This window comes from Pseudoalteromonas sp. P1-26 (assembly GCF_001401795.1).
GTDB lineage: Bacteria > Pseudomonadota > Gammaproteobacteria > Enterobacterales > Alteromonadaceae > Pseudoalteromonas.
On record NZ_LKDX01000019.1, the window covers coordinates 1 to 57,671 of the forward strand.

General features: G+C 41.8%; 55 protein-coding genes (1 of these 55 running past the window's edge). 32 read left to right on the plus strand and 23 right to left on the minus strand.

Features of this window, described 5'->3' with window-relative positions; genetic code table 11:
- Positions 1–394: 394 nt before the first annotated feature.
- Entirely contained in the window at positions 395–1,117 is a 723-nt protein-coding gene (locus AN394_RS10810) for a helix-turn-helix domain-containing protein (RefSeq protein ID WP_055021511.1), read from the plus strand.
- Positions 1,118–1,140: 23 nt separating this feature from the next.
- Here the strand turns inward: AN394_RS10810 and AN394_RS10815 are convergent, their stop codons facing one another.
- A complete protein-coding gene (locus AN394_RS10815) occupies positions 1,141–1,605 on the minus strand; it encodes a sel1 repeat family protein (protein ID WP_054551621.1) in 465 nt (154 codons plus the stop codon).
- Between the two features lie 121 nt (positions 1,606–1,726).
- On the opposite strand from AN394_RS10815, the gene AN394_RS10820 reads away from it, so the two are divergent.
- On the plus strand, positions 1,727–3,019 hold the full coding sequence (locus AN394_RS10820; RefSeq protein WP_055021512.1) for an NCS2 family permease: 1,293 nt from the start codon (positions 1,727–1,729) through the stop codon (positions 3,017–3,019).
- Between the two features lie 26 nt (positions 3,020–3,045).
- Here AN394_RS10820 and AN394_RS10825 read toward each other — a convergent pair whose 3' ends face one another.
- The gene (locus AN394_RS10825; protein ID WP_054561792.1) at positions 3,046–3,804 is read right to left on the minus strand and encodes a hypothetical protein; all 759 of its coding nucleotides are present in this window, start codon (positions 3,802–3,804) and stop codon (positions 3,046–3,048) included.
- A 297-nt stretch (positions 3,805–4,101) separates the two neighbouring features.
- Here AN394_RS10825 and cysB point away from each other — a divergent pair, with 297 nt between their 5' ends.
- On the plus strand, positions 4,102–5,079 hold the full coding sequence (cysB, locus tag AN394_RS10830) for an HTH-type transcriptional regulator CysB (RefSeq protein WP_054551618.1): 978 nt from the start codon (positions 4,102–4,104) through the stop codon (positions 5,077–5,079).
- A 55-nt stretch (positions 5,080–5,134) separates the two neighbouring features.
- Here the strand turns inward: cysB and AN394_RS10835 are convergent, their stop codons facing one another.
- The 3 genes from AN394_RS10835 to pabB all read right to left on the minus strand — a co-directional run bounded on the left by AN394_RS10835 (position 5,135) and on the right by pabB (position 8,552).
- A complete protein-coding gene (locus AN394_RS10835; RefSeq protein WP_054551617.1) occupies positions 5,135–6,511 on the minus strand; it encodes an L-serine ammonia-lyase in 1,377 nt (458 codons plus the stop codon).
- A gap of 101 nt (positions 6,512–6,612) precedes the next feature.
- Complete coding sequence (locus AN394_RS10840) at positions 6,613–7,191, minus strand: CoA pyrophosphatase (RefSeq protein WP_054561791.1); 579 nt, start codon at positions 7,189–7,191, stop codon at positions 6,613–6,615.
- 17 nt (positions 7,192–7,208) lie between these two features.
- Complete coding sequence (pabB, locus tag AN394_RS10845) at positions 7,209–8,552, minus strand: aminodeoxychorismate synthase component I (protein ID WP_055021513.1); 1,344 nt, start codon at positions 8,550–8,552, stop codon at positions 7,209–7,211.
- Positions 8,553–8,733: 181 nt separating this feature from the next.
- Between pabB and AN394_RS10850 the strand changes: the two genes are divergently transcribed.
- The 6 genes from AN394_RS10850 to AN394_RS10875 all read left to right on the plus strand — a co-directional run bounded on the left by AN394_RS10850 (position 8,734) and on the right by AN394_RS10875 (position 19,737).
- Positions 8,734–10,260, plus strand: a complete 1,527-nt coding sequence (locus AN394_RS10850; RefSeq protein WP_054551614.1) for a fumarate hydratase — start codon at positions 8,734–8,736, stop codon at positions 10,258–10,260.
- Positions 10,261–10,661: 401 nt separating this feature from the next.
- Positions 10,662–11,702, plus strand: a complete 1,041-nt coding sequence (locus AN394_RS10855) for a Glu/Leu/Phe/Val dehydrogenase (protein ID WP_055021514.1) — start codon at positions 10,662–10,664, stop codon at positions 11,700–11,702.
- Between the two features lie 133 nt (positions 11,703–11,835).
- Positions 11,836–12,492 (plus strand): CatA-like O-acetyltransferase, encoded by a 657-nt coding sequence (locus tag AN394_RS10860; protein WP_054561788.1) that lies wholly within the window; start codon positions 11,836–11,838, stop codon positions 12,490–12,492.
- A gap of 131 nt (positions 12,493–12,623) precedes the next feature.
- On the plus strand, positions 12,624–15,530 hold the full coding sequence (locus AN394_RS10865; RefSeq protein WP_055021515.1) for a ligand-binding sensor domain-containing diguanylate cyclase: 2,907 nt from the start codon (positions 12,624–12,626) through the stop codon (positions 15,528–15,530).
- A 90-nt stretch (positions 15,531–15,620) separates the two neighbouring features.
- Positions 15,621–16,445, plus strand: coding sequence for a M90 family metallopeptidase (locus tag AN394_RS10870; protein ID WP_054551610.1), 825 nt, complete (start codon positions 15,621–15,623; stop codon positions 16,443–16,445).
- Positions 16,446–16,551: 106 nt separating this feature from the next.
- Positions 16,552–19,737: an amidohydrolase family protein gene (locus AN394_RS10875; RefSeq protein WP_055021516.1), complete on the plus strand. Its 3,186-nt coding sequence runs from the start codon at positions 16,552–16,554 to the stop codon at positions 19,735–19,737.
- Positions 19,738–19,790: 53 nt separating this feature from the next.
- Here AN394_RS10875 and AN394_RS10880 read toward each other — a convergent pair whose 3' ends face one another.
- Positions 19,791–20,333, minus strand: coding sequence for a TetR/AcrR family transcriptional regulator (locus AN394_RS10880; RefSeq protein WP_054561785.1), 543 nt, complete (start codon positions 20,331–20,333; stop codon positions 19,791–19,793).
- A gap of 99 nt (positions 20,334–20,432) precedes the next feature.
- On the opposite strand from AN394_RS10880, the gene AN394_RS10885 reads away from it, so the two are divergent.
- Positions 20,433–20,909, plus strand: a complete 477-nt coding sequence (locus AN394_RS10885; protein WP_055021517.1) for an HPP family protein — start codon at positions 20,433–20,435, stop codon at positions 20,907–20,909.
- 30 nt (positions 20,910–20,939) lie between these two features.
- Here AN394_RS10885 and AN394_RS10890 read toward each other — a convergent pair whose 3' ends face one another.
- The gene (locus AN394_RS10890; protein ID WP_054561783.1) at positions 20,940–21,317 is read right to left on the minus strand and encodes a hypothetical protein; all 378 of its coding nucleotides are present in this window, start codon (positions 21,315–21,317) and stop codon (positions 20,940–20,942) included.
- A gap of 150 nt (positions 21,318–21,467) precedes the next feature.
- On the opposite strand from AN394_RS10890, the gene AN394_RS10895 reads away from it, so the two are divergent.
- A complete protein-coding gene (locus AN394_RS10895; RefSeq protein WP_055021518.1) occupies positions 21,468–22,220 on the plus strand; it encodes a Nif3-like dinuclear metal center hexameric protein in 753 nt (250 codons plus the stop codon).
- A 4-nt stretch (positions 22,221–22,224) separates the two neighbouring features.
- Here the strand turns inward: AN394_RS10895 and AN394_RS10900 are convergent, their stop codons facing one another.
- Both AN394_RS10900 and AN394_RS10905 read right to left on the minus strand, forming a co-directional pair.
- A complete protein-coding gene (locus AN394_RS10900; RefSeq protein ID WP_055021519.1) occupies positions 22,225–22,989 on the minus strand; it encodes a YdcF family protein in 765 nt (254 codons plus the stop codon).
- 55 nt (positions 22,990–23,044) lie between these two features.
- Entirely contained in the window at positions 23,045–23,932 is an 888-nt protein-coding gene (locus AN394_RS10905) for a LysR substrate-binding domain-containing protein (RefSeq protein WP_054551603.1), read from the minus strand.
- A gap of 356 nt (positions 23,933–24,288) precedes the next feature.
- Between AN394_RS10905 and AN394_RS10910 the strand changes: the two genes are divergently transcribed.
- Both AN394_RS10910 and AN394_RS10915 read left to right on the plus strand, forming a co-directional pair.
- Positions 24,289–24,939: an alpha/beta hydrolase gene (locus AN394_RS10910; protein ID WP_055021544.1), complete on the plus strand. Its 651-nt coding sequence runs from the start codon at positions 24,289–24,291 to the stop codon at positions 24,937–24,939.
- 2 nt (positions 24,940–24,941) lie between these two features.
- Positions 24,942–25,766, plus strand: coding sequence for an alpha/beta hydrolase (locus AN394_RS10915; protein ID WP_055021520.1), 825 nt, complete (start codon positions 24,942–24,944; stop codon positions 25,764–25,766).
- On the opposite strand, the gene AN394_RS10920 is transcribed toward AN394_RS10915, so the two are convergent.
- The 4 genes from AN394_RS10920 to fadE all read right to left on the minus strand — a co-directional run bounded on the left by AN394_RS10920 (position 25,763) and on the right by fadE (position 31,605).
- Positions 25,763–26,242, minus strand: coding sequence for a YchJ family protein (locus tag AN394_RS10920; protein ID WP_055021521.1), 480 nt, complete (start codon positions 26,240–26,242; stop codon positions 25,763–25,765). The genes AN394_RS10915 and AN394_RS10920 overlap by 4 nt on opposite strands.
- 40 nt (positions 26,243–26,282) lie before the next feature.
- Positions 26,283–26,720, minus strand: a complete 438-nt coding sequence (locus AN394_RS10925) for a SulA-like leucine-rich domain-containing protein (protein WP_055021545.1) — start codon at positions 26,718–26,720, stop codon at positions 26,283–26,285.
- A gap of 302 nt (positions 26,721–27,022) precedes the next feature.
- Positions 27,023–28,948, minus strand: coding sequence for a S9 family peptidase (locus AN394_RS10930; RefSeq protein WP_055021522.1), 1,926 nt, complete (start codon positions 28,946–28,948; stop codon positions 27,023–27,025).
- A 200-nt stretch (positions 28,949–29,148) separates the two neighbouring features.
- Positions 29,149–31,605 carry an acyl-CoA dehydrogenase FadE gene (gene fadE / locus AN394_RS10935; RefSeq protein ID WP_054551597.1) on the minus strand — a complete coding sequence of 819 codons (2,457 nt, stop codon included), beginning with the start codon at positions 31,603–31,605 and terminating at the stop codon, positions 29,149–29,151.
- 336 nt (positions 31,606–31,941) lie between these two features.
- On the opposite strand from fadE, the gene AN394_RS10940 reads away from it, so the two are divergent.
- Complete coding sequence (locus AN394_RS10940; protein ID WP_054561775.1) at positions 31,942–32,706, plus strand: class II glutamine amidotransferase; 765 nt, start codon at positions 31,942–31,944, stop codon at positions 32,704–32,706.
- Positions 32,707–32,721: 15 nt separating this feature from the next.
- On the opposite strand, the gene AN394_RS10945 is transcribed toward AN394_RS10940, so the two are convergent.
- The 5 genes from AN394_RS10945 to cmoA form a co-directional block, all read right to left on the minus strand.
- On the minus strand, positions 32,722–33,528 hold the full coding sequence (locus AN394_RS10945) for a DUF3108 domain-containing protein (RefSeq protein WP_082401575.1): 807 nt from the start codon (positions 33,526–33,528) through the stop codon (positions 32,722–32,724).
- Positions 33,473–34,120, minus strand: coding sequence for a phosphoribosylglycinamide formyltransferase (gene purN, locus AN394_RS10950; RefSeq protein ID WP_054551594.1), 648 nt, complete (start codon positions 34,118–34,120; stop codon positions 33,473–33,475). Before purN ends, AN394_RS10945 begins: the two co-directional genes overlap by 56 nt.
- Entirely contained in the window at positions 34,120–35,172 is a 1,053-nt protein-coding gene (gene purM, locus AN394_RS10955) for a phosphoribosylformylglycinamidine cyclo-ligase (protein ID WP_054551593.1), read from the minus strand. Before purM ends, purN begins: the two co-directional genes overlap by 1 nt.
- A gap of 200 nt (positions 35,173–35,372) precedes the next feature.
- A complete protein-coding gene (gene cmoB, locus AN394_RS10960; RefSeq protein WP_055021523.1) occupies positions 35,373–36,341 on the minus strand; it encodes a tRNA 5-methoxyuridine(34)/uridine 5-oxyacetic acid(34) synthase CmoB in 969 nt (322 codons plus the stop codon).
- A 27-nt stretch (positions 36,342–36,368) separates the two neighbouring features.
- The gene (gene cmoA / locus AN394_RS10965; protein ID WP_054551943.1) at positions 36,369–37,094 is read right to left on the minus strand and encodes a carboxy-S-adenosyl-L-methionine synthase CmoA; all 726 of its coding nucleotides are present in this window, start codon (positions 37,092–37,094) and stop codon (positions 36,369–36,371) included.
- A 118-nt stretch (positions 37,095–37,212) separates the two neighbouring features.
- Between cmoA and AN394_RS10970 the strand changes: the two genes are divergently transcribed.
- From AN394_RS10970 to AN394_RS10985, 4 genes are all read left to right on the plus strand, one after another.
- The gene (locus AN394_RS10970; protein WP_054561772.1) at positions 37,213–37,893 is read left to right on the plus strand and encodes a DUF3334 family protein; all 681 of its coding nucleotides are present in this window, start codon (positions 37,213–37,215) and stop codon (positions 37,891–37,893) included.
- Between the two features lie 245 nt (positions 37,894–38,138).
- Positions 38,139–38,417 carry a hypothetical protein gene (locus AN394_RS10975; protein ID WP_055021524.1) on the plus strand — a complete coding sequence of 93 codons (279 nt, stop codon included), beginning with the start codon at positions 38,139–38,141 and terminating at the stop codon, positions 38,415–38,417.
- Between the two features lie 75 nt (positions 38,418–38,492).
- Positions 38,493–38,795 carry a hypothetical protein gene (locus AN394_RS10980; protein ID WP_055021525.1) on the plus strand — a complete coding sequence of 101 codons (303 nt, stop codon included), beginning with the start codon at positions 38,493–38,495 and terminating at the stop codon, positions 38,793–38,795.
- A 132-nt stretch (positions 38,796–38,927) separates the two neighbouring features.
- Positions 38,928–39,944, plus strand: coding sequence for a DUF5924 family protein (locus AN394_RS10985; RefSeq protein WP_055021526.1), 1,017 nt, complete (start codon positions 38,928–38,930; stop codon positions 39,942–39,944).
- Positions 39,945–40,099: 155 nt separating this feature from the next.
- On the opposite strand, the gene AN394_RS10990 is transcribed toward AN394_RS10985, so the two are convergent.
- Positions 40,100–40,594 carry a M48 family metallopeptidase gene (locus tag AN394_RS10990; RefSeq protein WP_054561768.1) on the minus strand — a complete coding sequence of 165 codons (495 nt, stop codon included), beginning with the start codon at positions 40,592–40,594 and terminating at the stop codon, positions 40,100–40,102.
- Between the two features lie 22 nt (positions 40,595–40,616).
- Positions 40,617–41,465 carry a DUF72 domain-containing protein gene (locus AN394_RS10995; protein WP_054561767.1) on the minus strand — a complete coding sequence of 283 codons (849 nt, stop codon included), beginning with the start codon at positions 41,463–41,465 and terminating at the stop codon, positions 40,617–40,619.
- 227 nt (positions 41,466–41,692) lie between these two features.
- Between AN394_RS10995 and aspS the strand changes: the two genes are divergently transcribed.
- The 5 genes from aspS to AN394_RS11020 all read left to right on the plus strand — a co-directional run bounded on the left by aspS (position 41,693) and on the right by AN394_RS11020 (position 45,706).
- Positions 41,693–43,462, plus strand: coding sequence for an aspartate--tRNA ligase (gene aspS, locus AN394_RS11000; RefSeq protein WP_055021527.1), 1,770 nt, complete (start codon positions 41,693–41,695; stop codon positions 43,460–43,462).
- Between the two features lie 109 nt (positions 43,463–43,571).
- Complete coding sequence (locus AN394_RS11005; RefSeq protein WP_055021528.1) at positions 43,572–43,778, plus strand: hypothetical protein; 207 nt, start codon at positions 43,572–43,574, stop codon at positions 43,776–43,778.
- A complete protein-coding gene (locus AN394_RS11010) occupies positions 43,775–44,365 on the plus strand; it encodes a pentapeptide repeat-containing protein (RefSeq protein WP_235576260.1) in 591 nt (196 codons plus the stop codon). Before AN394_RS11005 ends, AN394_RS11010 begins: the two co-directional genes overlap by 4 nt.
- A gap of 31 nt (positions 44,366–44,396) precedes the next feature.
- Positions 44,397–44,981: a GNAT family N-acetyltransferase gene (locus AN394_RS11015; protein WP_054561764.1), complete on the plus strand. Its 585-nt coding sequence runs from the start codon at positions 44,397–44,399 to the stop codon at positions 44,979–44,981.
- Positions 44,975–45,706 carry an alpha/beta hydrolase gene (locus AN394_RS11020; protein WP_054561763.1) on the plus strand — a complete coding sequence of 244 codons (732 nt, stop codon included), beginning with the start codon at positions 44,975–44,977 and terminating at the stop codon, positions 45,704–45,706. The genes AN394_RS11015 and AN394_RS11020 overlap by 7 nt, the downstream gene beginning before the upstream one ends.
- Before the next feature lie 7 nt (positions 45,707–45,713).
- Here the strand turns inward: AN394_RS11020 and AN394_RS11025 are convergent, their stop codons facing one another.
- Positions 45,714–46,601: an MBL fold metallo-hydrolase gene (locus AN394_RS11025; RefSeq protein WP_235575465.1), complete on the minus strand. Its 888-nt coding sequence runs from the start codon at positions 46,599–46,601 to the stop codon at positions 45,714–45,716.
- Positions 46,602–46,839: 238 nt separating this feature from the next.
- Here AN394_RS11025 and AN394_RS11030 point away from each other — a divergent pair, with 238 nt between their 5' ends.
- Both AN394_RS11030 and AN394_RS11035 read left to right on the plus strand, forming a co-directional pair.
- Positions 46,840–47,682, plus strand: coding sequence for an isopenicillin N synthase family oxygenase (locus AN394_RS11030; protein ID WP_054551580.1), 843 nt, complete (start codon positions 46,840–46,842; stop codon positions 47,680–47,682).
- A 172-nt stretch (positions 47,683–47,854) separates the two neighbouring features.
- Positions 47,855–49,303 carry a DEAD/DEAH box helicase gene (locus AN394_RS11035; RefSeq protein ID WP_055021529.1) on the plus strand — a complete coding sequence of 483 codons (1,449 nt, stop codon included), beginning with the start codon at positions 47,855–47,857 and terminating at the stop codon, positions 49,301–49,303.
- A 52-nt stretch (positions 49,304–49,355) separates the two neighbouring features.
- Here the strand turns inward: AN394_RS11035 and AN394_RS11040 are convergent, their stop codons facing one another.
- Both AN394_RS11040 and AN394_RS11045 read right to left on the minus strand, forming a co-directional pair.
- Positions 49,356–50,108: a DUF3307 domain-containing protein gene (locus AN394_RS11040; RefSeq protein ID WP_055021530.1), complete on the minus strand. Its 753-nt coding sequence runs from the start codon at positions 50,106–50,108 to the stop codon at positions 49,356–49,358.
- On the minus strand, positions 50,105–50,719 hold the full coding sequence (locus tag AN394_RS11045; RefSeq protein WP_055021531.1) for a hypothetical protein: 615 nt from the start codon (positions 50,717–50,719) through the stop codon (positions 50,105–50,107). The genes AN394_RS11040 and AN394_RS11045 overlap by 4 nt, the downstream gene beginning before the upstream one ends.
- A 155-nt stretch (positions 50,720–50,874) precedes the next feature.
- Here AN394_RS11045 and AN394_RS11050 point away from each other — a divergent pair, with 155 nt between their 5' ends.
- The 7 genes from AN394_RS11050 to AN394_RS11080 form a co-directional block, all read left to right on the plus strand.
- Positions 50,875–51,369, plus strand: coding sequence for an NYN domain-containing protein (locus tag AN394_RS11050; protein ID WP_055021532.1), 495 nt, complete (start codon positions 50,875–50,877; stop codon positions 51,367–51,369).
- Positions 51,370–51,739: 370 nt separating this feature from the next.
- Positions 51,740–52,654: an N-acetylglucosamine kinase gene (nagK, locus tag AN394_RS11055; RefSeq protein ID WP_054561758.1), complete on the plus strand. Its 915-nt coding sequence runs from the start codon at positions 51,740–51,742 to the stop codon at positions 52,652–52,654.
- Positions 52,654–53,766 carry an N-acetylglucosamine-6-phosphate deacetylase gene (gene nagA / locus AN394_RS11060; protein WP_055021533.1) on the plus strand — a complete coding sequence of 371 codons (1,113 nt, stop codon included), beginning with the start codon at positions 52,654–52,656 and terminating at the stop codon, positions 53,764–53,766. Before nagK ends, nagA begins: the two co-directional genes overlap by 1 nt.
- Before the next feature lie 63 nt (positions 53,767–53,829).
- Positions 53,830–54,960, plus strand: coding sequence for a transmembrane glucosamine N-acetyltransferase NagX (gene nagX / locus AN394_RS11065; RefSeq protein WP_055021534.1), 1,131 nt, complete (start codon positions 53,830–53,832; stop codon positions 54,958–54,960).
- 210 nt (positions 54,961–55,170) lie between these two features.
- Entirely contained in the window at positions 55,171–55,965 is a 795-nt protein-coding gene (nagB, locus tag AN394_RS11070; protein WP_055021535.1) for a glucosamine-6-phosphate deaminase, read from the plus strand.
- Between the two features lie 114 nt (positions 55,966–56,079).
- Entirely contained in the window at positions 56,080–56,997 is a 918-nt protein-coding gene (gene nudC, locus AN394_RS11075) for an NAD(+) diphosphatase (RefSeq protein ID WP_055021536.1), read from the plus strand.
- A 19-nt stretch (positions 56,998–57,016) separates the two neighbouring features.
- Positions 57,017–57,671, plus strand: the 5' portion of a protein-coding gene (locus AN394_RS11080; RefSeq protein ID WP_055021537.1) for a cystathionine beta-lyase. Its footprint extends 524 nt past the window's final position; only the first 655 of its 1,179 coding nucleotides appear in the window; the start codon lies at positions 57,017–57,019; its stop codon lies off the right edge, out of view.

Below are 57,671 nucleotides of genomic sequence, written 5' to 3' on the forward strand. Positions count from 1 at the left end.
GCATCTCGCATCTCGCATCTCGCACCTCGCACCTCGCACCTCGCACCTCGCATCTCGTAGGCGTCACGCTTGCTTGGCGCGTTTTGCATTCAACACCGTTCGCTCAAAACTGATAGCTGAAAGCTGACGGCTAATCCAAATTCATCGTGTGAAATAAACTACACGCCTACGGTACCACGCACCCCGCAACTCGCAACTCGCAACTCGCAACTCGCAACTCGCAACTCGCATCTCGCATCTCGCATCTCGCATCTCGCATCTCGTATCTCGTATCTCGTATCTCGTATCTTTCATCCTATCTTGCTAATATTCTTCATTATTCCTATTTATTCAGCTTTTTATATCTGCATGAATAGCAAAGAATGGCGGCTCCACAACAAAAAGGAAATGCATTATGAGTACATTCGGAACACAACTAAAACACTATCGCAGTGAGCTAAAACTAAGCCAACCAGAATTTGCAGAGCAAGTTGGAATAGAACAAAGTTACCTTTCAAAGCTTGAGAACGATAAATCAGTGCCTTCGAATGACACATTTCGTTCAATATTAACGGCGCTCAATCTAACAATTTGCGACTTTATGGAGCCATTAAAACATTCTGTAGATAAAGCTCGGTTGATTAATGTGCCTGACATTGAAGCTTGGTATAAGCAACAAAGTAATAAGCAATTCATTAAACAGCGTTCACTCGTCTATATTGCCATACTGTTAAGTGCGCTAGGCTGTGCCATGTTTTATTTAGGGCATCAAGAAAAGCTATTCAATACAAAGTTCTATGAGTACAAATCATATGGTGTAGTGAAAGATAATGAACCAGATGGTATTTTTCATGATTGGCGTACGCTACTCGTAGAACAAAGCAGCGAGAAAATAGATGCAAAACGTCGAGAAATGATCAGCAGGCATGATTTTAAGTTTATTATCTCAGCGGACTATAAAGGTATTTCGTTTGTAGAATCTGGCGAGCAAGGCAGGCGTTTATATAGCCTTACTTCAAAAACACCTATTATCAAGCCCCATAAAGGCCATGTGTGGCTTGAGTTTATAGGTATCTTATTGTTTGTAGTTGGTGCAGGTCTCATAACATTTGAGAGTAAACTGACAAGACAGCATTAATGAGTTGTAGAACCTGACGCGTGTTAGCTTGCGTCAGGATCTCGAGGAATTAAATGTGCAAATTGCTGCTGGTGGATTTGTTCATATAGGGTAGCTGCATAGCTTTGCGCATCATGTAATCTGCGCGTACTGATGTGTTTTCTAAGATCATCAAGTGCAGCCGTTGCAGGTTCATAACCTTGGCTACTTGCCAGACTTAACCACACCGCGCCATGAAAAACACTGTGCGGTACACCTTGCCCTTTGATGAAAAACAGCCCCATATAAAATTGCGCCCTATGGTTACCTGCCATAGCTGCTAAGCGCATCCATTTTGCAGCAAGGGGAGGCTGTTCATTTTTTAAATAATACAAAGCTTTGTTTAGTACGTTTTCAACAGATTGAGTACTTTTATTTGGCGCCGACCCTTTATCGGGTTGGGTAATAAAGGCAAGTACATTATCAAGCTGTTGCTCTAAATCTAAGCCTACTGGCGAATTATCAGACATAGTTTAGTTATTTTCTTGAAATAAAAGACCTTATTAGTTTAGAACATTGCAAGGTAAAATGTCCTCTTATTGAGATAAAATATGATAAAATTAGCCAATTAATCTCAACTTAAAGTTCAACATGTTCGAAAGACTTTTCAAAATCACTGAAAACAACACTTCTGTGCGCCGCGAGACTATTGCTGGCATCACAACATTCATTACCATGGTTTACATTGTATTTGTTAACCCTGCCATGCTTGCAGAAGCGGGAATGGATCAAGGTGCGGCATTCGTAGCAACCTGTATTGCTGCTGCAATTGGCTGTTTTATTATGGGTTTATGGGCAAACTACCCATTAGCACTTGCTCCGGGTATGGGCTTAAACGCCTTCTTCACTTATGGTGTTGTTTTGGGCATGGGCTACACTTGGGAAGCTGCATTAGGTGCAGTTTTTATGTCTGGCTGTATCTTCTTATTCTTAAGCCTATTTAAGGTGAGAGAGTGGATCATTGATGCTATTCCTCTGGTGTTAAAACGTGCCATTGCCACGGGTATCGGTGCTTTCTTAGCGCTTATTGCACTGAAAAACGCCGGGATTATCGTAGCAAGCCCTGCAACCTTAGTGCAGTTAGGCGATATCACAGCCCCAGGCCCACTACTTGCGATTTTTAGCTTTTTTGTTATTGCAGCACTGTTATACCGCGATATGAAAAGCGGCGTACTTATCAGTATTTTATTAGTAACCGCAATTGCGCTTGGTTTAGACCTTGTGGAGTATCAAGGAATTATTTCAATGCCGCCTTCAATTGCACCAACCTTTATGCAATTGGATTTTGCAGCAGCATTCGAAATCTCAATGCTAACAGTGGTTTTTGCGTTCTTATTTGTTGATTTGTTTGATACTTCAGGCACTTTAGTTGCTGTAACGCAAAAAGCAGGTATTGCTGATGAACAAGGTAAAATGCCTCGTTTAGGTCGCGCACTAAGTGCCGACAGTACAGCTACTATTGCAGGCTCAATGCTTGGTACGTCAACAACAACGTCTTACATTGAATCAGTTGCAGGTGTGTCTGTGGGCGGCCGTACAGGTCTTACCGCTGTGGTTGTAGGTATTTGTTTCTTGTTAATGATGTTCTTTGCGCCACTTGCTGGCATGATCCCAGCTTATGCAACGGCAGGTGCAATTTTATATGTTGCTGTGTTAATGATGCAAAACTTAAAGCTGGTAAATTGGGATGATATGACAGATGCCATTCCAGTGAGTGTGGTATTATTGATGACGCCGTTAACTTTCTCGATTGCGCACGGTATCGCCCTTGGTTTTATCTCGTATACTGCCGTGAAGTTGGTATGTGGTAAAAAAGATGAAATCAGTATTAGTGTGTGGGTATTAACAGCGCTGTTTATTGTTAAGTTTGCGTTTTTATCTTAATTTGCACAAAGCAAAGAAAAAGTGGTTTACCACTTTTTCTTTGGTGCGAATAATACGTCTAAATCATCCTGCTCTTGTTCTGCTTTCTTCTTTAGTGACGTTGCATTTGATGCTTTCAACTCAGAGCTAATCGTTTCTAAATAGCCTTCAACTTCTTGTCTTTTCGAGTTTACATATTCATCGCTATAGCTAACTGAGGTCAGTGTTGCTAGTGCTTTTTCAAAATACTGTCTGGCAGAGCCCACCATATTTGCTGAGCGAGCTGAAATCCCGCGCTTAATTTGACTTTCTACATTGATTCTTAACTGCAATTTTTCAAGGCGTTTATCTTCAGCAACAAATACTTGGCTATCTACCTTGCCTTTACCATGCTCTGAGCGAAGTACTGCTCGTAATTTCTTTATACCTTGAATTAGAGCTATTAATTGTTTGTCGTTATCTGGTAGTGCTAATGCATCGCTATTACTTGCTTCGATAGGAGAGGCTAGGCGTTCTTTAGATTCTTTTAGTCTGTTTTTTAATTCTTTTGAGCTTGGAGAAAGCTCGACCATTGAAACAAGTGCATCATAAATACGGCGTTGAATAATACGCAGAATATTTTCAGACATGGGGATATTGGCACTGTTAAGCAGTACATCTTCTGCCTCTTCAATGATTTTTTTTTGTTTTGTAAGCTCTTTACGGCGCTCTGCTTCTTGTTTTTCTTTATGTTGCTGCACAGCGCTGACCCATAATGCGATCACGATTAATGCAACAATGAGCATGATGATGATAGAAACAATCATTACTAAATCTCAGTTTTAACTATCTAATTTTTTTATCTTACCTTAAAAAGATTAGATCTGAACAGTTTTGCGGTAGTTATCTCGAATAAACTTATTGCGATTACTACTTTATAACGAGTATAGCGCTAAACTAGCACCTTTATTGAATATTTTGCGAGTAAACACGGCTACCGAGCAGTAATTTAATGTGTTAGCCTTAGAAACAATCGATATAAATGTATAGCGCGATGAAATATCGCTTGGCATTGCGCTTTGCAGCCTTTATAAATAAACAATAACAACGTTTACAATGCAGCCATGAAACTACAACAACTCAGATATATAGTCGAAGTCCAAAATCATAAACTGAATGTCTCTGCGACAGCCGAAAGTTTATTTACCTCGCAACCGGGGATCTCGAAACAAGTTCGTATGCTTGAAGACGAACTGGGTGTACAGATCTTTGGCCGTAGTGGCAAACACCTTACCCATGTAACCAGTGCCGGTAACGAAATTATTAATATTTCACGAGAAATACTGTCGAAAGTTGAAGGTATTAAAGCGGTTGCCAATGAGCATACCTTGCCTGATCAAGGTAAACTAAACATTGCGACCACTCATACTCAGGCTCGTTACGCATTACCGAATGTTATTCAAGGCTTTATGAAAAAGTACCCGGCAGTATCTTTACACATGCATCAGGGTACGCCACAGCAAATTTCCGATGCGGCAGCACGCGGTGATGCTGATTTTGCCATTGCGACTGAGGCGCTGCATTTATATTCTGATTTAGTTATGTTGCCGTGCTATCACTGGAATCGCAGTATTGTTGTGGCAAAAACACACCCGCTTGCGCAAAAGGCTGATAATTTAACGGTTGCCGATGTGGCTAAATACCCACTTATTACTTATGTGTTTGGTTTTACTGGTCGTTCTGAGTTAGATAAAGCTTTCAATGCACATGGACTTGAGCCGCATATTGTTTTTACTGCAACAGATGCTGATGTAATCAAAACTTATGTTCGTTTAGGTCTAGGTGTAGGTGTTGTAGCGTCTATGGCGATTGATCAAATAACAGATACTGATTTAGTCTGTATTGATGCAAGCCACTTATTTGAAGCGAGCACCACTAAAATTGGTTTTAGAAAGGGCAGCTTTTTACGCAGCTACATGTATGATTTTATTGAGCGTTTTGCCCCGCACTTAACGAAAGAGCTGGTTGAGCGAGCAAGCTTATTACGTAACCAAGAAGATGTTGATAAGCTCTTCGAAAATATTGAGTTACCAGTAAAATAGAGATAAAAAAGCCGCTTTAAAGCGGCTTTTTATTATGCTGAAAACGTGCTGTAAATTAACACTCGATGATATTAACCGCTAAGCCACCGCGAGCGGTTTCTTTGTATTTCGTTTTCATATCATTACCTGTGTCGAGCATGGTTTTAATTACTTTATCAAGGGTCACTTTTTGCTCGCCAGAACCACGCATTGCAAGGCGTGACGCATTAATTGCTTTAATTGAGCCCATCGCATTACGTTCAATACACGGTACTTGCACAAGGCCGCCAACAGGGTCACAAGTAAGACCTAGGTTGTGCTCCATGCCGATTTCAGCAGCATTTTCAACCTGTACTACATTGCCACCCATGATTTCAGTAAGTGCACCTGCTGCCATTGAGCAAGCAACGCCCACTTCACCTTGGCAACCTACTTCAGCACCCGAAATTGACGCGTTCTTTTTATATAAAATACCAATTGCTGCCGCCGTTAATAAGTAACGTGTTGCGATATCACGGTCTACTTCTTTAATGAAAGTGTGATAATACATTAATACCGCAGGCAAAATACCTGCAGCACCATTGGTTGGTGCGGTAACAACACGGCCGCCGGCAGCATTTTCTTCGTTTACTGCAAGGGCAAATAAATCAACCCAATCCATAGCACGTAATGGGTCGTTGTTTACCTCAATATTTAACTTAAGGTGTAAACTAGGGGCACGACGTTTTACTTTTAAACCACCTGGTAAGATACCTTCTGTACGCATACCACGTTCAATACAGGCCTTCATTACTTGCCAAATATTAAACAGCTCATCTTTGATATCTTTCTCACTGCGCAGGGTTTTTTCGTTGTGCATCATAAGCGTTGATACACTAAAACCAGACTCACGGCACAGTTCTAACAGCTCTTTTGCCGTATTAAACGGATAAGGCGCTGGGTTTTCTTCGCGGATTTCGAGTGCTTTTTGTTTTTCGTTCTCGAATTCTTCATCACTGACGATAAAGCCGCCACCGATTGAGTAATACACTTTACTGAATAACTTTTCGCCATTTTGGCTGGCAATGATTTCCATTGCATTTGAATGTTTTGGTAATGTTTTACGACGATGAAATACAATCGCACCTTGTTTAGGGAAATTGGCTTTATGGCTTTGGTTTAAATAAATAACCTGCTCTTTTTCGATTTTCGCGAGGATATCGTCGACTAAATCAGCATCAATGGTTTCTGGATCATAACCGGCAAGGCCTAAGATCACAGCTTTACCAGAGCCGTGGCCAATACCTGTTTGGCCGAGTGAGCCAAATAGCTCAACTTTAATATCGGTGACGTTTGCAAGTAAGTTTTTTTCTTCTAGTTCGTTTACAAATAAACGCGAAGCGCGCATTGGGCCAACAGTGTGAGATGACGATGGGCCAATACCAATACTAAACATATCGAATGCACTGATCATAATTTGCTACTCATTTTTCTATTAACGGCATACTACCTGCCTTTGAACGGTGCCACATGATAACGTTTAAACGTGCCTGTGTAACCCTAAAAGCAGGATAATTAAACTGGTAGGGCGAGCTGTTTTATAAAGTTATTAATTATGCTCGCTGTTGCTCCCCAAAGCAGTCCATGGGGGGTCATCAAACCTTGCAAAGTAATGGTTTTACCATTTCGCTCAAAGGGGAGGGGTTGCCAATTTTGTTGATTACTCAAATAAGATAAGGGCATTAAAAAGCTGGCAGCAACTTCGTTGGGATCTGCTTGCCACGTTGTGCCTTCGCTAACTACACACACAAAAGGCTCAATAGTGAAACCGGTTAGGGTCGCGTACTGATGTAATTTACCGTGGACAGTCACTTGGTGTGTCGCAATGTTAAGCTCTTCATTAAGCTCTCGAAGAGCGGTGTGCATTAACGTGTCATCTTGTTCTTCATACTTGCCACCCGGTAAGCAAATCTCCCCCGGGTGATGAAGTAAATAACTAGGTCGCTTGCACAGCAACAAATGCGCTTCGTCGTTAACATCAAGCAGAGGTAACATTACGGCACTGGCACGCTTTTCGGCATTAAAGCGAATGGTTGCTGGGCGCTCTGTGGTTTGGCTTAAACTAAAACGGGCAATTATTTGCTGGCTATTCAAGGTAGTTACTTCAACTTTTACTTTAATAAAGGCAGTATTTTATTTACTTTATCGTAAGTTTCTTGGTACTCCAAGTCGACCTTTGAATCAGCCACAATGCCACCGCCAGCCCAGCAATAGATTGCACCTTTGTGGCACACTAAAGTACGAATTGTGATACTGGTATCCATGTTGCCACAGGCACTTAAATAGCCAATTGAGCCGCAGTACACACTACGGCGATGCGGCTCGAGCTCTTCTATGATTTCCATAGCACGAATTTTCGGCGCTCCGGTAATTGAACCACCCGGGAAAGCGGCATGAATTTGGTCAACGGCATCTTTGCCATCTGCTAATTCTGCGCGCACAGTACTTACTAAATGATGTACAGCTGGAAAGCTTTCAATGGCAAATAACGAGGGGACGGTGACACTACCTGGACGAGCCACTTTGCCTAAATCGTTGCGCAGCAGATCAACAATCATGACATTTTCTGCGCGGTCTTTTTCAGATTGTTGTAAACGAGTTGCTTGCGCTTGGTCTTGTTCAGAGCCAGCCAATCGAGGGAGCGTTCCTTTAATTGGCTTGGTTTCTATTTGGCCCTGATTAATCGAAATAAAACGCTCAGGGGAGATAGATAAAATAGCGCCATCTGGGTGATTTATATAGCTTGAAAAAGGTGCTTTATTCGCTTCTCGAAGTTGTTTATACGCTTGCCATGTTGAACCAGAAAACTCAGCTTTAAAACGCTGCGCAAGGTTGATCTGGTAGCAGTCACCACTTTTTAAATAAGCTTGAATTTTCTCGAACTTTTCGCTGTAGCTGGCTTGACTCATGTTTGATTGCCAGTCGCTTTGTAGCGCGAACTCTGCATTTGCTGGTGTTTCGTTTAGGTGCTGCTGATATAGCGCTAAGCGATTATGATTTGGCTGACAGACGTAAAACCAGCTTTGCTGTTGCTTATCATAAATAAGCGCATCTGGATAAAGGCCTACAGCCATTTGCGGCATGTTAATGTCGTTTTCGGCAGTACTTGGCATACTTTCAATCACACGACCTAAGTCATAACCAAAATAGCCAAGCCAACCACCTGTAAAAGGGAGGTTATTAGGGTTAGCTGTGTGATTAAATTCCTGAAGACCTTCTTTCATCAAGCTAAAACAATCACTTGATTGCGCCTTGCCGTCGATAAAGCATGTATTTTCGCGCACTTCTAATTGCATTAATGGTGCAATAGCAATGATATCGAAGCGGCTATTTACATGCTCGCTATTGGCTGAATCGAGCAACACAGCATGAGGCAAATGAGCAAAATGACTAAATAGCGCGATGCAATCACCACTTAAATTTAATTTAATGCACAAATTTTCATCGTTTATCATCTACATTGCCCTGAATAACTAGCCCGAAACGGGCGAGGAGGGTATCATAAGTTAAATTTGATTGGCAGCGTTATGATTTCCTTTATAGTGATGCCATGACTAACCCGTAGAGTAAATCTTCGTCACCGGTTTACTCAGGATCACGTACAGCGCTACGCGATAAAAACTTAAGGAACCCGTAATGAGTACAATTCGTCAGCAAGACTTCATTGATAGCATTGAAGATGCATTGCAATACATTTCTTTTTATCACCCTCTCGATTTCGTACAAGCCTTAGAAAAAGCTTACAACAAAGAGCAAAGCAAAGCGGCAAAAGATGCCATTGCGCAAATTTTAATTAACTCTCGTATGTCTGCTGAAGGTAAACGTCCACTGTGCCAAGATACAGGTATCATTACTTGTTTCGTAAAAGTAGGTATGGATGTTAAGTGGGATAAAACAGACATGACTGTTCAGCAAATGGTTGATGAAGGTACACGTCGCGCATACTTAAACCCAGATAACCCATTACGTGCATCAATTGTTGCAGACCCTGCTGGCACGCGTAAAAACACCAAAGACAATACTCCATCAGTTGTTCATATCGACTTAGTGCCAGGCGCTGAAGTAGAAGTAATGGTGGCAGCGAAGGGCGGCGGCTCAGAAAATAAAACGAAAATGGTTATGCTTAACCCATCTGATGATGTGGCTGCATGGGTTGAAAAAACATTACCAACAATGGGTGCGGGCTGGTGTCCACCTGGCATGCTAGGTATAGGTATTGGTGGTACTGCAGAAAAAGCTGCGGTACTTGCTAAAGAATCATTAATGGATCCGGTTGATATTCACGAGCTTATTGAGCGCGGCGCAGAAACAACTGAAGAAAAAATGCGTATCGATATCTTCGAACGTGCTAATAAATTAGGTATTGGTGCACAAGGCCTAGGTGGTTTAACAACCGTAGTTGATGTGAAAGTTAAAACGGCACCGACTCACGCAGCATCAAAACCAGTGGTTATGATCCCGAACTGTGCGGCAACTCGTCACGTTCACTTCACATTAGATGGTTCAGGCCCAGCCGATCTTAAAGCGCCTAAACTTGAAGATTGGCCAGAAGTTACATTTGAAGTAGGTGAAGGTACACGTCGTGTTGATTTAAACACACTGACTAAAGAAGACACGCAAGAATGGAAGATGGGTGAAACGGTTCTTCTGTCTGGTACTATCTTAACGGGTCGTGATGCCGCGCATAAACGTTTACAAGATATGATCCAATCAGGTGAAGGTTTACCTGAAGGCGTTGATTTTGATAACAAGTTTATCTACTACGTTGGCCCTGTAGATGCAGTGGGTGATGAAGCTGTAGGTCCTGCTGGCCCTACAACTGCGACTCGTATGGATAAATTCACTGATATGATGTTAGAAAAAACGGGCATCATCGGTATGATTGGTAAAGCAGAGCGTGGTCCTGCAACAGTTGAATCAATCAAAAACAATAAATCTATCTACTTAATGGCAGTAGGTGGTGCAGCTTACCTTGTATCTAAAGCAATCAAGAAAGCACGTGTTGTTGCGTTCGAAGATTTAGGTATGGAAGCAATCTACGAGTTTGAAGTAGAAGATATGCCAGTAACGGTTGCTGTTGATAGTGAAGGCGCCAATGCGCATACGCAAGGTCCTGCTATTTGGAAAGCAAAAATCGAAGAACTTGATGGCAAATTAAAGTAACCATCTTGCAACTCTCTTGAAAAAACGGCGCACCTGCGCCGTTTTTTTTCAGCTCTGACCAGTCTCAGCTATTTCTCTAAGATCTCTTTAAAAGCTGATTTTACTTGGCTTTATCGGCACATTTTTCTTGTCACTTTTTCTTTACGCTATAGTTTACCTTTACGTTCACGTAATAAAGTTTGTAATGTTAATATTTTGTTTTGAATTAACAATGCTTAATGCGTACATTGATTGGTATATTTTTTCCATAAAGTGTTAGTTTTTGAGTTGTTATTTCGGCTTGAGAACTTTGCTTAGTTTTATCATCTCATTTAGTGGCAAGGGAGCATACGAAGTGATAAAGTCTCGGCACTTTCAGCGCTCACACCCCTTAGGGTAAGAAAATTTCGGAGTATTTAACTGTGGCTGTATTTAATAAAGTCGACTTTGATAACCACGAGCAAGTGGTGTTTTGTTCAGATAAAGAATCAGGCCTAAAAGCTATTATCGCGGTTCACAATACCAAGTTAGGTCCAGCGGTTGGTGGTTGCAGAATGTGGGACTACACAACTGATGAAGATGCTGTTACTGATGCACTTCGTTTATCAAAAGGTATGACCTACAAAAATGCTGTGGCACGTTTACCATTTGGTGGCGGTAAGTCAGTGATCATCGGTAATGCTAAAGAAATTAAATCAGAGCAACTTTTCCGTGCATTTGGTCGCCAGTTAGAGCGTTTAAGCGGTAGCTACTATTCAGCTGAAGATGTAAACATCACTTGTGATGATGTGGCTATCATGAATAAAGAAACTAACTATGTATTAGGCCTTGAAGGTAAAAGTGGTAACCCTTCACCGTTCACAGCATATGGTACATTCTTAGGTATTAAAGCCGCTTTACAACATCAACGAGGTCATCAAGATCTTGCTGGTATCAAAGTAGCCGTGCAAGGTTTAGGTGCAGTAGCATATGGCCTTTGTAAACACCTACATGAAGCGGGCGCAACATTATTTGTAACAGATATCAACGAACAAGCTGTTGAGCGTGTTGTAAACGACTTCAATGCAACGGCTGTGGGTATTGATGAAATCTACGACTTAGATGTTGATGTGTATGCACCATGTGCACTTGGCGCAACGGTAAATGACACGACTATCCCGCGTTTAAAAGCAACAATTATTGCAGGTTGTGCGAATAACCAATTAGCAGAGTCTCGTCACGGTGAGATCATCCGCGAAAAAGGTATCTTATATGCACCAGATTACGTAATTAACGCAGGTGGTATCATCAACGTTTATTACGAAACGGCACCAGAAGGTTATAGTGCAGAAGCATCAACGAAACACGTTGAAGGCATTTTTGATACGTTAACAGAAATCTTTGCTCGCTCTGAAAAAGAGCAGAAGTCGACGCATTTAATTGCCGATGAACTAGCATTAGAAATCATCGAAAACGGCTTATAATTTAGTAAATCGATAAATTTACAGGTAAAAAGGTGCGCAAGTCGCACCTTTTTTGTCTCTGTTATTTATCGCATCAAGGTGACGAAGTCACGCAGGCTAGGTAAACTCGGCTTTTAAATCTCGAGGGCACCTAATGAAAACTCCATCTTGTGAAATCACACCTATCGATCTAGCTACTTGGCCTCGCAAACAGCATTTCGCTTTTTTCAAAGAATTTTCTCTGCCATATTTTAATGTATGTGTTTCACTCGATATGGCGGCTCTATATAACAAGTGCAAAGCAGAACCGTATTCCTTCTTTCACAGCTATGTTTACCTAACACTTGAAGCATGTCATGACTATGCACCAATGCGCCAACGTATTATTGATTCGTTGCCGGTACAACTGTCATCGGTAAGAGGAAGTGTGGTCGAGCTTGCAGAAGATGAAACATTTCGCTTTAGTTATTTTGAAAAACAAGCGTCGATGGCAGACTTTTCAAAACACGCTATTGCTGTGGGTAAAACAAGTAAAGCAAAACCATTTTTCTCTGATGCATTTGCTGCAACAGAAGGGCAGCCTGACCTTATTCATATCTCAGTACTTCCATGGTTAAACTTTAGCGGCTTCTCGCATGCTGTAAGTGAGGGGCATGGTCTTGGTATTCCTAAGTTTGTGTTTGGTCAATATGATTCACAAACTGGCAAGATGCCGCTTTCAATCGATGTGCATCATGCTTTGATGGATGGCTTGCATGTGGCGCGATTTGTGAAAATACTGCAAGAAAAAATTACGAATTTTTGTAATTGATTGTTGCTAAATGTCATTAAAGTGAGTAAAAATTGCAACTAATGTAGTATTATCTGAAGTTAGGGATGACTTTGGCTTCACAGAGCTACATCACTGAATAGAACGATAATAAATATCAGGGTTTTAGTTTTATGGTGCGGGTAGTTAGTTGTATTTTTCTTTTATTGAGTTTCAGCGTTTTTGCTGATTCTGCACGCCTCTCTTTAAGTGATTATTTTACAGAGACTTGGAGCACTCGCGCCGGCCTTCCTCACAATAGCATTAATGGCGTAACGCAAACCAAAGATGGTTACATTTGGATAGCGACTTGGGAAGGGCTTGCCCGTTTTAATGGTCGTGAGTTTAAACTTTTTACTCGAACAGAAATTCCTGGCTTACCTGATTCTGGCTTACGTAGCCTGATCCCGATGGAGAATGGCGATTTATATATCGTGGGTGCTCGTGGCGGTATTGCGCTTCGTTCACAAGGGGGGTGGCGAGCATTACCTAGTTCATCAGCCATGGTTAATCACGCGCTCGTTACTGAACAAGGTGAGCTATGGCTGGCACTTGAAGGACAAGGCATTGTGTATCGAGCCTCTGAAACTGCCACTGAGCAAAAACTGCTTGATAAGCTAAGCGCCTATCGTCTTTTACAAGACAAAACAGGCGTGATTTGGGCTGCCACCAGTGATGGTCTTTATCAAATAAAGAATAAGCAAGTTAGTAAGGTCAGTGAAGACTCTGGGCTCCCTAATGCCTCTGTGTTTACCTTATTACTTACTCATTCGGGCACTTTAATTGTCGGCACTGAAAAAGGCGCATGGCAAAAGCAAAACGATAAGTTTGTTGCTATTAACCCCGTCCTTAACAACGAATCAATTGCCAGCTTACTCGAAGATGCGCAGGGCGATTTGTGGTTTGGTACCATCAATAAAGGGGTGTTCAGACTCAGTAGTTTAGGCCTTGAAAACTTAGCCGCAGATGATGGCTTACCCAACAACCGTATTTTATCTTTGCTGCAAGACCGCGAAAAAAGTATTTGGGTTGGCACGAATGCCGGGTTATTTCGCTTGCGTGAAGCGCCATTTACAAACTGGAGTCAAAGCCGTGGGCTTGCATCTGACTATGTGCGTACCGTGTTATCGCATTCTGATGGCAGCTTATGGGTGGGCAGTAGTAATGGCTTAAATCGTATTGAAAATGGCAAGCTTACAACCCTTATTCAAGCTTATGAAAAAGACCCACTATCCGTATTAAGTTTAACTGAAGATAAGCAGGGCGGAGTATGGGTTGGTACTTACACTGCCGGTTTAATGAAAGTGGTTAATGGGCAAATATATCCCGTAAAAAACCGCAGTAATGGCCTGATCAGCAACGAAGTTCGCGCTGTGTTTTTTGATAAAGCGGATAACTTATGGATTGGCACCGCCGGTGGTTTAACCAAAATAGACCCTGCTGGGCAAACTGAATTATTCACCACCGAAGATGGCTTAATTGGTGATTTTATTATGGCTCTTGTTGAGGATGACCATGGCAGGTTATGGGTCGGCACGGGAGTGGGTGTGTCCATTTATGACCCAGCGACAAAGCAGTTTAAAACACTCGAGTTTCCAAAGCAGTTCAGCACTGAATATGCATTCGGCTTTTACTTAGATGGCGATAAAATGTGGCTTGCGACCGATAGAGGTCTCGTTCGTTACAATCTCAGTACAGATAAAATGAGTTTGTTTGGTCGAGACCAAGGTTTACCGGTCGATAAGCTATTCCAAGTCATAGAGCAAGGTGATTCATTGTGGCTGACCAGTAACCGCGGTGTTATTCAAGTGAACAAAGCTCAGCTAGTTGCACTTTTAGATAACCCTGAAAAAGTTCAACCAATGAGCGTTTCGATGCAGCTTTATGATGAAGGCGATGGCATGCTAAGCGCGCAAGCGAATGGCGGTTCAAACCCTGCTGCTGTACTTCATTCAGATGGTCAAGTATGGGTTGCAACAGCCAAAGGCGTCGCTATTGCGACACCAGAGCGCTTAAAAGAAGCCAGTAAACGACGATTATCGACGGTTATTGAAAGCTTTGAAGTCGATGGCAAACCCATGACTTTACCTGTTGGTAATGAGGTTTTGAGCTTACCTGCTGGTGTTTCTCGTGTTTCGTTTAACTACGCTGGGCTAAGTTTTATCATGCCTGGGCGGTTAAATTACCAAACTCAACTAAGTGGTTACAATCAACAATGGGTAGACAGGGGGCGCTTGGCCATTACCGAGTACACCAATTTACCACCAGGTAAATATACCTTTAAAGTGCGTGCAGGTTACCCAAATAGTGACTGGCAAAATAATGAGCAAGTTCTGCGTTTTAAAATTGCCCCTTATTTTTGGCAAAAAACCAGCTTTAAGTTATTTGTCTTAGTTGCTGTGCTTTTTGCTGCTTATGCCATTTATAAATACCGCTTATATCATTACAAGCGCATTGAAATTGAGTTAACGGAAAAAGTTGAACAGCAAATGCATGATTTGCAAACGCAAGCCGATGCCTTTGCTCATTTAGCGAATCATGACCAAGTAACGCAATTACCGAATAGACGTGCTTTCGATATGTGGCTGTCTGAAAACTTTAGTCAGTTCCAACGTGATAATAAAACGCTCAGTATTGCCATTATGGATATTGATCACTTCAAACTGATTAATGACAATTTCTCGCACTTAATTGGTGATAAAGTGATTTGTGAAATTGCTCGTTTACTGCGTATGAATTTCCCTGATGAAGGCTATGCGGCGCGTTGGGGTGGCGAAGAATTTACCCTGTTGTTCCCATACAAAAATGCTGAAGAAGCCGCAAGATTGTGTGAAATTATCCGTTTAGAGATAGCGGGTTACGATTTCTCAGAATTAGCAGATAGTCTTTCTGTCACGGTAAGTTTTGGTGTAGCAGATAACGCGCAAGTTGCTGATTATGACCGCTTGCTATCACATGCCGATAACGCTTTATACAATGCGAAGAATAACGGTCGAAACCAAATTTTTATTTATAATCAAGGCTGTATTACGCTCGATTAATCAGCTTTTCAAATAAAAATGTGTGTAAACAATTGATCTTTTTTTGTTTGCACACATTAAAGTATCAAGATTGTTTTTTAGGCGATAGTAATGCTTAACCTGGTTTTGATACTTTTTTTAATAATTTTTGTTGTGTGTTACTGGCGCTGGGACGATATCCGTAATCACTTTTGGCAGAAAAAATACCTTAATAACTCCCTCAATGTTCAGCAAAAAAATCTGCTGTTAAAATATATGCCTATCTACCGAAAGATGACGGATGCCGATCGTGAAAAGCTGGAGCGTCACATCGTTTGGTTTTTAAATGAAAAACGCTTTATTGGTTGTGATGGTCTTAAGCTTAATGATGCAATGAAGCTGATTGTAGCGGCAGATGCCTGTGTTTTAGTGCTTAATAAACCGTGGCCATTGTATCGTAATGTAAAAGAGATCCTTTTATACCCAAGCGCGTATTATGCCCCGCAAACTTCTCGTGATAATGCTGGGCTTGTGAGTTATCACAATACCGTGCGTCAAGGTGAATCATGGCCTGGTGGAACCTTGGTATTGAGTTGGCATGATGTCCTTGAGGGGAACCGCTTACCAAGTGATGGTCATAATTTAGTATTTCATGAATTTGCCCATCAGCTCGACCAAGAAACCGGTAAAACCACGGGTACACCACTGCTTTCGAGTAACGAAGATTACCAAAAGTGGGCAAAAGTATTTAGCCGCGCGTTTAATCAACTCAAAACCCATTTAGCTTATGGCATGCCTCATGTTATTCATAGCTATGGCGCGACCAATGAGGCAGAGTTTTTTGCTGTTATCACCGAAACCTTCTTAGAAAAACCCGCTGAACTCAGACAGTTTGACCCAGAAATTTATCATTTACTGGTTGGCTTTTATCAGTTTGATCCGATTGCGTGGCATTAGTCGACTATTTACGTCTGTTTAACACGAATCACTGGAATCTTGCTATGCTATTTGGTGCAATCTTAAAAGTGTGCATATAAGCAAAACAATAAAAAGTGAGATTTCAATGAAGAAAATGCTTCATACAGCGCTCGCTGTATCTATTTCACTTGCTCTAACTGGGCAAGTGGCGGCAGCTGAGCAATCAAATGACGACAAATGGCAGGTGGACGCACCAAAAGGCCAATTCCTAGACGCTAAAATTAGTGTTGAGCAGGGTACGTGGATGAACGTAGATATTAGCCCTGATGGTAAAACAGTGGTGTTTGACCTACTCGGCGATATTTATACCATGCCAATGTCAGGTGGCACAGCAACGCAATTAACCAGTGATATTGCATGGCAAATGCAACCACGTTTTAGCCCTGATGGTAAGCACATTGCGTTTACTTCAGACCAAGGAGGTGGCGATAACATTTGGGTGATGGATTTAAATGGTGAAAACCAAAAAGCCGTAACGAACGAAACATTTCGTTTGTTAAACAGCCCAGCTTGGAGCCCAGATGGTGACTACTTAGTTGCGCGTAAGCACTTTACTGCAAGCCGCTCTTTAGGGGCTGGTGAAGTATGGCTCTACCACAAAGCGGGTGGTAAAGGTGTACAGCTAACCGCACGCGAAAACGACCAAAAAGACTTAGGCGAGCCAATGTTCTCACCAGATGGTCGTTATGTTTATTTCTCTCATGATGCAACGCCGGGTAAAACATTCCATTACTCTAAAGATTCTGTAGCGGGTATTTATAAAATTAAACGCTATGACCGTGAAACCGGCGAAATTGAAACAATTATAGATGGTATGGGTGGGGCTATTCGACCAACACCTTCACCAGATGGTAAAAAGCTTGCGTATATCAAGCGCGATGATTTCCAAACAAGCTTGTACTTATATGATCTTCACACCGGTGAGCATACCAAGCTGTATGGCGAGCTTGAGCGTGATATGCAAGAGACATGGGCAATTCATGGCGTATACCCAACAATTGCTTGGACACCAGATAACGAACAGCTGGTCTTTTGGGCGGGTGGTACCATTCATAAGCTAGATGTAGATGATAAGTCTGTCTCGACTATTCCATTTAAAGTTGAGACCAATAAGCAAATTCAAAAAGCGGTGCGTTTTACACAAAACATCGATAGCGATAATTTTGATGTGAAAATGCTGCGCAATGTACAAATTTCACCGGATGGTGAAACGGCTATTTTTGAAGCGCTAGGTCATATTTATAAACGTGATTTAGAGTCTGGCAAAGTAAAGCGCCTGACTAAGCAAGACGACCACTTTGAATTATTCCCGCAGTTCTCTCGTGATGGTAAGAAGGTTGTTTACACCACATGGGATGATAACGAACAGGGCTCAGTACGTGTTGTATCTGCGCGCAGTGGCCGTGGCGATACCATTACTAAAGAGCCGGGTAAATATGTAGAGCCAACTTTCAGCCCTGATGGCAAAACAGTTGTTTACCGTAAAGCGTCTGGCGGCAGTATCCTTAACCCAACATGGTCATTAGAGCCAGGCATTTACTCAGTAAGTGCTAAAGGTGGTAAAGCGACGCTAATCACTAAATCAGGATATCAGCCACAATTTGGTGCAGCGAATGACCGTATTTATGTGATGAGCCCTTGGCCGAAACCAACATTAAGTGTTGTTGAGCTTGAATCAAAGCAAGTTCGTAAACTTTACGAATCAGAACATGCAACAGAGTTTAGAGTATCACCAGATGGCCAATACTTAGCGTTTGCAGAGCGTTTTAAAGTATTTGTTACGCCATTTGTTGAGCGTGGCAAAACCATTAATATTGGCCCGAAAGATAGCCAATTCCCAATTGAGCAGCTTTCTGTTCGCGCCGGTGAAAACATCAGCTGGAGTGGCACAAGCGATAAACTTTATTGGAGCTTAGGCCCAGAGTTATATCATGCAAGCTTAGCGGGTTTATTTGATATTAACCAAAATGCAGAGACTGACTTTAAAGTTAAAAGCGGCGACAACATCGGTTTTACAAAAACCATGGCGGAGCCTAAATCAATCTTTGCGTTAACTGGTGCGCGTATTATCACCATGAACGGTGAGCAGATCATTGAAAACGGCGTTATTGTTACTGATGGTAAGCATATTAAAGCGGTTGGCAGTAAAGACAGTGTTGCTATTCCTAAAGGTGCAGAAGTAATTGATGTAACGGGCAAGACAATTATGCCGGGTATTGTTGATGCGCATGCGCACGGCTCGCAAGGCAGCGATGAGATCATTCCACAGCAAAACTGGAAGAACTTAGCTGGCTTAGCGTTAGGTGTGACAACGATTCACGATCCATCAAACGACACCACAGAGATTTTTGCTGCAAGCGAAATGCAAAAAGCAGGCATGATTGTCGGCCCTCGTATTTTCTCAACGGGTACCATTTTATATGGTGCAAATATGCCAGGTTATACATCGCATATTGACTCGTTAGAAGATGCTAAATTCCACCTTGAGCGTTTAAAGAAAGTAGGTGCGTTTAGTGTTAAATCATATAACCAACCTCGTCGTGAACAGCGCCAACAAGTTATTGAAGCAGGTCGTGAACTTGAAATGATGGTTGTGCCAGAAGGCGGTTCATTACTGCAGCACAACTTAACTATGGTAGTTGATGGTCATACGGGTATTGAACACTCAATTCCTGTTGCCAATATTTACGATGATATTCGCCAGCTTTGGTCTCAAAGCGATGTGGGTTATACGCCGACACTCGGTGTAGCTTACGGTGGTATTTGGGGTGAAAATTATTGGTACGACAAGACGGATGTGTGGAATCACCCACGCTTAAGTAAGTTTGTACCAAAGAATCAGCTTTTACCTCGCTCAATGCGTCGTGTTAAGGCGCCCGATCATCACTATAACCACTTTAACAATGCCCGTGTTGCTAAAGAGCTGCAAGACTTAGGTGTTTTAGTAAACCTTGGTGCTCACGGTCAACGTGAAGGTTTAGCGGCACATTGGGAAATTTGGATGTTTGCGCAAGGTGGTATGACACCACTTGAAGCAATTCGTGCAGCAACCTTAGATCCTGCTAAATACATTGGCCTTGATAACAACATCGGTTCTCTTGAGCCGGGTAAGCTTGCCGATTTAATTGTTATTGACGGGAACCCGCTAACTAACATTCGTGATACAGATAAAATCGATTACACCATGATCAATGGTCGACTATTTGATGCTGCCACCATGAATGAAGTGGGTGAGAAAAAACGCGAAAAGTTATATTTTGAAAAAATCTAACATAGCGTAAATCTAAACTGAAAGCGGCCATTGTGCCGCTTTTTATTGTTAATTTATTGTTTTAAATGAGGAAAATGTTTAATTCCAACTAGTTTTGCTTGGCAGATCATGCCCTCTACAAGCGTCATCAAATAGTGGCTGTGCGAGTCTAGCTGCGAACTTTCCATGTTATTACACGCTGATAAACGCTGTTTAATTAACTGCTGTACTGCCATTTTATGCTCTTTGCAGGCTTGATTTATCGGGCTTGTAGGATCAGCAAACTCAGCGGCAGTGTTAATAAATAAACAGCCATTAAAATCACCTAACTCAGTCACTTCAGAATTAAACCAAGCTTCATGGCAGCTGATCAAAGCGACTTTAAATTCTTCAACAGTAGTTAGCTTGCTGGTGGCATGCGTTAACCAATTTAAAAACCTGTTATGTCGCTCACTAAGGCACGCTAATAATAACTCATCTTTACTTGCGAAATGATGGTACATGGTTTTTTTGGCGACACCCGCCACACTAATAATTTCGTTTATTCCCACACTATGAATGCCTTTTTGATAAAAAAGTGACAGGGCGGTCAAAATAATATGTGTTCGTTTATCCATAACAAGGTCTCATTAGGTGACTAATGATAGCTTAACAGAAGTAGACCGACTTGTCTACCATTTGCTGGTAGACAAATCGGTCTACCTATTGGAGGTTTTATGGAGAATAAAGTAAGCAAGGCGGCCATTGCGGGTATATTTGCTTGTATGGCAATTTTTGTATTGGCCTATTTACAGCAATTAGGAAGTTATGGGGTGTGGTTGATGGCTCCATTTGGAGCAACTGCGGTGCTGGTATTTGGTGTGCCACACAGTCCTTTAGCTAAAGCGAAGAATGTTATTGGTGGGCACTTTTTAACTGCACTAATCGGCGTTGTTTTTGTAAATTATGTCGGAGTAGGGCCTGTTGAAATTGCTATAGCTACAGGGTTGGCAATTAGCCTAATGATGTTGACAGATACCGTACATCCCGCTGCAGGCGCAAACCCAATTTTGATAATGCAATCTATGCAAAGCTGGGACTTTTTAGTGATGCCTGTATTGATTGGAACCGTATTTATAGTGTTGTTTGGCCATGTTAGCCAATGGATTATAACTAGCCAAATGAACAGCCATAAAAAAACCGCTAACGAGTAGCGGTTTTTAAAATTGCTAAGTGTAATTTGATTACACAACACCACGCGGTAAACGACAATCGTGGTCTTTTTCAGCTAGGTTAACAATCCAAAGCTCTTCAGCTTTGTAACCGTCATCGTTTGCTGTAACAACAGTGAACGATGCTTTCTTAGCTGTTTTAGCCGGTGCAGCGGTTTTAGTTTTGGTTTTTTTCGCTGGTGCTTTAGGTGCTTCTTCTGCTTTAGGCTCAGCTGTTTTACCAGAAGTGAGCTCTTCAGTCAGCGCTGCAACATCAGCAAGGCGCATATTTTTGCCACCGTCGATGCTATACCAACCAGGTTTTGTTGTGATTTCAGGTTTCTTACCATTCGCTGCTTCGTATGCTGCTTCGAAGGCATTTAACACTTCTGTTTTGTCTAGTTTGCTCATCAGAGACCCTATACGTTGTAAACACAGATTAAGAATATATATTTATACCTATTTTCAGCTTACTTTTCAATTTTTTGCGATTTTCCTTCCATTTTTCACTCATAAACGCCAAAATTTGCACAAAATAGAGGGTTGAAGGACGATTTTTATATGCAACGCAAACAATTTACTCAATTATTAAACGACATTCTTAAACCTGATTCTATCGCTGACTTTTGCCCAAATGGCTTACAAGTTGAAGGTGCGAGCGAAGTAAAAAAGATAGTGACGGGTGTCACCGCTAGCCAAGCATTGATTGATGCCGCTATTGCAGAAAATGTAGATACTATTTTGGTACACCATGGTTATTTCTGGAAAGGGGAATCGCAGCCAATCACGGGCATGAAAAAGCGCCGTATTGCAGCACTTTTAAATAATGATATTAACTTATATGGCTATCATTTACCGCTAGATATACACCCTGAAATTGGTAATAACGCGCAACTGGCTAAGTTACTCGATATTGAGTTCACAGGTGGGCTTGAATCTGGCCCAAATAGTGTGCCAGTAAAAGGCCGTTTAAAAACACCTTTAAGTGGTGAAGAATTTACCGCCAAAATAACCCAAGTACTTGACCGTGCACCATTAACTAGTTTGGTAAGAAAAGAGAAAATCGAAACCATCGCTTGGTGCACAGGTGGCGGACAAGGGTATATTGATTTAGCGGCAGCTCAAGGTATTGATGCTTATCTTACAGGTGAAGCCTCTGAGCAAACGATTCATAGTTCACGCGAGCAAAGTATCGACTTTTTTGCAGCAGGGCACCATGCGACTGAGCGTTATGGCATTAAAGCCTTAGGCGAGCTTTTAGCTCAGCAGCATGGTTTTGATGTAACGTTTATCGATATCGACAATCCAGTCTGATGTTCTACAGCGCCTCTGGATCAATCCAGCGGCGCACATTCACCCATGCACTGCCAATTTTCTCATGCGCTACTCTGGTCACTGCAACAAGTACTGCAATGTTAGGTATAAACTGTTTGTACGTTGGATACTGACTAAAATCTTGAAAGTCGGTTGCCGCTGGGATCACATCAATGCCTTGTGCATTAAATAAGTCTTTAGCTCGCGGCATGTGGCTCGCTGAGGTGACTAAGGCAGTTTTTTTATCGACTAAATAAATGGCAAGTCGTTTCGCCTCTTCTGCGGTGTCCATGGCGAGAGGGTTTTGTTTAATTCTCGTTGCAGAAATACCTAACGCTTTTGCTGTCTCAAACATGAGCTGGCTATTGGTGGTATTAGCAAAGCCGCCTCCTGATACATAAAGGGTGGCATTTGGATAGTGATGGGCAAGCTTAACACCTTCAAGTAATCGAGCAAGCGCGCAATCGCCTAACTGGTGGTTTGCTTGAAGGCGCGAGTTGGGCATTATTGAGCAGCCAAGTACCACAATGTTATCGAGTTTAGGGTGTTTCGCTTGGTTAAATTGCCAAGCTGGGTTATTGCTTGCAGCTATCAGTGATTGACCAATAAATGGCGTGCTTATCAGCATTAAAGTTAGAATACTAACAAAGCCAAAATAGAGTGCTTTGCGTTTATGTGCAATGGCTAAAAATACCATCACTAAAGTAAGAAGCCCGAGCAAAGGCAGGGGCATTAATAATGAGCCAATGATCTTTTTAATTTCAAACATGTATCAACACTATTGTTTGTAACAGATGCAGCTATGTTAGTTATTTTGCCTAGCTTTAGCGACCGTTATTTTGCTTACATGTATTTAAAAAGTGGCGATAAACTGGGTTATCTTTCATATTCTTTTTCATCGCTAAATACATAGGGCGAGTAAGGCCTAGTGCACCTAACGGAATAGACTTAATGAGCCCTTGGCTTTCATAAGGGGTGACTAGCCAGTCTGGTAATGCTGCAACCCCCATACCTGCACTCACTAATTGAAATATCAATAAGCCTTGGTCAACCGTTTTAAGCGTGCCATCAAAGCGTGCATTTTGAATAAAATGTTTAAAGATGTCTTGGCGCTCACGGGGAATAGGGTACGAAATAATTGTTTCGTTTTTTAAATCAAGGGCGGTGACATAGGCTTTTTTTGCCAACTCATGATCCGGTGCAACGATTAGTTTTAATTTAAAATCAAACAGGTGAGCATACTCAAGTTGATCGGGTTCACGAATATCAGAAGTCAGCACTAGATCTAATTCATCATTAATTAAATCTGGAATGGCGTCGTAACTAAAGCCGCGCTCGTAATCAATTTTAATATCAGGCCAAAAATTATTAAATTCTTTGATGGTTGGGAGCAACCAATGAAAGCAGGCATGACACTCAACGCTTAAACGTAAATTTGAAATTGGCTGGTTAAGACTTTCTTTTAACCGACATTTTGTTGCCTCAACACGAGGTAATACTTCATTAGCAAGCTCCAGAAGTAGCATACCTTGCGGAGTAAAACGCACAGGCTGTGTTTTACGTTCGAACAGCTGGCAATCTAACTTATTCTCGAGATCTTTAATTTGATGCGATAAAGCCGATTGAGTTAAAAACAACTCACGGGCGGTATTGACCAAAGAGCCTGTTTCTTTAAGGGTCGCTATGGTTTTTAGGTGCTTTATATCAATCATCTTTAAAAAATCTCATGGAAAATGTGAGTCTAACTCAGATTACGAACATACTACGCCTTAGAATTTATTTTTTCAACGTCTAGACGTCTAAAACCTGCAGTTATTTTAACTGCTTTTTTACAATACGCCTTTTGATAAATAATTGACAGCGTTGTCATGTGGTTTTTTGTAGTTTAACTATGAAATTCCATGAATTTACCTCAAGTTGAAACTTGCAGTTTAAATCGTGATACAGCTTGCGATTAGTAATTTGATATTTAATTAAAATTACCGAGAGTAGGGTTTAGTTGTTTGCTAAGATATTATTTTTTAAGGTGTTATTATCTTCTATTAGGTGTAACGTGATTTTTAAAGGAATGCTTGTGATACGTACCTTACTTTTACTCTGTGCATGCTGGGTTTTGCCTGTTTGCGCTGGCACTATTTACAGCCAGTTTCCAACAGAGATTGACCCGCATGGTCACTATGTTTTTTATTCACATGGTTTTATCGTCGAAGGGACAAACCCTAAGCCTGTTCACAAAACCTTTGGTGTTTATGACTTTATTGCAGTAAATGAAGCACTGGCAGATGAGAGCTATCATTTAATTGCCTATCACAGGCCAGAGGGCACTGAGCCATTTACGTTTGCGAAAAAGCTCGCTGTAGATGTTGAAGCATTGATCAGTGCCGGTGTTGCTGAGTCGAACATTAGTTTGGTTGGTTTTTCACGGGGCGGGGCATTGTCGATCCTAGCAGCCAATGAACTTAAACGTACACATATTAACTTAATTATATTGGCAGGTTGCGCAGGCCTTATAAAAAATCACACATCAGTTAAGGCTTATGGCAAGGTGTATTCTATCTTTGAGCGCTCAGATCAGGTTGGCTCTTGCCAATTTTTAATTGATAGAAGTGACGTAACCAAGTTCGAAGAATTAAGCATTAATACAGGGCTCTCCCATGGCGCATTTTATAAACCAAAAGATGAGTGGCTGTTACCAATTAAGAAGTGGTTAAAGGATTAACTATGCCTTATATATTGCTCGTTTTTGTGATCAGTGTTTTGGGCGTGAGCTCCGTAAGCTATGCTGAGCCGTTTACTTTGCCACATACTAATACTGTGTTACTTAAAGATAAACATACCGAAAACGAATACCCCATTACGATTAAATTGCCACGCAGCTACCAAAAGCAAAACCAGAAGCGCTACCCAGTTGTTTACCTGTTAGATGCAAACTACAGTTTGCCAATTACCTCTGGTGCTAGTCGCTTTATGATGAATTCGGGGACTATAGAAGAGGTAATTATCGTTGCAGTAGGATATCAAAAAGGTGTATCAGGGCTTGATAGCCGTATTTATGACTATACGCCATTTGAAGATAAAAATTGGCAGCGTAAAACTGGCGGAGCAAGTCAGTATCTAAACTACCTAAAACATACTGTATTGCCTTATATTGAGGCCGACTTCAGAACAACCCAAAAAAGTACGTTAGTCGGTAACTCACTTGGCGGTTTATTTGCGGCTTATACCTTATTCACTGAGCCTTCGCTTTTTTCAAATTATATTATCGGCAGTCCTTCAGTGTGGTTTAAAGAAAACTCAATATTAGCTATGGCTGTAAAACCAGCTGCCAACACAACAAAAGTTTACATCGCAGTGGGAGAACTTGAAGAAAGCGAAGGTGAAAAAATGGTGTCGGGCGCAAGGCAATTAGCAGCTAAAATTAATAAACATAGCGGCGCGCTGGTTACAACAAATTTATTTGTTATCCCTCAGGCACGCCATGCAACTGCATTCCCAACAACGATTACCCAAGCCTTAGACTGGATTTACCAGGTTAATGGCAATTAAAGAGCGTGACACTTTTTATATTTTTTGCCGCTCCCACAAGGGCACTCGTCGTTACGGCCAATTTTAATATCTGCAACTGGCGTTATATCACCATCTAAGTAACGCCATAGGCCATCTTCTTTAATAAAACGCGACTTTTCGTGTAACTCACAATACAAGTTTTGGTAAAAGTAATTAGCTTTAAATTCGACAAAACCTTCTTGATCATTATGTTCAGTATCTAAAACACTTAGCTTGGTAAAACGGCAGCTATTAGCAAAATCTTTAATTTCGCGAACAGGGTTAGCGGCTTGTTGGCTTTGTGCATAGGTACTGAATACATATTTCGCATTTTTCAGCGCGTAAGCACTAAAACGAGAACGCATAAGTTGCTCTGGGGTATCAGCTTGGCTTGCACCTGTATGAAAAGGCTGGCAGCAAAGCTCGTAAGTCGATTCGCTGCCACAAGGACAAAGGGAGTGTGTGAGTGATGTCATAACAACTTACCTAAAACTATAAATTGTTATTTTAACAAGCCTATTGTGGCTGCGGTACTAAATTGTTTAATTGAGCGCTTTTTGTAAAACAATAAAACTTAGCAGATGCCTGCTCAAGGTTTAAGTTCATCGAATCAAGTTGATGATTGTTTACAATATCTGTCCATGTGATCACAGCAGCAAAATTACCGTTATGTAATGCTGAACTAAGAACATACTCAAGATTAACTAAATGTTTTTGTCTGATCACAAGTAGTTTGCTGGTATCAATCGAACATGAATCTAGTAAGGCTTTACTAGGAACATGATCAGGAGCAATTAATAGTGTCCATGCATTTTGGCTATTGTAATGATGCAATACTTTTAATAGCTCAAAGGTTGCTGATATTTCGTCTTCAATTTGAATTAAATTAACAGACGCTTTGTCGTTATCTTGTTGGTAGCTTTTAACTGTTCTTATGGTAATTGGCTGTAACATAACTTTCACTCACTGGTTGTTTATACAGTATGTGTATACAGTAGTTTATACAGTGTTTTTGCGCAAGTCCTTTTTTGCTATTTTTTAACCAATTATTCAGTTTTATTTTAGTTAAAATTATTTAATTGTTATTAAACAGTTGCTTATGGTTTTATTTTGAAGGTTGGAAAAGGTGAAAAATTTATCATTAAATCCACACAGTATTTTATACAGTACTGTATAAACTGTTAAATTTTGATTCTATACAGGTGTTTTGCATAAAAAAGCCGGCATAATACCGGCTCTTTATCTTTGAAATTTTGCTATTTATCTAAGTAGGTATTTAAGAACTCAAGGTATGCATTTGAGGCTTTTATGCGGTTTTCTTTTTTAGTAAAACCATGGCCTTCATCATCGAATAATACATATTCAACAGGCACACCATTTGCCTTTACAGCGGCAACAAGTTCATCGCTTTCAACTTGTAAAACGCGTGGGTCGTTAGCACCTTGGATCACCATTAATGGCTTGGTGATGTTTTTAGCATGAAATAGTGGCGAAATGGCACGGTGACGTTCACCGTCTGTCGCTGGGTCGCCCATTTCATCATACAGTGCCTTTTTAAAGCTTTCCCACCATGGTGGAATCGAGTTTAAGGTTCTAACCCAGTTTGTTACACCAAATATATTAATGCCTACTTTGAACTCTTCAGGTTCAAAGGCAAGTGCTGCGGCGGTCATAAAGCCACCGTAGCTGCCCCCCATGATGCCAATTTTATCTGCATCAACCCAATCTAGGCTTTGTAGGTGTTTTTTACCGTAAACAATATCTTGTAAATCGTCAGTGCCATGTTTTTTATCATCTAAATGGAAGAACGTTTTACCATAGCCTGAGCTGCCACGGTTATTAACTGCAAAAATGGCATAACCATGATTGACTAGATGCTGCTGCATTGCACTATATCCTGTGCGACTTTGGCCGCCAGGACCGCCGTGCACCCAAACTAAAGCTGGTACTTTGTTGTTGCTATTAGCTTGCTTAGGCTTATATAAAACCCCAGGGATCTCTAAACCATCAAAGCTTTTAAAGCGCACAATTGTGCTTTCAACCAAGTCATTTTGATCAATTGCTTCACTTAATGTGTTGGTTAATTGTTTAGCTTTTGATTCACCCAGTTGCCACACAAATAGGTTACTTGGCGAGGTATCTGAATTTAAATAAAACGCCATGGTCTTTTCATCAGCTGAAAAGTTCACACCACGTAAGTTACCAGCTGGCAGCGATGGCATGGCAATAGCTTTACCTGTGGTGGTATCAATTATCGACACTTTAGTGCTTGCGTCAGCATTAACACCGCTTACTTGATAACGGCCAGATTTAGAGAAGTAAATGAAGCTCACATCCCACTCATCTTTGAGGGCAGGGCTGTGCTCGCCGGTCGTTAAGTCATAGCGCCACACTTCTGCAAATTCACCTTTGGCATCGGTTGAGTAATATAATGATTTACTGTCTCTTGAGAAGGTTTCAGGGCCATATTTTGCGTCGTCGTCATGACGGGTAATGAGTTCTGGTTTCAGTGTTTTCTTACGCGTATCGAGAATAAAAACATCGCTGTCTTTGTTCGAATTGTTTTTCGATAAAGCAATAAAGCGGCCGTCAGGGCTGATCGCACCGACATCTAGCCCCATAGTATTTTGATAAACAGGCGTTACTTCATAGCTGTTAGCATCAACACGATATAGGTCCATAAACTTAGCATCACGCTGATTGCTGGTTATAAAAAAGTGTTTACCGTCTTCTGTGAAGCCTGCAAATCCTGCACGGGTTTCTTCACCTGGCGTAAGATCTTTAACTGTGCCATCTGTTTCGCGAACGTAGATGTGATAACGCTCGTTACCGCCTGAGTCTTTAGTAAATAGTACGCGCTCATCTTTAGGGAAATAAGCCACAGCATAAGTACTGTCTTCAAAGTCTGTTAAGCGGGTTTTTTGGGCGGTTTTTATATCTACTTCATAAAGGCTATAAATGCCGCTTTCGTCACTGCTAACGAGTATTTTGTCGCCTTTCGGTGAAAAGCTGCTGCCCATAATTGAGGTTGTATCAAAAAAGGTTTCAGCGTCGTACTGTTTAACAGTTTGGCTTTGTTGCACGCTTTCGGTGCTACTTGTTGATGGGGTTGATTGAGAACATCCTGCAAGCGCAAGGCTAAGCGCGCATGCAACGGCAGCTAGTTGAAAACTCGGTTTCATTGTAATTATTCCTTGTTAATTTTTCGTTATCAAGTGTTGCGTGTTCATAATCTAAACGCAAGTTTTACCCGTTCGATATTTGTTACAAATCATGTAAATAAATAGGGACAAGGAATGTGCTAGAGGGTTTATAAACAAAAAAAACCAGCGCAATTTGCGCTGGTTTGGTTTTTCATAACAATTGGAATTGTTTTGCTAGCTTAAGCGGCGTCTGCTTTTTTATCGCTCTCGCCGCGGGCAACATTACCTGCAACTAAGTCTGCTGGGTCAAAGTCGTCAACGTTAATTACGTCAAGACGGGCTTTTTCAACAGCAGCTAGTTTGTCGGCTTCAGCTTGGCTTAAAATGCCTGCTTCTAGGCCCATTTGCGCTACTTTATCAAGCTGGAAGAAAGGCAGTTTTACGCCTTTTTCACGGCATACCTTGTCAAACAGAGGCTCAACTTCAAGAATATCTTTAAGTGTTTGCTCTTGACGGCCAACAAGGTTAAGTGGCTCGTTTTTAAGGTAAATGTAGTTAGCTAAACGGTTACGAGTTTCGCTCGGTACTTGTAATAAGTGTGCAAGTTTGTGCTCAAGCTTATCAGTAGGCTTACGAACTGGACGACCGAATGGGAATAACATGATTTTTAGCATTGCACGTAGTGGTGCAGATGGCATGTTATTGATTAAGTCAGCGAGTGCACGTTGGCAGTGGTAAAGGTGATCTTGGCAGCTCCATTGAACAAGCGCAAAATCTTCTTTTTTACGGCCTTCGTCGTTGTAACGTTTAAGTGTTGCAGATACAAGGTATAAGTAGCTTAGTAAGTCACCTAAACGTGCAGAGATACGCTCTTTACGTTTTAATGAACCACCAAATACCGCCATGCTGATATCTGACATTAATGCTAATGATGCACTGAAACGTGACGCAACACGATAAAACTCAGCGGTTTCGTCTTTGTACGGTGTACTTGTGAAGCGAGCATTTGTTAATGCTAACCACTTAGTACGTACAAGGTTCGAAATAGTAAAGCCAACGTGACCCATTAATGCTTTATCGAATACTGCCAGCGCTTCTTCACGGTCTTCAATAGCACAAGCACCTAGCTCAGTTAACACGAATGGATGACAACGAATTGCACCTTGACCATAAATGATCATGTTACGTGTTAAGATATTTGCACCTTCAACGGTAATTGCAATTGGCGCACCTTGGTAACCGCGACCTAAGTAGTTGTTTGGACCAAGCATGATGCCTTTACCACCATGAACATCCATGCCGTGAATAGTCGCTTCACGCATTTGCTCAGTTAAGTGGTATTTGATAATCGCAGAGACAACCGATGGTTTTTCACCAAGGTCAACAGCCCCTGTAGACATGCTAACAGCAGCATCAGAGCTATATGCGTAACCTGCAAGTTTTGCCATTGATTCTTCAACACCTTCCATTTGACCAATTGGTAAACGGAATTGACGACGAATACGGCTGTAAGAGCCTGTTGCAAGCGCAATTGTTTTAATGCCACCTGTAGAGTTAGACGGCAATGTAATTGCACGACCAACAGATAAACATTCAACAAGCATACGCCAGCCTTGACCTGCCATTTTCGGGCCACCAATGATGTAATCAAGTGGTACGAAGATGTCTTTACCGCGAGTAGGACCATTTTGGAATGGTACGTTTAGCGGGAAGTGACGACGGCCAATTTCGACCCCTGGAGTATCTGTAGGGATCAGCGCACAGGTAATACCAGGTTCTTTGTCATCACCTAGTAAACCGTCTGGATCTTGTAGTTTAAATGCAAGACCAAGTACAGTCGCAACAGGAGCAAGAGTAATGTAACGCTTGTTCCATGTTAGGCTAATACCAACAACTTCTTCGCCGTTCCATTGACCTTTACAAACAACACCGTAATCAGGAATTGCACTTGCGTCAGAACCAGCTTCTGGTGATGTTAAAGCAAAACATGGGATCTCTTGACCACTTGCTAAACGTGGTAAGTAATGATCTTTTTGCTCTTTAGTACCATAGTGCTGAAGTAATTCGCCCGGACCTAATGAGTTAGGTACACCTACGATAGAAGAAAGTAGCGTCGATTTACTGGTTAACTTTTGCAGTACACATGATTGTGCATAAGCAGAAAACTCTAAACCGCCGAATTCTTTTTTGATGATCATGGCAAAGAATTTATTATCTTTTAGATATTGCCAAACATCTTGCGGTAAATCAGTTAGTTCGTGAGTTGCGTGCCAGTCATCTAGCATGCTACACACTTCTTCAACAGGACCATCAATAAATGCTTGCTCTTCGATAGTCAGTTTAGGTGCTGGGTATTGGTGCAATTTGTTCCAGTCAGGACGACCACAAAACAGATCCGCTTCCCACCACGTAGTACCGGCATCGATTGCTGATTTTTCAGTATCCGACATAGTCGGGGTTACTTTTTTGAAAGCAGCGAAGATAGGTTTAATGATGTATTGTTGACGAACGCCAGTCACAGAAAGTGGCACAGCGATAAGTAAGAATAGTAGCCAACTAATTGCGCCAAACGCGCCAGCAAATGTGCCAACAAGTAAAGTCGCAACGGCAATACCTAAGCAGGTATTCCAGCTTGCTCTGTGGTAACTCGCGATACTAAGCAGCACGAGTAAACCAAGTAAAAATATGAGAGTCATTGATTATTCCTTAATAGAGGTCAGACCACCTCTTTTAGAGTAGCGCTAGAAAAGCGAATTATCAAGAGGGGAACAAGGATTAAAACGGCTTGTTTGGTGAGTTTTATTATTTTAAAAATGGCTATCAGTGCAAAAACATTTACAGCAGATGAGGAATTGTTGAGTAATTACTTATAATCAGCGCCGTTATACTTGCGATTAGTTGTGAATTGCTCAGATAGTTCTGAAAATCTCAGCATAGCAGTTGCCATCTTTAGCGCTATGATTAACAATGAGCGCAGGCAGAGATCAGCCCATCATGCCTTCCTTCGATTAGTTTTATAGGTTAAGAGTTCTATGTGTGAGTTGCTTGGCATGTCGGCCAATGTACCAACGGATATTTGTTTCAGTTTTTCAGGATTATTAGAGCGCGGTGGTAATACTGGCCCACATAAAGATGGCTGGGGCATCACTTTTTATGAAGGTAAAGGCTGTCGTACATTTAAAGATCCTGAGCCAAGCTGCCAGTCAGAAATTGCCAAACTCGTAAAAGCTTACCCAATAAAAAGTATTTCGGTGATAAGCCATATTCGCCAAGGTAATCGTGGTCGTGTATGTCTTGAAAACACCCACCCATTTACTCGTGAGTTATGGGGACGCGAGATTACGTATGCCCACAATGGGCAATTATCGAATTATCATGATTTAAAACCAGACTATTACAGGCCTGTCGGTAATACCGACAGTGAACTGGCGTTTTGCTGGCTGCTTGATAAAATTCGCGAAAAATACCCTAAGCGCCCATCAAATATGGCGTCTGTATTTCGCTATGCTGCCAAGCTTGCTCACACACTGCGTGAAAAAGGCGTATTTAATATGCTACTTACCGATGGTGTTTTCGTTTTAGCTTATTGCACCAATAATCTACATTGGATCACACGCCGTGCGCCGTTTGGCAAAGCGACATTAATTGATGCTGATATGGTGGTTGATTTTCAAAAAGAAACCACACCGAACGACGTGGTTACTGTGATTGCAACAAGGCCGCTCACCAATGATGAACGCTGGCAGAAAATGGAGCCAGGTGAGTTTGCACTGTTTAAAATGGGCGAAAAGATTTAAATAAAAGATGAAGCGCTACTCAGGCGCTTCATTACTCACTTCATTATTTGTTACGGCGACTGGCGTGGTCACGGTAAATGAATTAAGTTGCACTTCAAATTGCTCTACGCCTTTTTCACCTTTCCACATACGAACTAGCATGTAGTCCATTTCTGGGGCAAACCAAGCGAGTGCTTGACGCTTGTCGTTATCGTATAAACGTTTTACTTTAATCGCTTCTACATTGCCGATGGGCAATGAAATCATTTCTGTGCCGACAACTTCAAAGTTGTAGTTACGTAAATTGCCTTTTTTATCAACAAGTGGATAAGATAATTGCGTTTTGCCTTGTTTTAGCTCTTCGCGAACTTGCACTTGATAAGACAGTGAATCTTGAAATTCATCTGACCAATCAATTTTAAGAGGATATTTACTTTGGCTGCTTTGAACTTGTTTTTGCGTCGCATCAAATTTCAAGCTGTATTCTTTATCAGGCCCTGTGCCTGAGCGCTCCATGGTGTAACTCATTGGAGAAACTTTCTGATCATGATAAGTAAACATGGATGTTTCTTTTCGTGAGTCCGAAAAAATCATCCATTCGATTTCACTGTGATAGGTGATCACGTAGTTACCGTCAGCGGCTTTTTTCAGCTCGCGTACTGCTTTACCATGGGTTTCGCCTTTACGAAGTACATCGTATTTGGCTTGGTATTGAGTGAGGTCGCCAGCTAAAACACTGGTAGGAAGTAATAAAGTGCCCACACAAGCGAGTAGGGCACTTAGATTTTTATTCTGGGTAGTGCGCGCCGTGTGCAGGAAGTTTCTTTTCGTCAAAAACTGCATAATCTGCTTCCATCTTGAGTCGTTGTTCACTGAACCACTTGACCACCAATGGATAGATTATATGTTCTTGCTGATGAACACGTTGTGCGAGTGTCTCTGCGGTATCGTTTTCGAGTACCGGAACTTTGGCTTGAAGAACAACGGGACCGCCGTCTAGCTCTTCTGTGACAAAGTGAACACTAACACCATGAACGTCATCTTTTGCATCTATCGCTCGTTGGTGGGTATTCAGCCCTTGGTACTTAGGCAACAAAGAAGGGTGAATGTTCAACATTTTTCCCTTAAACTTTTGCACTAAGCTAGGTGTAAGAATACGCATAAAACCAGCTAATACAACTAGATTTGGTTCAAAATTGTCAATAATGTCCATTAACTCAGCATCATAGGCCTCGCGCGAGTCAAAATCTTTATGGCTAAGTACACGTGTTTGTATACCTGCATTTTTTGCTCGCTCAAGGCCATAGGCGTCGGCTTTATTACTAATTACAGCGGCGATTTCGGCCTTTATCTCACCACGCGCACATGCGTCGATGATGGCTTGAAGGTTTGAACCGCTACCAGAAATTAATACAACAAGACGACAAGGGGTCATTAGTCACGACCACCTAAAATTTCTACTTGCTCTTCACCTGCTTTCGCATCTTGGATCTCACCGATATGCCATGCATTTTCGCCAAGATCTTTAAGAATTGTTAAGCTTTGCTCAAGTTTGTCAGCTGGAACAACTAAAACCATGCCTACACCACAGTTAAATGTACGGTACATTTCGTGTGTTGTGATGTTGCCGTTTTCTTGTAACCAGTTGAAAACAACAGGCCATTCCCAGCTATCACCTTTGATTACTGCTTTTGCAGATTCAGGAAGTACGCGCGGGATGTTTTCCCAGAAACCACCACCCGTGATGTGAGATAACGCATGAACGTCAACCTGCTTGAATAGCTCAAGTAGTTGTTTAACGTAGATACGAGTTGGCTCTAAAAGGTGATCGCCTAGTGTTTTGCCTTCAAGCTCTGCACTTGTGTCTGCGCCAGATACTTCAAGAACTTTACGAATTAATGAGAAGCCGTTTGAGTGAGGACCACTTGATGCAAGAGCGATTAATTGGTCGCCTGCAGCAACTTTAGTACCGTCGATAATTTTTGATTTCTCTACAACACCAGTACAGAAACCAGCCATGTCGTAGTCTTCGCCGTCGTACATACCTGGCATTTCAGCAGTTTCACCACCGATTAAAGCGCAGCCAGAAAGCTCACAGCCTTTACCAATACCTGTTACAACATCAGCCGCAGTATCTACGTCTAATTTACCAGTTGCATAGTAATCAAGGAAAAATAGTGGCTCTGCACCTTGTACAATAAGGTCGTTTACACACATAGCAACAAGGTCGATACCCACTGTGTCGTGCTTTTTAAGATCGATTGCTAAACGTAGTTTTGTACCAACACCGTCTGTGCCAGCAACCAGTACAGGCTCTTTATAGCCAGTTGGTAGTTCGCAAAGTGCGCCAAAACCACCGATACCGCCCATTACTTCAGGACGTCTGGTTTTTTTAACTACGCCTTTAATACGCTCAACAAGTGCATTACCGGCATCGATATCTACGCCCGCGTCTTTATAGCTAAGAGACTGTTTTTGTTCGCTCACAGGTTTTCCTCAAAAAAGTTGCATGTGGGTTGCTTAGAAACGCGCGTATTTTACAACAATTGCACTGGCGCGGCTAGTTGAAAAATCACTTTAACCGACTTGACAAGGACAGTTGTCCGGTTTTTTGTTTTCAAGTTCCAAGGCAAAAGTATCAGGCAAATGAACTTTTAACCTTGAAACTCGAAACTTCTCACTATTTGTTAAGCTTTCGCGGTTAAAATAGCGCGAAGAGGGGCAGGGTAACCTTCAATGGTTTTGCTGGTGTCATTTGGGTCTAAAAAGTCGACTAATGATTCGTTTTCCATCCACTGGGTTTTACGTTGTTCTTCAAGCGTTGTGATTGCGCAGTCTTTAACTTGTACATCTTTAAAGCCAACGCGCTCCATCCATAGTTTTAATGCCGCGGTGCTTGGGATAAACCATACATTACGCATTTTCGCATAGCGGTCAGTTGGCACTAAAACTGTGTGCTCATCACCTTCAACAACCAGTGTTTCAAGGACTAACTCACCACCAGGGCGAAGCTGTGCTTTTAATTGCGCTAAAAAGTCGATAGGTGAACGACGATGATATAAAACACCCATTGAAAATACCGTATCGAATGCTTTTAGCTCTGGCAGAGCTTCAACACCTAACGGCAATAAATGCACGTTTTCATCTTGGTGATAATGCTTTATCGCTTGGAATTGGCATAAGAATAAATCAGATGGATCAATGCCCACTACAAAATTAGCGCCTTCACCGCGCATGCGCCACAAGTGATAACCTGAGCCACAGCCAATATCAAGCACAGTGCGGCCTTTTAACGGTTCTATATGAGGCAGTAAACGATCCCATTTCCAATCACTGCGCCACTCAGTATCAATTTCGATACCGTGTAAGCTAAATGGCCCTTTACGCCATGGCATAATGCGCTTTAATAAATGCGTTAACTGTTTTTGCTGACCTTCAGATAGCTCATCACCGGTGCCAATTTGTACTTTATCCTGAAGATTCACATGGTTTGTGCTTACCTCAGGTAAGTTTTTCAGCACTTTTTGCCATTTCGGTAAATCACCGTGGCTGGCTTCTAGTTCCCAGTGTTTTAATTGGCCAGGCAAAGTTTCGAGCCAGTGGCTAAGCGGGCTTTGTGCAATCGCAGCGTAAAATTGGTTAAACCATTGAGACATGAAATACTCTTTATATCGTTGTGATGATTACTTGATTGCAATCATCGAGCAGAAGTTAAAACATTGATACCACACTTGCGTTTGGCTAAAACCAATTTCACTTAATCGGTTTAAGTGGGTAGATAAATGATCAGGGCGCATGACATTTTCGATAGCCGTACGCTTTTGGCTGATCTCAAGCTCTGAATAGCCGTTGTGACGTTTAAAATCATGGTGTAAATCAATGAGCAAATTATCGCATTGCTCATTTTCACCTCTAATTTTTTCGCTCAGCAGCAAAACACCGCCTGGTTTTAAATTTGCGTAAATCTTTTCAAGCACCGCTTGGCGCTTTTCAGGTGGAATAAACTGTAGTGTAAAGTTCATCGCGACCACAGAGGCATTCTCGATAGCTAAATCGTTGATATCACCCAGTGTAACCGTGACCGGCACGTCAGAGCGAAAACCTTGTAAATGTAATTTACAGCGCTCAACCATCGCTTCTGAATTATCAACAGCAATGATATTACAGTTATCAGTGCGAATATTGCGGCGCATACTTAACGTTACAGCACCAAGAGAACAGCCTAAGTCGTATAGGTTTGAATTGCTTTGCGCGTACTCACCAGCCAGCTTACCCATGGTGCTAACAATAGTTGCATAACCTGGCACCGAGCGCTGGATCATATCAGGGAAAACTTCTACTACATGTTGGTCAAAGCTAAAGTCTTTAACCGCTTGCTCAGTGGCATAAATACTGTCTTTTTGCGTCACTTGAACAGTCTCTTTAAAAAATAATACCGCTATTTTAGCATTTTTAACTGGATAGTCAGTGATAAATTCAGTAGCTTGGCTAGAATTATCAATAACAAGTACAAAAAAGAGAAGTTTAATGACAAAAAGCAAAGTGATCAGTACTGAAGATATCTTATCAACTCTGTGTCATTCAGTGACTGGAGTTCTGTCTTCAGCAAGCGGTAACAGTATTAGTTATTCTGCTATGGTTCAAAAAATCACCCGCACCTGTATGCGCCCAGATATTGGCTGTTTTGTATTGTTCGATGGTGGCTTTACCGGTCTTGTGGTAACAAACTTCACAGCGCAAGCAGCCATGGAAATTTACCATGACTATATGCGTAACATGGGTATGCCTGAGGACGAAATTGCACAAAGCCATTTATCAGATGATGTGGCAAACGTACTCGGCGAGCTGATGAACCAAATCGTTGGTGACTTTACGTCAAAAGTACGCGACCAGCTGCATACTTCTATCACGCAAAACCAACCTAAGATGATGGCGATTAATAAACAAGTGCAAATCTCTGTTGATACCACCATGGATAGACCACAAGCGCGCCGTGTGACCTTCACTACAGCGAAGCAAAATATCTTCTATCTAGAACTGGCAATGGATAAAACTGAGTTTATCAAACTACATGATTTTGATATTTCAGAAGCCGTTGACCCGGATGACATCATCGAAAACGAAGCTAAACAAAAAGCTGAAAAGCAAAAAGCATCATCACAAGCAGACGATGCAGATGATGATTTTATGGCAGAGCTTGGTTTGTAACCTAACGACTTGAGCTGTCAGCTATCAGCCGTCAGATAAAATAGAGGCGCGGGTCAGACCGCGCTTTTTTGTTTTTAAAAGGCTATAGCACTTAGTGTTTTATGTTGAGTTTATTTCAACGCTGAAATTCAATTGAGGGTACTAAGCCCTAAGTTTGAAATATGGTTTTGCAGCTTTCGTTAAATTAATGTTTTGGTGTGTAATACATAAATTAATCTACTGAAATAACTCAATAGGCAATTGAATTGAAATTTAATTACATATATCAAGATGTTATAGTCGATGAAGTAAAGTTAAAACGCTCTGGGAGTGAGTTTCAAGTGTTTGTGACATTCCAAACTCAATCGGAGACTTTACATGTTGTACTTAATGGAGTCCGAGAGATTGATAATATTTCTGATTTGTTAGAAGCAAAACAACTTTGGCTTGAAGATAGCGAATCTAATCAAGCTGAGTATGGAAAATTTAACCTTGGTATTTCACATGAGAGTTACACGGAAATTTGCTTTGACTCATTAGGTTAAGGGCCTTGTAAGCTACCTTGGTATAAAAAATAGTGCTTGGTAGCAATTGCTTACATTCTTAGGTTAAGGAAAATAGTGCTACAAGAATTAGAAAATTGGAGAAATTCAAAATCTAAAATTTTGACAATTGAAAATCTCAAGGTGGTTCTTTCTGCTCAATTGGGTGAGCCAACTAAAGCTCAATACATTGAAATTAAGGGCAATGGCCTTGTAGCAAGGGCAACACTTTGGGAAAATGGTAACCTTGTATTAAAAGCAGTTAGTTGTCAGTCTGATAAGCAGGTAATTTTAAAACATCTGAATTCATGTAAGGCATGGCAAATTGACGATGAACTTAACTGGTTGTTGAGTCAAATTGTTATTTACGAACCTTCATAATCGATGTAGTTGAGTAACTAGTCTTGGCTCAAAACTTACAGTTTAAAGCTTTGAACTTAAAGCTCGTTTTAAAGCCTACATTCATCCAATTTATGCTTTACTCATAAAGCCTTAAATGGATTTGATGATTACATGAATTACTTAAAAAACTTTATAACTAAATTTGTTTTCATGATGCAGAAGCGGCCGGGGTTGATGGCGGTGTTGGCTTTTTGCAGTGGTGTAGCAAGCTATGTCTTTGTTGAGCGAAAAGAATCGTTTTCGCAACTTATCTCTATTTTGCTATTAGTCACTTGGTTGTGGTTGTTAATAGATAACTGGCTAAGAGATAAAGTAGAGGAGCGTTTTGGTGTGGCGGTGTCGCCTAACGTCATGCGCTTTGCGCTGCAAGTTGTGCAGCAAGAAAGTTTGTTTTTTGCCTTACCATTTTTCTTAGCAGTGACAACCTGGGACCATGGGCAGGCCGCGTTTACCGCTTTAATTATACTTTGTGCGTTCGTTTCTGTTGTTGACCCCCTCTATTACAAAAAGCTCGCAAGACACAGTGTCTGGTTTAGTGTGTTTCATAGCTTTTCTTTGTTTGTCGTGCTGTCGGTTACCTTGCCAATTTTATTAAAGTTAACGACCAGCCAAAGTTTTGAAATAGCGCTGATCACGGCTGTTATTTTAACGATTCCAAGTCTTGGTAATTTGATGCCCAATGCTAAATGGTGGCGTTTCCCGCTGTTGGTGTTATTGCTTTGTGCATTAGGTACCGGGCTTTGGCAATTACGTAGTTTTGTGCCACCTGCGGCACTGCGTTTAACCGATATGAGCATGTCGTATCAGCTTGATGAACAAGCTCGTAAACCGCTTTCGCCAATATCAGAACTCACTGAGCAGAGCTTACATGAAAAAGGTCTATATAGTTTTAGTGCGGTAAAAGCACCGCGAGGGTTAAATGAAAAAATCTTCCACGTTTGGGTGCATAATCGAAAAGAAGTTGACCGCATAGCCTTGGATATTTCTGGTGGTCGTAAAGAGGGCTATCGAGCGTGGAGCCATAAAACGAATTTCCCTGCTAATGCTGCAGGGAAATGGGTCGTTAAAGTGGTTACCGAGTCTGGGCAGCTGATAGGGCAAAGAAGGTTTGAGGTTTCAGAAGTTTAGCTATCAGCTTTCAGCCGTCAGTTTTTAGCTGATCGAGATGGGGGATAGTTATTAGAGTTTTTGAACAACAAGAGCTCAACATTCATTCCCCAGGTTTTATGTTTTTGATAGCTGATAGCTGATAGCTGATAGCTGATAGCTGATAGCTGATAGTTTTAATACGGATTTTTCCCTTCACCTACCAGCACACTGAATATTCTTAAATCTAGTTCTAGTTGATGATATTGCGGCTCCATGTGGCAGCATAGTTGATAGAAAGCTTTGTTGTGGTCTTTTTCTTTAAAATGAGCCAGCTCGTGTACGACGAGTGCTTTGAGAAGTGGCTCAGGTGCGCGAAGTAGGTCGCTATTAATGGCAAGGTCGTGTTTTCGGGTTTTACCTTGCATACGGAAAGTATGGGTGCCTAAGGCATTCGTGACCATATCGCCTTGTTTTTTGAATGCAGCACGACCAAAAGGCAGGGCATTTTTAAGGTAGCGCTTTTTCAGCTCAGTGGCGTAACTGTATAAAGCTTTATCGCTGGTAATGCTATGCGCATCAGGGTATTTGCCCTTTAGGTAGTTAGCAGCTCTGTCGCCATTAAATAGCTGTAACACTTGCTCAATGATGTGAGGCGGGTAACCTTGAAAATAACGGCTGTAATCTTTCATATTTTCTCTGATAAATCGGGCGCTAAAATAAACTGCTTTGGCTTGCTTCGCGTTCACCCATAAAAGGTGCGAGCACGGGGTGATTGTAACCTAAATCTTGGCAAAACTGTCTTGCTAAAAGTGGTGACTGGCGATTATCTGCGGTATGAAAAAACAAATAGGGTGATTTTCCTTCATCAAGCCATTGCTTTACTTTTTTCAGCCATGGCTGGTAATACGACTTGTATTCATGTTCAAGACTGGCAATCACAAAGCGCAGCATAGGCTGATTTCCTGTTGCAATGGCATGCACAGGTAAATAAGGTTTTTTCTTTTGCGCATCAATGAGTGCATCGGTATCGGCGGGTACAGCAAATAAAGCGCGGGTATCCATACTGATACGGTCTATATTATTTTCAATTAATAGCTGATTTAAACGAATTTCTGCATCATCTTTTTGAAAGAAACCGGGGTGACGTACTTCTATACCGTAACTAAGTTGTTTGGGTAGTTGTGCAATAAAATTAGCAAGCAGTGGCAGTGCATCTGGTCCAAAGGCACGGGGTAGCTGCAACATTATTTGCCCCGTTTTAGCAAAAATTGGCTCAAATAAGTTTAGCCACGCATTAAGCTCACTAGTTATATTCGTCAGTTGTAATTCGTGACTAAAACGCCGATGAAACTTAAAAGTAAATTTAAAGTCTTCGGGTACCGCATCATGCCAGCGCAATAATGACTCATGACTTGGATCAGCATAAAAACTGGTGTTGCCCTCGACTGAGTTAAAGCATTGCGCATATTCACTGAGCATGTCGGCGCTTTTACAGTGACTAGAGAGTAAATTTCCTTTCCATGCGGTGCTAGACCACTGCGGACAACCTAAATACAGCATTAAACCAACCAATAAATTTAAACTTTAGCTAGTGTATCAAAAGAAATGTTTGCTCAGAAGTCGGGGTATATATTTAGCCCCCGACAGGCACTGCTGGCACTCGCATTTTGCGATGGTTTGGGTATAATGCTCTGCCTTAAATGATTACTTTGTATAGTGGCTTTTGCTCTCAAAATAGCGAACTCTTAAGAGCAGGCGGCTATAAGTCTTTAACTGACAGGAATACTATGCGCTCTATATATTGCGGACAGCTAAACAAATCTCACGTAGATCAAGAAGTTGAACTATGTGGTTGGATCAACAAACGCCGTGACCTTGGTGGCCTTATCTTCGTCGATTTACGTGACAGAGAAGGTTTAGTACAAGTTGTTTTTGATCCTGAAGTAGAAGGATTAATGGATACTGCGAATAAACTACGTCAAGAGTTTTGTGTGCAGTTAAAAGGTGTTGTTCGCGCACGCCCTGATAGCCAAGTAAATAAAGACATGGCAACAGGTGAAGTTGAAATTTTAGGCACAAGCTTAACCATCATCAACCGTTCAGAGCCATTACCACTTGATTTTAATCAGCAAAACTCTGAAGAGCGCCGCTTAAAATACCGTTACCTAGATTTACGTCGTCTTGAAATGAGCGACCGTATCAAACTTCGTGCAAAAGCGAGCAGCTTTGTGCGTCGTTTCTTAGATGACAACGGTTTCTTAGATATCGAAACACCGGTACTAACAAAAGCAACGCCAGAAGGTGCGCGTGACTACTTAGTACCTAGCCGTGTTCACAAGGGGAGCTTCTACGCTTTACCTCAGTCACCACAGTTATTTAAACAATTATTAATGATGTCGGGCTTTGACCGTTACTATCAAATTGTTAAATGTTTCCGTGACGAAGATTTACGTGCTGACCGTCAGCCAGAATTCACACAAATCGATTTAGAGACGTCATTCATGAGCTCTGATGAAGTGCGTGCAATGACTGAGAAAATGATCCGTGAGATGTGGCAATCATTATTAGACGTTGACTTAGGCGACTTCCCAGTAATGCCATACAGCGAAGCAATGCGTTTATATGGTTCTGATAAACCAGACCTTCGTAACCCAATGCAGCTTGTTGATGTTGCTGATTTAGTAAAAGACGTTGAGTTTAAAGTATTCTCTGGTCCTGCTAATGACGAAAAAGGCCGTGTTGCTGTATTAACTGTACCAGGCGGTGCTGAGCTTTCTCGTAAACAAATCGACGATTACACTAAGTTCATTGGTATCTATGGCGCGAAAGGCCTAGCATGGATGAAAGTGAACGACCGTGCTGCGGGCGTTGAAGGTGTACAATCACCAATCGCTAAGTTCTTAAACGAAGAGGTGATCAACCAGTTACTTGAGCGTACTAACGCACAAACTGGCGACATCATTTTATTTGGTGCTGACAAGCGCAACGTTGTAAACGAAGCAATGGGTGCGCTACGTCTTAAGATTGGTGTTGATTTAGGCATTACTGATCTAGATAGCTGGAAACCATTATGGGTTGTTGACTTCCCTATGTTCGAAGAAGACGACGAAGGTACATTGCATGCGGTTCACCACCCATTCACTGCACCGAAAGGTATTTCTCCTGAAGAGCTTGAAGCAAACCCAGCTGGTGCACTATCAGATGCATACGACATGGTATTAAACGGCTACGAAGTTGGTGGTGGTTCGGTACGTATTCACAATGCAGAAATGCAAGAAACAGCATTCAGAATTTTAGGTATCGAAGCGCAAGAGCAACAAGACAAGTTTGGTTTCTTACTTGATGCACTTAAATACGGTACGCCACCGCATGCAGGTCTTGCGTTTGGTCTTGACCGCTTAGTTATGTTGTTATGCGGTACTGATAACATTCGTGACGTTATTGCTTTCCCTAAAACAACTCAAGCATCATGTTTATTAACAGATGCACCAAGCAAAGCAAATGCAGATGCATTAACTGAGCTTGCAATTGATGTTGTAGCGAAAGACGCTGAATAATTCATAATAACCTGAATTATAAGACTTAATGAATAATAACCCTAAGGTGTATGCCTTAGGGTTTTTTTGTGCTTAAATGAATATTTAGTATGTTCTTCAAGGAGAGAGAATGAATATCAGTGCAACTTTTCTAGGTTATTTTGTACTTGTTATGGTCCCACTGTTTGCCGCTATCAGCTATTACTTAGGTAAGCGCAAAACTTCAACACCAATCGTGGTGGCCGCTATTAGTGGCTTTTTAGCGCTAATTCCATTGTTTGGCCTTATTTTTATTGCAGTACTTGCGCTTAAACAAGATATTGAGACCACCGCGTGATCGCAAGCCATTCGCTTTATTTTGAACACACCTTTGAAGTAAACCTTGCAGGGCAAACATTTTCGCATTGCGAATTTGAGCAATGTGAATTTATCGACTGTGACTTTAGCAATAGTCAGTTTGAAAACTGTCGGTTCATAGAGTGTGAGTTTAAAAACTGTAATTTAGCTGCCCTTGGGCTTAGGTACACCTCGCTTGAAAAAGTAAGCTTTAAACAGTGTAAATTAACCAGTGTTCGTTTTACTGATGTTGATTGGCCGTTACTCGCCAGCCGTGCTCCAGTGAGTTTTGTTGGCTGTGAACTTAGCCACAGCAGCTTTTTTGAACTTAGTTTAAAAGCTTTAAAAATGCGTAGCTGTTTTGCCAAAGATGTTGATTTTAGACATGCAGATTTATCTTCAGCTGATTTTACTGATACGGACTTTCGTGACAGCTTGTTCCAACAAACCAACCTCAGTAAGGCTAACTTTATTGGTGCCAGCCACTTCGCCATTGATATAACAGCTAACAATATCAGTAAGGCCAAATTTGAACGTTATGCCGCTTTGGATTTATTAGCAGGGCTCGATATAGAGCTGGTGGATTAAATATTATTGCTACTTAAGGTTAAGAAAAGTTATGGATTTAAGTCCCATCACCTTAGAAGGTCAATTTGTTAAATTAGTGCCGTTAACGCTTGAGCACCGTGATGCTCTAGTTAGCGCCGCTTCAGATGGAAAGCTTTGGGAGCTTTGGTTTACCTCGGTGCCTAATGAAGAACGTGTTGACGATTATTTAAGTATGGCGTTTGAACAACAGTCACTTGGTCGCGCATTACCATTTGCTGTCATCGATAAACACACCGATGAGGTGATAGGCTCAACTCGCTTTTGTAATATCGACAGTAAAAACCGCCGTTTAGAAATTGGCTATACATGGTATGCCAAGCGTTTTCAGCGTACTGGGGTTAATACTGATTGTAAAAAACTGCTGCTGAGTTATGCATTTGAAACACTTAATGTGATTGCTGTTGAGTTTCGTACCCATTGGCATAATCAGGCTTCGCGCAATGCTATTGCTCGCTTAGGGGCGAAACAAGATGGGGTGCTTCGTAATCACCAAATAATGGCTGATGGATGCGTACGCGACACCGTGGTGTTTTCAATTATTGATGGTGAGTGGCCTATGGTTAAACGTAGCTTAGAATTCAAATTAGCATGTTAAATATTAAAAAGGCGGCGCTATTGCTCGCTTTAACGCTTTGCGGGCAAACAGCCTTTGCAAATCAAACAGAGACACTGTTTGATACTGAGCGGGCACGCCATATTCCGGTGACCATTACAGCAGCCGATAGCAAATGCACGATAAAGAAGAAATGCCCCGTGGCGTTTATTGGGGCAGGCTATGGTATGGCACATACAGACTATCAATTTGCTCAGCAGGCCTTTCATCAGCATGGTTATTTAACGGTTGAAGTTGCTCATGAGTTAAAAGGTGATCCGAGTTTAAACCCTGAGCCACCATACATGACTACCCGTATGGAAAACTGGCACCGTGGTGTGCAAACCCTTGAGTTTTTAGCCGTAGAACTTGCAAAGCGTTACCCTGCGTATGACTTTAATCAGCTCACTTTATTTGGGCACTCAAATGGGGGAGATATTGCAGCATTATATGCCGCTATTTATCCCGCTAAGGTGTCTAAGCTGATCACCCTTGATCATCGCCGTATGCTGACCCCAAGGAACAAAAATATTGCTGTACTGACACTACGCGGTAGCGATTACCCAGCAGATGACAACGTATTGCTAACGCCGCAAGAGCTCGCTGTATACCCAGTGACGCAAATTAAGCTTAAAGATTCGCGCCATAACGATATGTATGATGGTGGCCCAAAATCGCTTGTTGCACGTATGAGTGAAGAACTTAACGCGTTTTTATCTCGCTATTGATGCTCAGTTAAAACTGAGCATCAATGTCGCTGCGAAAATTAAAATAACCCATCTCGACAAGGTTGTTATACACACCCTCAATATTCAGTGGTAGCCATTGCTGGTACATTTTTAAATGGCTGTATTTAGGCAAGCTTATTTCTTTTTGTAAGGTCGCAAGGTTTTTACCTTTTAACATGCCATCGCGCACGGCAGTGTGTAAGTCTTGAATATAGTGTAAGTACGAGACAACATCATCGCGGTTGCCAGTATCTGCATGGCCACCTATAAATGCAGCAAACGCAGGTTCATTTAGCACCGCTTTGGTTGAATGCAGCATGCCGTTAATATCGTAACCAATCAGGTTTTTATATGGCATGCGGCCAAGCACAATCCAATCAACAACATAAAGTACGTTGGCAGGCATAAAGCGCATACTGACATTGCCTCGGCCATTATTAGGCCCATAATATTTCAGCTGCACGTAACTATCACCTAAATCGACTTTTAGTGTATCGGTAAATGTAAGATCAGGCAGGGCAGTAGGCACTTTATTTAATTTAAGGTCCTCAGCTGCAAATTGATGAGCAACGACCGTGGTGTTGTTATCGATTAGCTCATTACCGCCCATCGCATGGTCAACATGGCTATGGCTGTACAGCATAAATTTGATTTCGGCGTTAAAGGTTTTCTTGATATAGCTTTTTAAGTATTTTGCGGCATCGCTATTAATAGGATCAGTCACTAAGGCCTGGTTATCAACAATCATAAAAGCGCTGTGATAATGGCCAGCACTAAAGCGATATACGTTGTCTTTAATATTTTCGACTTTATAGTTTGCTTGTTCTGCACAGATGGCCTGATTGGTTACAAGTATCAGCGCACTGAAAAGTAAGATTTGCAGATTTTTGAACATTAGCGATCCTTTTGCGTTGAAATGTGTCTAATTAACCATATCAAAGTTTAGGTAATAGTACATATTATACTACTTAAGGGGTTAGTTGATCTGTATCAAAGTTAAGGAGCTAAGCAAGGTGGGGCGGACATAAGTCCTTATGTTTTTGCCTGTGTTTCTCTATCCTCGCGAAGCGCTATAATGAAGAAATGCTATGCTTAGCACAGACTTCTAGAACCTTATTCACTGGAAAAGACAAATGCAACATTTACCTACCGTTGATTATAAAGCGAGCGATGCGGCCGCTCAATTTGTTGAGTCACTAAGAAACACAGGTTTCGGTGTATTAAAAAATCACCCAATCCCTCAGTCATTAGTTGAGTCTATTTACAAAAATTGGCAAGAATTCTTTAATTCTGAGCAAAAGCACGAGTTTTTATTTTCAAAAGAAACACAAGATGGTTACTTCCCACCATCAGTGTCAGAAGTTGCAAAAGGCTTTACCGTTAAAGATATTAAAGAGTATTACCACGTTTATCCAAAAGGCCGTGTTCCAGCACAGCTAGAAGAAGAAATCCGTGAGTACTACCGTTTAGCGAATGAGTTTGCAGCAACATTATTAAGCTGGGTTCAAGCTGAAGCTCCAGAAGAGGTGCGTGCTAAGTTCTCTATCGACCTTAAAGATATGATTGCTAACTCTGAGCAAACACTCCTGCGTATTCTTCACTACCCACCAATGACAGGTGATGAAGAGCCAGGTGCAATCCGTGCGGCAGCGCATGGTGACATCAACTTATTAACTGTGTTACCTGCGGCGAATGAGCCAGGTTTACAAGTACAAAAAACAGATGGCGGTTGGTTAGACGTACCATGTGATTTTGGTAACCTGATCATCAATATTGGTGACATGCTACAAGAAGCGTCAGGTGGTTACTTCCCATCAACGATTCACCGCGTGATCAACCCAACGGGTAAAGCGTCAACGAAATCACGTATTTCGTTACCATTATTCTTACACCCGCGTCCTGATGTTGTGCTTTCTGAGCGTTACACAGCAGACAGCTACTTACAAGAGCGTTTACGCGAACTTGGTGTTAAGTAAAGATAGGTTATAAGAATAAAGCGGCATTTGAGCCGCTTTTTTTATGTCTTAAATTTGTCTGCTAAGTTCAGCATTAAGTGTTAGTTTGCAAATAATTCCATGCATTATTGACTATCCTAGGTATAATGCGCGCACTTCGCCGTATCGGCTGAATTTTTTAAAGAGAGATAGTATGAGTTTTGATGGGTTAGGTTTATCACCAGCTTTAGTAAATGCAGTTTTAGAAAAGGGCTATGAAGCACCAACGCCTATTCAATCACAAGCTATCCCTGCGATCATTGAAGGCCGCGATGTTATGGCCGCAGCGCAAACTGGCACAGGTAAAACAGCAGGTTTTACGCTGCCGTTAATTGAGCGTTTGTCAAAAGGCCCTAAAGCGGGTGGCAACAAAGTACGCGCATTAGTATTGGCACCAACCCGTGAGCTGGCTTTACAAGTAAGCGAAAATGTTGAGCAATACGCTAAACATTCAAATGTTAGCTCATTTGTTGTTTATGGCGGCGTTAAAATTAATCCGCAAATGATGCGCCTTCGTAAAGGTGTTGATATTTTAGTTGCCACACCTGGCCGTTTATTAGACCTACACAATCAAAATGCTGTTAAGTTTGATGATTTAGAAGTGCTGATCCTTGATGAAGCCGACCGTATGCTTGATATGGGCTTTATACATGACATCAAACGTATCATTGCTAAATTGCCTGCTAAACGTCAAAACTTGATGTTCTCAGCGACTTTCTCAGATGAAATTCGTGAACTAGCAAAAGGGCTCATTAACGACCCCGTTGAAATTTCAGTCGCGGCAAAAAACACCACAGCTAAAACGGTTGCTCAATCTGTATATGCGGTAGATAAATCACGTAAAACAGCATTACTTAGCCATTTGATCCGTACCAATAATTGGCAACAAGTATTAGTATTTTGCCGTACCAAGCATGGTGCAAACCGTTTAGTTAAGCAGCTTGAACGCGATGATATTGTGGGTGCTGCCATTCACGGTAATAAATCGCAAGGCGCTCGCGTTAAGGCACTCGAAGGTTTTAAATCCGGTGAAGTGCGCGTATTAGTTGCAACCGATATTGTTGCCCGTGGCCTAGATATTGTTGAGCTGCCTCACGTTGTTAACTACGATTTACCGAATATTTATGAAGATTACGTACACCGTATTGGCCGTACAGGCCGAGCGGGTGCATCGGGTCATGCTATTTCGTTTGTAACAGTAGATGATGCCGACGATTTGTATGGTATTGAGCGCTTTATTGGTGAGCTTATTCCGCGTGCAACAGAAGCAGGTTTTGAGCCAAGCAAACCAGTTGCTGAAAAGCCGCTAGATACGCGTCCAATCAAGCCGAAAAAGCCAAAGAAACCGAAAAAGCCAAAAGCACCAGCTCAAGATGGTCAAGGTGCAGCAAAACCTGCACAAAAGCCAAAACCTAAATCGCAAAAGCGTCCTTCACAAGGTAAGTGGCAGGGTAAGGGTAAAGAGCAGGGCCAAAACCAAAAAGGCGCTAACAACGGGAATAAATCGAATAACAATAAACCAGCAGGTAATAAACCTGCGGGTAATCGTCAGCGTGTATCGGGACCATCTCGCCCAAGACGTAAACCCGCTGCGGATAGTTAATAACAGTAAAAACAAAAAACGCGCAATTGCGCGTTTTTGTTTTTCTAAGCGATTAAACGAGTTTAATGCAATATAAGGTGGCGACACCAATAAAGAGTGTTACGGTGACACTTAACAAAGTGCCCAGCATGACATATTCAGTGAGTTGTTTTTCGCTACTTTCTTTTAAATCACCAAATCGGAAGATAGACTTGGCCGCTAGCAGAAAGCCCACGCCGCCGTATTCACCTAGCAAGATAAAGCTCAACATTAACACTCGCTCGAGCAAGCCGATAAAATGCCCCGCAGCAGGAATACTGCCCTCATTGTTTATCTGAGTATTGATTTTCTCCAGCATCATGCGAATAAACACAGAGCTTGGGTTAAGCACTAATAAATAAGCTGCAATAACAAACAAGGTATCGAGGGCAATCAGCTTTTGCCACGCTAAGCTATAAAATTCATTCTTATCACTAAGCCAAACGCTTAGCATTACAATCACAACAAGATGCGCCAACTGGTCGAGTAAAAACGGCACTACGCCTTTATTTGAATATGACTTTGCCAAGTCAATGACATAGTGGCTTAGCATAATCGCACCAGCTGCTATCAGTACACGAGAGAACTCTTGCCAGCCGTATGTGTATTCCCACAGTGTGAGCACAGCTAAAGAGGTCACGCCGTGTGTTAATACGTGCAAATAGAGTTTACTGGCACGAAAGTGACGGTTGTTTCTGTCGTGTACCCAGCTCATTGGCTGCCAATAAAAGTCTGCAAGTAAGTGGCCCAATACTAATGCGGTGAGTAATAGAGCAAAACTGGTCATAACAATCCTTTGAGTGTGGTTTGGCTGTAATTTATAAAGCGCTCGATAAGTTGATAATGTGCTAGGTTGAGTAACTTAGTGACATTCTCTCGGCTAGTATTAAGCTCTTTGGCAAGCTCAGCATGGCTATTGTTCTCGGCGGTTAAATAATAAAACAGGGCATTAGCCTGCTTTTGACTCATTTTTTCAAGCAGGACTTCAACAAGCGCAATATTAAGCGCAAAGCCTTCTTCAAGGGCGTTATTTTCAATATTTAACACTAAGCGTTGCTGGCCGATGTTATCTAAACCACGGCCAGATAAGGTATAAGCACTGCCTGTGGCTGTTTTAATATCGGCGCGGGGGTTGTCTAGTGAGCCAATAGCCAAGCTTTGTCGCAGCTCGTAATTGGCTGCTTTCATTTGCAAATACAACAAGATGGCTGCATGACATACAAGCTCAGGCTCTGTTAGCTGTATTTGCAATGCATCGCCACGGTAAATGGTAAAGCTTGCATTAAAGCGTTTAGCAACAAAGCGCAAGCTTTGATCAAGCTGATAAAGCATAGCGTCGTATTCTTGTTGTGGAATTTTTTGTGATTTAATTAAATCACCGCTGATCACCGCAATCATTATGATCCCTTAGATTAAGTAACTTAATTTAGTTACATCGCGATAAGTAACCAAATTTGGTTACTTTGTTTTATGTAACCAATTTAGGTTACTTTTTCGTAAATATCAACCTAGATATGCTACAGTGAACACAAATCACTAAGAACAGAAAAATTATGTCAGTAGTTGATAAGCCAAGAGTCGGTATTTTTGTAGATGTACAAAACATTTATTACACCTGTAGAGAAAGCTACAAGAAAAACTTTGACTACAATGCCTTTTGGGCGCAAATGAGCGAGCGCTACCAAATTGATTGTGCCATTGCGTATGCAATATATCGTGGCGATGAAAAGCAATCGCAGTTTCAAAATATTCTGCGCGCAATTGGCTTTGAGGTGAAACTGAAACCTTTTATTCAGCGCAAAGATGGCAGTGCGAAAGGGGATTGGGATGTTGGCATTACCATTGATATGCTAGAGCATGCCAAGCAGCTCGATAAAATGGTATTGCTTTCGGGTGATGGTGATTTTGCCTTATTACTTGGTCACTTAGCGAATAAGTATCTGCTACCGTGTGATGTCTATGGGGCAGAGCACCTTACCGCTGATATTTTAAAGCAAGCTGCTGCTGAATTTCATTGTATTGATGATTCACTGCTACTATCAAAGTAAAAAAATATTCCTATAAAAATAAAATGTTTAACTAAAGTATTATTTCGGCTAAGCTAACATTAGCTACACTTGATGATAAATAAAGGAATAGTCACGCACAACGCACTAAATTATGCAAAGAAGCATAAATAAAGGTGTTATAGGACATTGTTGATGTGGTTTCTAATTTTCTTGTCTGTTAAATAAAGCGTTTTAATTCAATAAATTAAAAATAAATATGAAAGTTATACGAATTTTTATAAAAAATATAATGACAACGCTGTCATTTGTTGTGTAACATTAAATCAACAAAGGTTGAGATGATTTCGCATTCTGATAAGAAAAATAATGCGATTTAGACAAAAACTAAACGAAGGCTAGGGGTCGTTAAATGATGGCGAAGAGTGTGAATGAGGACCAATTGTTTATTGGTATCGATGGTGGCGGAACGAAATGTCGAGCAACTATCTACTCTGTTAAACAAGGTGTATTAGGAACTGGCCTAGGTGGTCCTGCAAATCCATTACATGGTTTGGAACGTACTCTCGAATCAATTATGGTCTCAACACAATTAGCACTTCGTGATGCGGGTTTACCGCTTGAAACCGTTCATCAGCTTTATGCCGGCTTAGGTTTAGCAGGCGTAAACCTACCAAGCTTGTACGACAAGATTATGGAATGGGAGCATCCATTTAAACAAATGTTCCTCACCACTGACTTACATACAGCCTGTATCGGCGCCCATGAAGGGAGTGATGGTGCGGTTATCATCACAGGCACTGGCTCTTGTGGTTTTTCTTGTGTAAATGGTCGCACAACTAACTTTGGCGGTCATGGCTTTGCTCTAGGCGATAAAGGCAGTGGTGCCTGGATGGGGCTTGAAGCAATAAAAGCAACCTTGTTAGACCTTGATGGCCTAGGTGAAGTAACAAATCTGACTAAAGTGATCACCGAGCATTTTGCAGCTGACAATGCGATGGCGATTGTTGAGAAAATGTCTGGTCAGCCTTCGAGTAGTTTTGCCAAATTAGCCCGCTATGTATTTGAAGCAGCCAATAACAATGACAAAGTTGCGGTTTCGATTGTTAAAGAGGGTGCTGATTACGTTAGTAAATTAGCTCAGCGTTTATTAGAGAATAACCCACCACGTTTATCTATGATTGGTGGCTTAGCTGAGCCATTAAATAAGTGGCTTGCAGAGGATATTGCGAAACGCGTTGAATCTCCTATTCAACCACCGGAAATGGGCGCTGTGTATTTTGCTCAGCAATCTGTGCTTGAACAAAACCAAGAGGTAAGTTTGTAATGACGATTTATCATGCAAGTTCATTGTTTACCGGTGACGAATTTTTATCTGACGTATATTTTAGCGTCGACAATGGTGTGTTTAAGCGTGTTGAAGCAGATGCTAATGCCGTTGCATTAACAGGTTTAGTGGCACCCGGTTTGATTGATGTGCAAGTGAATGGCGGTGGCGGAGCGTTTTTTAACGCTGAACAAACCCCAGATTGCTTAGATAGAATAGCCAAAGCTCATGGTCAGTTTGGTTCAACAGCGATTATGCCCACGCTGATAACCGACAAAGTCGAAGTCATGGCAAAAGCGGCCGATGCCACTGCACAAGCAATTGCTGAAGGTGTTCCTGGCGTAATGGGTGTGCACTTTGAAGGGCCGCACCTTTCATTAGGGAAAAAAGGCACCCACAGCGAGCAATTTATTCGCCCTATTACAGAGCAAGAATTTGCGATTTATGCCCGCCAAGATCTAGGCATTAAAATGGTAACCCTAGCACCTGAGAATGTCAGTGCTGATGATATCGCGCGCTTGGTTGAGTGTGGTGTAAAAGTATCAATTGGCCACACCAGTGCAGACTTTGCGACCACCAATGCAGCACTTGCGGCAGGGGCTGATGGTTTTACCCACTTATTTAATGCTATGTCAGCATTTACATCACGAGAGCCGGGTGTTGTAGGTGCTGCACTTTGGGATGATAACAGCTGGTGCGGCTTAATTGTTGATGGTCACCATGTACACCCATCATCAGCAAAATTAGCAATTCGTAGCAAACAGCGCGGAAAAATTATGTTAGTCACAGATGCTATGCCACCTGTAGGGACTGACGATATGGAGTTTGATTTCTTTGATGGTCGTAAAGTTATTCGTACTGGCGATAGATTAAATTCAACGACCGGTGAATTAGCAGGCAGCGTACTTGATATGGCAAGTGCGGTGCGCAACACAGTGAACACATTGGATGTTAGCCTTGCTGAGAGCTTACGTATGGCATCACTTTATCCTGCACAATATTTAGGTTTACATAAAAAAGGTCGCTTACTGAACGGGTTTGACGCTGACTTTGTGGTGTTAGACGCACAGCAAAATGTACAAGCCACCTTTATTGCTGGAAAAGCGCTATAACAAGCTTCCCTGGTAAAAACCCCGCCGTTGTATCGCGGGGCTTTTTCTATTTAAGGTAATACAATGACAACAACACAACCAACAAGAAAACGTTTGGCATCGCTGGATGCACTGCGCGGCATGGATATGTTTTGGATATTAGGCGGACAGTCACTATTCGCAGCGCTCTTCGTTTTAACTGGCTGGACTGGCTGGAAAGTTTTTGAAGCACACACCGTGCACAGCGTTTGGCATGGCTTCACATTTTACGATCTGATTTTCCCATTGTTTATATTCTTATCGGGTGTGGCGATGGGGTTAGCCCCGAAACGCATTGACCATTTACCCTTTGATGAGCGCAAAGTGTATTACCGCAAGGCGGGTAAACGTCTTTTACTATTGTGTTTATTAGGTATTTTGTATAACCACGGCTGGGGCACAGGGATGCCAATGGCGTTGGATGAAATTCGTTATGCCAGTGTGCTTGGCCGCATCGCTATTGCGTGGTTCTTCTGTGCAATGTTGGTTTGGCATACCAGTTTACGAACACAAATTATTACCGCAGCAGCTATTTTAGTGGGTTATTGGCTACTACTTTGTTTTGTTCCAGTGCCGGGTGGCAGTGCTGGCGACCTTTCAGCAGCAGGAAGTTGGAATGCATGGTTTGATGCACACTTACTACCGGGGATTAGTTATCAAAACCGTGTGGTAGACCCAGAAGGTGTATTGTCGAATATCCCAGCGATAGTTAATGCATTAATGGGTGTGTTTGCAGGTCAACTAGTGGCTCGTGCTCAGCAAATTGGCGAGTGGAAAATGACCGCCTTATTGTTCGCCGCAGGTGTGGTAAGTGTGTGTTTAGGTTGGTTATGGGATTTACAGTTCCCAGTAAATAAAGAGCTTTGGACTAGCTCATTTGTGCTTGTAACCGTTGGCTGGAGTGCCATATTGCTCGCCGTTTTTTATGCACTGGTGGATATTCTGCCAGGGCAACGCGCCGCGTATCTCTTTGTGATCATAGGTGCAAACTCTATTATTATTTACTTAGCGTCAAGTCTTGTGAATTGGGGCTATGTCAGCCAAAGCGTATTTGGTGGGGTGGTTCGAGCTGTGCCAGAGGCATGGCAACCCCTGATGGCGGTATTTGCATTATTAGCAGTACAAATGCTGGTATTGCATTGGATGTATCGCCGTAAGATCTTTGTTAGTGTTTAATAATTATTAGACACTAACAAAAAGAGTAATTTTTTATTCACTTTTACTTTACAAAGATAAAACTAGAAGTGATAATGACAGCGTTGTCATAATGGTTATAGCTACTGCATCGTATCCTGGCAGTGGTTTGATCTAAAACCCAGCTCGATTGCACGTGGGGTTGGGTTTTAGGTCCCATTTTTTTCCAACTTATAATTAGAGCTAATCGATATGCAAATAGTGATTCTTGATGATGCAGCCCAAGTTGCAGCGTATGGTGCCAACATCTTTGCGAAACAATTACTAAAAAAACCAGCCTCAGTACTTGGTCTTGCCACAGGGTCAACACCTGTTGCTTTGTATCAACAACTGATCGAAAAAAATAAAGCTGGCGATATTTCGTTTAGCCAAGCGACAACATTTAACTTAGATGAATACTTAGGTTTAACTGGCGAGCATCCACAAAGTTATCGTTACTTTATGAATGAACAGCTATTTAACCATGTTGATATCGATAAACAAAACACCCATGTACCGCCGGGTGATGCGGTAAACCCGCTTGTTGCTTGTAATGAATATGAGCAAAAAATCACAGCGGCTGGTGGTGTTGACGTACAACTACTTGGTATTGGCCGTAATGGTCATATTGGCTTTAACGAACCTTCATCTGGTTTGACATCACGCACCCGTGTTAAAACACTGACCAAAGCGACAATTGAAGACAATGCGCGATTTTTTGCTGAGGGTGAGTATCAACCGCATTTATCAATCACTATGGGTATTGGCACTATTTTAGAAGCCAAAAAAGTAGTGCTTTTAGCAACCGGTGAAAGTAAAGCTGATGCCGTTCATGCCATGGTAGAAGGCCCGTTAATGGCTAAATGCCCAGCTTCAGCACTGCAACTTCATAAAGATGCGGTGATCATCATTGATAAAGCTGCAGCGAGTCAATTAGAAGATTTAGAGTTCTATCAGCATATTGAAGCTGAGAACCAAAAACTACAAGCGCACCTAGCGACCTTGTAAAATTGTGAGAGAGAATAAAAAAGCCCAGTTTGGGCTTTTTTTATGCCTGTAATAAATTGGGTTTATCATCCGCTTATGGTAGTTTTAGCGAGTAAACTATTTTCAAGGAATGCCATGCTGAATTACTCTCAAATGCCATTGGATCGTGCATCAAATCGTCGTAAAGATCCAAAGTGGTTAAAGGCTCAAATGAATTCTCAGAGTCGCTGGTTATTGGTCAATAACAATCAAAGTTTATTTGTTAAAGACAGTCCTGAAGTGTCTTATTTACGCTTATCTCAAGTGGATCATCTCGACTTATCAAAAAGCATTTTATTGGGTTTAGACGACGATGGTGTGGCTCATTTTGCTTTAGACGTCAGCCATGTTCCAGACTCACTTATTGAGCCTATGCTTAATGGCGCTGAATTTGTAGATATTCGCAAGTTAGGCCCACAAGTTGAGTTAAAACAAGGTTCGATTGCCGCACTGGCAAGGGGCTTGTGTTTTTGGCACGCAACGCACCGGTTTTGTGGCCGTTGTGGTCATGAAAATAATATGGTTGAAGCTGGGCATTCACGATTATGTGAGAACCAAACTTGCCAGCATCAAACCTTTCCGCGAACCGATCCTGCGGTGATTATGATAGTTACTAAAACCTTTTCAGATGGGGTTGAGCGCTGCTTGTTAGGCCGTCAAGCAAGCTGGCCTGAAGGTGTTTTTTCAACTCTTGCTGGTTTTGTAGACCCAGGTGAAACACTAGAGCAGGCCGTTGCCCGCGAAGTTATGGAAGAAGCCGGTGTTGCGGTGACAGATATTCAATATATCGCTTCACAGCCTTGGCCATTTCCATCATCAATTATGTTTGGCTTTATGGCCACAGCGGTTTCAGAAGATATTCAGGTAGATAAAGACGAGTTAGACGATGCAAGATGGTTTAGCCGTGCTGAACTTAATGAATTCGGCCAATGGCATGAGCAGGGCAGTCATCTTAAACTAACCCGACAAGATTCTATTTCTCGATTTTTGGTTGAGCACTGGCGCAACCTGTAAAGCACAGCTTGGACAAATTATGACAAAGACAAATAAAAATACCCAAATCGTCTCTGCAGGGCGTAAAAATGCGTACACACAAGGGGTTGTGAACCCTGTGGTGCAACGTGCATCAACGGTAGTATTCGATTCAGTGGCTGATTTAAAAGCAGCGGCGAAGAAACGAGGCGATAAAACGTTATTTTATGGCCGTCGCGGTACGACGACACACTTTGCTTTGCAAGAAGCCATTGCTGAACTTGAAGGTGGCGAAGGCTGTGCGCTATATCCATCAGGTGCGGCTGCAATAAGCAATGCGCTACTCTCGTTTGTGAAAGCGGGCGATCATATTTTAATGGTGGATACCGCTTACGAGCCGACCCGTGATTTTTGCGACAAAATACTGGCTGGATTAGGAATTGAAACAACTTATTACCCGCCGGGAATTGGTGCAGGGATTAGTGAGCTTATTAAAGATAACACTCGCGTATTGTTTTTAGAATCACCTGGCTCAATCACCATGGAAGTGCAAGATGTGCCAGCCATGGTTGCAAAGGCAAATGAGCGCGGTGTAATGACCATGCTAGATAACACCTGGGGGAATGGTCTGCATTTTAGACCGCTTGAGCATGGCGTAGATATTAGTATTCAAGCAGCGACAAAATATATCGTTGGTCACTCAGATGTGATGATGG

Bases quoted from the DNA above. Each gene is read 5' to 3' on its own strand.
- AN394_RS10825 (WP_054561792.1), bottom strand. From the start codon at position 3,804: ATGATTGTTTCTATCATCATCATGCTCATTGTTGCATTAATCGTGATC.
- cysB (WP_054551618.1), top strand. From the start codon at position 4,102: ATGAAACTACAACAACTCAGATATATAGTCGAAGTCCAAAATCATAAA.
- AN394_RS10810 (WP_055021511.1), top strand. From the start codon at position 395: ATGAGTACATTCGGAACACAACTAAAACACTATCGCAGTGAGCTAAAA.
- AN394_RS10900 (WP_055021519.1), bottom strand. From the start codon at position 22,989: ATGTTTGAAATTAAAAAGATCATTGGCTCATTATTAATGCCCCTGCCT.
- AN394_RS11005 (WP_055021528.1), top strand. From the start codon at position 43,572: ATGAATATCAGTGCAACTTTTCTAGGTTATTTTGTACTTGTTATGGTC.
- AN394_RS10905 (WP_054551603.1), bottom strand. From the start codon at position 23,932: ATGATTGATATAAAGCACCTAAAAACCATAGCGACCCTTAAAGAAACA.
- AN394_RS10870 (WP_054551610.1), top strand. From the start codon at position 15,621: ATGCTTAACCTGGTTTTGATACTTTTTTTAATAATTTTTGTTGTGTGT.
- AN394_RS10920 (WP_055021521.1), bottom strand. From the start codon at position 26,242: ATGACATCACTCACACACTCCCTTTGTCCTTGTGGCAGCGAATCGACT.
- AN394_RS11020 (WP_054561763.1), top strand. From the start codon at position 44,975: ATGTTAAATATTAAAAAGGCGGCGCTATTGCTCGCTTTAACGCTTTGC.
- purN (WP_054551594.1), bottom strand. From the start codon at position 34,120: ATGACCCCTTGTCGTCTTGTTGTATTAATTTCTGGTAGCGGTTCAAAC.
- fadE (WP_054551597.1), bottom strand. From the start codon at position 31,605: ATGACTCTCATATTTTTACTTGGTTTACTCGTGCTGCTTAGTATCGCG.
- AN394_RS10945 (WP_082401575.1), bottom strand. From the start codon at position 33,528: ATGCAGTTTTTGACGAAAAGAAACTTCCTGCACACGGCGCGCACTACC.
- AN394_RS10850 (WP_054551614.1), top strand. From the start codon at position 8,734: ATGAGTACAATTCGTCAGCAAGACTTCATTGATAGCATTGAAGATGCA.
- nagK (WP_054561758.1), top strand. From the start codon at position 51,740: ATGATGGCGAAGAGTGTGAATGAGGACCAATTGTTTATTGGTATCGAT.
- AN394_RS11035 (WP_055021529.1), top strand. From the start codon at position 47,855: ATGAGTTTTGATGGGTTAGGTTTATCACCAGCTTTAGTAAATGCAGTT.
- AN394_RS10995 (WP_054561767.1), bottom strand. From the start codon at position 41,465: ATGCTGTATTTAGGTTGTCCGCAGTGGTCTAGCACCGCATGGAAAGGA.
- AN394_RS10895 (WP_055021518.1), top strand. From the start codon at position 21,468: ATGCAACGCAAACAATTTACTCAATTATTAAACGACATTCTTAAACCT.
- AN394_RS10985 (WP_055021526.1), top strand. From the start codon at position 38,928: ATGAATTACTTAAAAAACTTTATAACTAAATTTGTTTTCATGATGCAG.
- AN394_RS11015 (WP_054561764.1), top strand. From the start codon at position 44,397: ATGGATTTAAGTCCCATCACCTTAGAAGGTCAATTTGTTAAATTAGTG.
- AN394_RS10815 (WP_054551621.1), bottom strand. From the start codon at position 1,605: ATGTCTGATAATTCGCCAGTAGGCTTAGATTTAGAGCAACAGCTTGAT.
- AN394_RS10925 (WP_055021545.1), bottom strand. From the start codon at position 26,720: ATGTTACAGCCAATTACCATAAGAACAGTTAAAAGCTACCAACAAGAT.
- AN394_RS10915 (WP_055021520.1), top strand. From the start codon at position 24,942: ATGCCTTATATATTGCTCGTTTTTGTGATCAGTGTTTTGGGCGTGAGC.
- aspS (WP_055021527.1), top strand. From the start codon at position 41,693: ATGCGCTCTATATATTGCGGACAGCTAAACAAATCTCACGTAGATCAA.
- AN394_RS10940 (WP_054561775.1), top strand. From the start codon at position 31,942: ATGTGTGAGTTGCTTGGCATGTCGGCCAATGTACCAACGGATATTTGT.
- AN394_RS10865 (WP_055021515.1), top strand. From the start codon at position 12,624: ATGGTGCGGGTAGTTAGTTGTATTTTTCTTTTATTGAGTTTCAGCGTT.
- AN394_RS10885 (WP_055021517.1), top strand. From the start codon at position 20,433: ATGGAGAATAAAGTAAGCAAGGCGGCCATTGCGGGTATATTTGCTTGT.
- AN394_RS11050 (WP_055021532.1), top strand. From the start codon at position 50,875: ATGTCAGTAGTTGATAAGCCAAGAGTCGGTATTTTTGTAGATGTACAA.
- AN394_RS10880 (WP_054561785.1), bottom strand. From the start codon at position 20,333: ATGGATAAACGAACACATATTATTTTGACCGCCCTGTCACTTTTTTAT.
- AN394_RS10820 (WP_055021512.1), top strand. From the start codon at position 1,727: ATGTTCGAAAGACTTTTCAAAATCACTGAAAACAACACTTCTGTGCGC.
- pabB (WP_055021513.1), bottom strand. From the start codon at position 8,552: ATGATAAACGATGAAAATTTGTGCATTAAATTAAATTTAAGTGGTGAT.
- nagX (WP_055021534.1), top strand. From the start codon at position 53,830: ATGACAACAACACAACCAACAAGAAAACGTTTGGCATCGCTGGATGCA.
- AN394_RS10835 (WP_054551617.1), bottom strand. From the start codon at position 6,511: ATGATCAGTGCATTCGATATGTTTAGTATTGGTATTGGCCCATCGTCA.
- AN394_RS10930 (WP_055021522.1), bottom strand. From the start codon at position 28,948: ATGAAACCGAGTTTTCAACTAGCTGCCGTTGCATGCGCGCTTAGCCTT.
- nagB (WP_055021535.1), top strand. From the start codon at position 55,171: ATGCAAATAGTGATTCTTGATGATGCAGCCCAAGTTGCAGCGTATGGT.
- AN394_RS10970 (WP_054561772.1), top strand. From the start codon at position 37,213: ATGACAAAAAGCAAAGTGATCAGTACTGAAGATATCTTATCAACTCTG.
- AN394_RS10990 (WP_054561768.1), bottom strand. From the start codon at position 40,594: ATGAAAGATTACAGCCGTTATTTTCAAGGTTACCCGCCTCACATCATT.
- AN394_RS11025 (WP_235575465.1), bottom strand. From the start codon at position 46,601: ATGTTCAAAAATCTGCAAATCTTACTTTTCAGTGCGCTGATACTTGTA.
- AN394_RS11040 (WP_055021530.1), bottom strand. From the start codon at position 50,108: ATGACCAGTTTTGCTCTATTACTCACCGCATTAGTATTGGGCCACTTA.
- AN394_RS11045 (WP_055021531.1), bottom strand. From the start codon at position 50,719: ATGATTGCGGTGATCAGCGGTGATTTAATTAAATCACAAAAAATTCCA.
- nagA (WP_055021533.1), top strand. From the start codon at position 52,654: ATGACGATTTATCATGCAAGTTCATTGTTTACCGGTGACGAATTTTTA.
- AN394_RS11030 (WP_054551580.1), top strand. From the start codon at position 46,840: ATGCAACATTTACCTACCGTTGATTATAAAGCGAGCGATGCGGCCGCT.
- AN394_RS10860 (WP_054561788.1), top strand. From the start codon at position 11,836: ATGAAAACTCCATCTTGTGAAATCACACCTATCGATCTAGCTACTTGG.
- cmoB (WP_055021523.1), bottom strand. From the start codon at position 36,341: ATGTCTCAATGGTTTAACCAATTTTACGCTGCGATTGCACAAAGCCCG.
- AN394_RS10890 (WP_054561783.1), bottom strand. From the start codon at position 21,317: ATGAGCAAACTAGACAAAACAGAAGTGTTAAATGCCTTCGAAGCAGCA.
- nudC (WP_055021536.1), top strand. From the start codon at position 56,080: ATGCTGAATTACTCTCAAATGCCATTGGATCGTGCATCAAATCGTCGT.
- AN394_RS10910 (WP_055021544.1), top strand. From the start codon at position 24,289: ATGCTTGTGATACGTACCTTACTTTTACTCTGTGCATGCTGGGTTTTG.
- AN394_RS10875 (WP_055021516.1), top strand. From the start codon at position 16,552: ATGAAGAAAATGCTTCATACAGCGCTCGCTGTATCTATTTCACTTGCT.